This is a genomic window from Actinocrinis sp. (genome assembly GCF_035650855.1).
GTDB lineage: Bacteria > Actinomycetota > Actinomycetes > Streptomycetales > Catenulisporaceae > Actinocrinis.
In genome coordinates this window covers 1-40,870 of record NZ_DASRGV010000167.1, presented here as the reverse complement: position 1 = coordinate 40,870, position 40,870 = coordinate 1, and the positions used below count along the sequence as shown (strand labels likewise).

Genomic DNA, 40,870 nt, shown 5'->3' with positions numbered 1-40,870 from the left:
CAGCTCCACGTGGGCGTGCGGCAACCCGCCGGGCACGGCGCCGCCTCCCTGCGGATCGTGGTGAGCCAGGCGGGAGCGACGGTCGCGACCTGGAACGACATCCGCCTCGCGCCGGGCCAGTCCTGGCAGGCGCCGGCGCTTACCGTTCCCGGACCCGGCTCCGCCCAGGTCGTCGCCTTCGACGGCACGACCGTCGTCGCGAGCCTTTCGAGCCGGTGACGGCAGCCATGAAACGCGACAGCCGCCGCAAACTCTGGCTGCGAACCGGGCTGATCATCGCCTCAGTCGCCGTGGTCACGTCGGTGGCGGCGCCGTCCGCCCCTTCGGCCGCGTCCGCCAACGGGCATACCGAGAATCGCCCCCCGTCCCCGCTGAGCCAGTACCTGCGCACCCTTCGTCTCATCAACTATTTTCCGGCCGACGGCGGCTGGCAGTACATGTGGACCCGTTGGGAGCCGCACCAGATCGAGCACGATTTCGCGGTCATGGCGAGCATGGGTGCGAACGCGGTGCGCGTCACCGTGTTCCCGGACGTGATGGGCTTTCCAACCCCGAGTCCGGTCATGCAGTCCCGTCTCTCGCAGATCATCGACCTGGCCGACGCCCACGGGCTCAAGGTGCAGCTCTCCCTCTTCGACCAGTTCACCGACTTCGCCGACATCCCGGCCAGCCTCACCTGGGCGCGCGAGATCCTCGCTCCCCTGAGCGGAAGCTCGCGCGTGGCGTTCATCGACGTGCGCAACGAACTCGACGCGCCTTCGACGATGGGTGACGCCCAGGTCTACCGGTGGCTGAACGCGCTGCTTCCCGCCGTGAAGGACGACGCGCACGGAGTCCCGGCCAGCCTCTCGGTGACCGCGCCCGCGCATATCAGCGCTCTGCGAGCCGCGCTTCGCGTCCAGCCGGACTTCTGGGACCTGCACTACTACGCCTCTGACGGTCTGGCCTACGCGTCCATGGCCGAAGCCGTGCAGGCCGCAGCCCCGCTGCCGGTGTTCGTCGGGGAAACGGGCTTCGCGACGGCCGGCTCGGGCTCCCCTCCTGGCCTGCCCGGTGGCGAGCCTTCGCTTGAGGCGTATCAGGCTCACTACTACCAAGCCGTCGAGCAGGCCGCGCTCTCGCTCGGTCTCGGCGCCGCCGCTCCCTGGACCCTGTACGACTTCACCCCGGCCGCGATACCGAGCCGGCAGCAGCCTGACCAGTACGCCTTCGGGCTCCTGCACAGCGACGGGACGCCCAAGCCGGCAGCGGACGTCGTGCGTCACGTCTTTCGCGGCGCAGGCGTCAGCGCGGACTTCAACAGCGACTTCTCACAGGCGGTGGCCACGCCGCAGGGCGAGCTGCCCGCGATCTGGCGGCTGTGGGAGCCCGACCACGCCCGCTTCGCGCTGGATCCGGCCGTCGGTCACGACACGCCGGAAGGATCGGCCCGCATCTGCGGCAGCGGCGGCGGCGACGCGAGCATGCCGGCCTTCTACACCGTCCCGGTGCGACCGCAGATCGTGCCCGGCAGCCAGTACCGCGTCACGGCCTGGGTCCGCGGACACCAGGCGACCGGCGCGACCGTGGTCAACGTCAGCTGGTTCGACGCCACGGGCGTCTTCATCAGCGGCACCGACTCTCCCAGCCTCGGCTCGGGCGACACGGACTGGACCGAGCTGGAGGCAACCGGGGTCGCCCCGCCCGGCGCCGCCTTCGCGGAGATCTGGCTCAAGAGCGCCCGCAACTCAGGCACCGTATGGTTCGATGATGTGACCTGGGCACGGTCGACGGCCTGAGCGCGAACGACGGTTAGACGATAACGGTAAGGGTGCGGTCGTGAAGATGATCCGGCGACTGTCGCTCTGCCGCTGCGGTCACGAGCGAAGCGCGCATCAGCACTACCGCCGGGGTAGCGACTGCGCACGCTGCGATTGCCGCCGATGGTCCCCGCGCTGGCGGCTGCCGGGCCGCAGCCGGGCGCGCGGGTGACCGGAACGCACCGCCGCCGTGGTCGCCGGCGGCGGCCAGCCGGGCTACCGGGACGAAGTCTCAGACTCAGTCATCGGGGAGCCGAGATGCGCCAGCGCGTCCTGGACGCTCGGGCAGATCGCCAAAACGTCCTGCATGCCCGCCACTTCGACCAAGCGCATGACGATCCTTGAGGGCACGAGGACGAACCGCTGGTTCAGCCGCCGGAACTCGTTGCTGGTGCGCAGAACGATGTACAGGCCGGACGAGTCCATGAACCGCAGGCCGGTCAGATCCAGCACCAGCGGCATCTCGCTCGTGGTGTGCCGTATCAGCGCGACCTCGAGCGCACGGGCGCGCACCATGTCCAGTTCCCCGACCGCCGTCAGCACACAGCAGCCCGCACGTTCGACGCTGGTGATCTCCAGCCCCGCGACCATGGTCCTTTCCTCCATATGTGGGCGACAACCGACAAACCCGGCAGCGCCAGGCGCTAGCGTCCACGCCTATTAACCGGAGATCCGGTGAAACTAACGCGGACAGCGGAATCATCCGGTGATGAGCCAGGTCAGGGGTCACTGTCCTAGGGAGCTATTACCATCGTCACCGTGGACAGGACGAGCGGTGACACGGCGGGCGCGGCGCCGCTGGACAGTCCAGGGCTAAGCGGTACAGGCCTGGACAAAGCGGGGCTCAGCAGTGCAGGGCCGAACAGTGCAGGGCCGAACAGTGCGCTGCTGAGCAAGACGAGCGTCGGTGTGCTGCTCGGCGTGACCTCATCGGTCTCGTTCGGCGCGTCGGGCCCCTTCGCCAAGGCACTGATCGATGCCGGATTCAGTCCGCTGCAGGCGGTCTGGCTGCGGATCGTCGGCGCCGTGCTCATCCTGATCGCGTGCAGCGCGGCGCTGCGCAGGCGCGGCCTGATCGCGATGCTGCGGCGCAACAGCGCACTCGTGACCGTGTACGGCCTGGTCGCCGTCGCCGGCTGCCAGGCGGCCTACTTCGTGGCCGCCAGCCGCCTGCCGGTCGGCGTGGCGATACTGCTGGAGTTCACCGGGCCGGTGCTCGTCGTCGGCTGGGTGCGCCTGGTGCGCCGGTGGCCGGTGCCCCGCGTCTCGCTCGTCGGGGTCGCGGTGGCGATGGCGGGGCTGGTGTGCGTGGTGCAGATCTGGTCCGGCGTCCACCTGGATCCGGTGGGCCTCGCGGCCGGACTCGGGGCGGGTACCGGCAATGCCACGTTCTTCCTGCTGATCGACCGCCTCACCGGCAGCGTCGACCCGCTGGCCCTCAACCTCGGCGGAATGATCGTGGCCGCTGTCGCGCTGGCACCGCTGGCCACCCCGTGGTCGACGCCGTGGGGCGTGCTCACCCGCGATGTGCCACTCGGCCACAGCTCGGCCGCGCCCGGCTGGCTGCTGGCCGCGTCCGTGGTTCTCGTCAGCACTTCGGTCGCCTACCTGACCGGAACGGCGGCGGTACAGCGCCTGTCCGCACCGGTAGCCGCAGGCCTCGCGTACATCGAGCCGACCTCGGCCGCCGTGATCGCCTGGGTGGCGCTGGGCGAGCGGCTGAATCCGGTGCAGATCCTCGGCGGTTCGGTCGTCCTGTTCGGCGCGTTCCTCGCCCAACGCGGCATTGCCGCCGGACGCGCGACGGACGGCGCGGCCGCGGCCGCAGCCGAGGCGCCCGGCGACGCAGTGGCCTCGACAGTATTCGAGCCTGCGCTCACGCCCTGACGCGTAGGGCAGCGCTCGGGTGCTGCCGGTCGCCGGAAGGCGCGGGCGGCACCCGAGCCGCTGCAAGACGGTTTGCGGGCCGTCAACTGATCGAGATCGGCAGCGAGGCCAGTGGTGCGGGGCCGACCGGCTGGTTGTTCGCCGCGTCGGTCAGCGTCACGTTGGCGGTTGAGGTGCCGCTGCTCACGCTCGCGGACTGCGCCGAGCTCAGCCGCACGTGAAAGACGAAGATGTCGGTCTGCCCGGCGGGAATCGCGATGGCGGGGACCGCGGTCTTGTTCAGGAAGTCGGTTCCGAAGCCCTCGACGTCGTAGGGCGCCGACTGCACGCCGCTGAAGCGCGGATCGACCACGTTCAGCGTCCCGGACGGGAACAGCGTGCGCGCCGTGCAGGAGCAATGCCCGAACGAGACGACGAGACCCACTTGCGCGTAGTCGGTGCTCGTCGGGTTGTGCAGCAAGACCTTGAACTCGACCGCCGGTCCGCCCGGGGCGAGCGCGATGCCGCCCTCTGGGGTGATGTCGATCTGGAGTCCCGTGGAGTCCCGCGGACCGCCCGCGCTGTTTGAGGCGCTGCTGATCGGGTGCACCTGGAAGTCGGCGCATGCGGTGAGCAGCGACGGCAGGTTCGTGTCGGAGGTCTGGTCCGGCGCGGTCACCAGCAGTGCCGTGGCGCCTGCGCCGGTGCATGCCTGCGAGCCGTTCGGCGCGGCGTCGAGCGCTTCGAGGAGGGCTGAGGCGCTGTGCCCGGGTTCCAGGACGACCGTCGGGATGCTTTGCCCGGACGGCAGACCGCCGAGGTACCCGCTTCGGGTGCGTGCCGCGTTTTGCAGCGTCTGCGAGCCGTGAAGCTGGGCGACGCCCGGGTAACCGCGCATGAAGCAGACGTGGCCGCCGGTGTTGGAGAAACGCAGCAGCTCGCTCTGGTGCCCGTCGCCCGAAGGTCCGGTTGCCGCGCTGATGGTCAGGACTAAGGCCGTGCACTCGGGCATCCCCGCGGGGTCGGAGGTTGAGCCGACGCCGATTGCACCGCCAGCCGAGCCGCCGCCGCTTGCGCTCCCCGCACTGTTTCCGGCGCCCGACACCGGCGCACCCGACGTCGCGGCCGGGCCGGGAGCTCCGATCGCCGTCGCGGAGCAGCCGGTAGCCACCATCATGATCGCCGCCATTGTCACGCTTGCTGCCGCCAACGCGAGGCCACGCCTGGCCCGATGTCCGACTGCATCGCTGCGGCTCCAGCTGCCGTTGCCGTTGCCGCGCGAACCCGCCATGCCCTTCGGGTCTCCAACCGCGTGCTGGCGCATCTGTCGCCTCCTGAATCTCAGGCCGTCTCGCGCGGCCTCTCATGAGTAGGAGGAGCGGACCCCCGGAACGCCAACAGAAAAATCCCAAGATTCTTTCGGAGTGCCGCCCCGAAGATCCCCGGCTCGCTCATGCGCCGTCCGGCACCGTTCGCGCTACGATTTCCCGCATGTCACGCGCACGGCTCGCGGCTACCGCGATCGGCGCCGCGACGGCTCTGCTCCTTGCGGTCATCGGCCTCGTCCTGCTGGTCAGCGGGCACGCCTCGGTGCCGAGCTCCCCTTCGATAGCCGGCGCGCTGGTGACCGGCGCGCCGACGGCCACAGCCGTGAACGCGACGACTGGCGCCCCGGAGCTCTCGGACGCGGCTGTGACCGGTACTGCGCCGACAGACTTCAGTACTGCACCGACAGTCGTCAGCTCCACGCCGAAGCACGTTCTCGCGGGCTACTGGCAGGACTTCGTCAACCACGCCATCCCGATGCCCCTCGCCGCAGTGCCCAGGGGCTACGACCTCGTGGACGTCGCGTTCGCCGCCGCAGACCCGCAGCACGACGGCGGCGTCGCCTTCACGCTGAGCCCCGCGCTCGCGCAGGCACTCGGCGGGTACACGACGCAACAGTTCACGCAGGACATCGCGACACTGCACGGGCGCGGACAACGCGTGCTGCTCTCGGTCAACAACGCCGGCGGCGCCGTTTCGATCAACTCGCCGGCCGGGGCGGCCAACTTCGCCAAGAGCATCAGCGACCTGATGCGCACCTACGGGTTCGACGGCGTCGACATCGACTTCGAGAACGGCTTCGACGTCGCCTCCACGGCCCAGGCCCTGCGCAGTCTCGCGACCCTGCATCCCGGCGCGCTCATCACGCTCGCGCCGCAGACCGGCGACATGGAATCCACCAGCGGCGCCTACTTCCAGCTGGCGCTGAGCATCAGATCGATCCTGACCATCTCGTTCACGCAGTACTACAACGCGGGCTCCATGGTCGGCTGCGACGGCGCCGTCCATGCCCAGGGCACCGAGGACTTCCTGACCGCCCTGGCCTGCACCCAGCTGCGCGGCGGCCTGAGCCCGTCCCAGATCGGGATCGGCCTGCCCGCCTCCAAGTTGGCGGCGAGGCGCGGCTACCTCGCCCCGGACCTGCTCAACAGCGCCCTGGACTGCCTCGCCACGGGCAGCGGATGCTCCGGTTTCACACCGCCCACGATCTGGCCGGCCATCGGCGGCGCGATGACCTGGTCGATCAACTGGGACGCGGCCAACGGCTACGAGTTCCTGCGCACGGTGAGCCCCCACCTGCAGTCGATGCCTTAGTCGATCAGTCGAGGCTGCTCAAGAAGTCCGTGAGTGCCAACGAGACCTGCTGTGGCCGTTCGAGGGGAGCCATGCGGGAGGTGTCCGCGAGTTCCAGGAGGCGCGCGCCCGCGATCTGTTCGGCGAGCCGATCGGAGATCGCCGCGAGCGTGGGCTCGTCGGTCAGGGCCTTGATCACCAGGGTCGGTACCTTGATCTCGGCCAGCCGCGTGCTGGCCGCAGGTTCGAGGAAGCGCTCTTCACTCGGTGCTCGACGCCACTGCCGTTCAAGCATGGCCGTGCACATGTCCATGGCCAGTCGCCAGGTCTCCGGTTCGAGCAGGTCGGCGCAGCGGCCGGGCCCGAGCAGGGAGAGCTGCAGGTTGATCTCGGCGACACCCCGCGCGTGTACCGGATCGATCCGGTCGGCGCGCCCGTCGCGGTAGGCCGCCATCACCTCCGGCGGGATGACCTCGACGATCTTCGCGGCCATGGCTGCGGTCAGCTCGGGCGGCCACTCGTAGTCGGAGAGCCCGCAGCAGATCAGCGCCAGGGCACGCACCCGGCCGGGCGCGGCCAGGGCCGCCTCTAAGCACTGAGCCCCGCCCATCGCGCACCCGACCAGGACCGCGCGCTCGATGCGCAGCGCGTCCATGACAGCGAGCACGTCCTCGTACCGGGCGAACTGCCCGACCGCGTCGTCCGAATCGCCGTACCCCCGCCAGTCGAACCGCACCACCCGGTGCGTGCTCGCCAGCGCGCGGAACTGGTGCTCCCACATGCGCCGGTCGGCGACCGTGGCATGCACGAGCACCACCGGCGGGCCGTCGCCCGCCTCGTCGTATCCGAACCGTGCACCGTTGACTTCGATAACTGCCATGGCGGCACATTAGTGCGATGCGCTTGCTCGCTTTGACGGATTATCAGGCACACGGGTCCGGCGCGGGCGGGGGTGTGAACGGCGGCGTCGGCGCGAGCCCGGGCGCGCGGGTATCGGCCGCGCATCCTCGTCGAGGGCGCGCTTCGCTTATTGAAAACGGGTTTCGGGTACGAGCGGCAGTAGTCATGCCGGTCTGTGGGAGGCGTTCATGTCGCTGACCGTTTCGCCCGAGCTGCTGGAGAAGGCGCAGCAGGGCCCTGTCGACAACGAGGATTTCATCGCCTGCGTCCGGCAGTCGCTGCCGTACGCGTGGTCGGTGGTGGCGAGGGTGGCCGAGGAGCTGGCGGCCAGCGGCGCGGCGTTCGCCGACAACCAGACGGAGCCGCCGGACGAGGCCGCGCGAGGTCAGTTGCTGCGCCTGGTGGGCAGCGACGCGATGCGCGCGGCGGTGGAGCGGCACTTCGGGGTGCGGCTGGCGTTCCAGAACTGCCACCGGCTCGCGCTGTTCAATCCGGCGGCGGTCGCCGAGCACGAGGAGTTCGTCACGCCGCGCTCGCAGATCCTCAACCAGCGGCCCGAGCTGGTCAACTGCTGATCGGCGAGCAACCAGCGGCGGCGGGGAACGCGCGGGCATGCATGCTCGTTGAGCTGGCGTGATTCTGTGGCTGCTGTCTCTTCCCGCCCTCGTGGTGCTGCTGACCGTGCTCGCAGTGGTCGAGACGCTGCTGCTGCGGCTGGGAAAGGCCGGGATCATCCCGGGGCGGCGAAAGTCGGGCACTCGGCGGGTCGCGTCGACCGGCTTCGAAGTGCTGCAGGGGCATCTGTCCGCCGGCAAGGCCCAGGAACTCAAGCAGCGCCACACCTCGCTCGTGTTGCGTGAGGACGAGGAGGCCGGAGCGCGTCCGAACTCTTATATCGACCTCGACGAGGGCACGGCGACCATCCGGCTGCGCAAGGACGGCATGAATCACAGGACGGTGTAGGTCACTGGGCGGGGCGGGTCAGATCGCGCAGGGCTGCCATGACGAACGCGGTCACGTGCGGGTCGGCGCAGCGCCCGTCCAGGTCATCGAGCGCCCAGGCCAGTTCCATGGTGCCCATCGCGAACACGCGGCCTCCGCTCGGCGCGGTTGCCCGCACCAGGTCCGCGCTGTGCGTGACACCGTCGGACCCCGGAATGCTCGTGGTCATCAACCGCACCACCTGACCTGTGAAGCAACCGGGGATGTAGGAGTCCCACTCGTAGCCGACGACACCCGGGATCACAACACCGGGCGCCAAACCGGCAGCCGCCAGCCACGGATCGCTGCGCGGCCCGACGACCGTGTAGGAGGTCGGCGGCGAGGCCAGATCGCGCTGCGCCGCCCACAAATGCTCCACTCCCATCAGCCTGCACTCGGGCTCGCCGAAAGTGCTGAAGAACCCGCTTTCCAGGCGCGGGTCGCGGACCGGATCGAGTGAGGTATCGCGCCATTGCACGATCGTTCGCCGGTCAGCGTCGTACCGCATCCGCCACTCGCCGCTGTTGGAGCCGAACATCAGGTTCGTCGCGTGCGCCAGCGCCTGGTCGAATGCGTCGCGCATCTGCTGCGTCCAGTACTCGTCGTGGCCGATCGAGAACACCAAGCGGTGGTGCAGCAGCGATCCGGGAGCCGCGTCCGTGTCGATGTCGGTCTGGTAGGAGACGTCGATGCCGTTCCGTTCCAGGAAGCGAACCCAGGGCAGCTCGAGCCGCGTGACCATGTCGTGGAACTCGGACTGGTCGAAGGGCCTATCGAACGACACCTCGAGCGCGTGCCTGCCGGTGTTGAACTGGTAGAGGCTCTTTCCGCCCCAGGGGTTATAGGCCTCCCACGTGTTCACCGGCACCTGAACCAGCACCGCCGACGCGGGAGCCGCCGGGTTCTGACGCACGATCAGCGGGACACTGCCCACGGCGCCGGCGTGCGCTCCGCTCACGATCTCGAGCTTGGCCTCGTAATAGCCGGAGGCAGCGTCGGACGGAATCGCGACGCTGTCGGTCACCCGCCACGGGGCCCTGAACAGCCCGGTGACCGATTCGGGCGTGGTCGGCGGGGGCTGTGCGATCGCTACGTGGCTTGAGCGGCAGCCCGGCACGCACGCGATTAGGCGCCCTCCGATCCCTTGGTACCACCCGAGCCGATACACGAGCACGCGGTAGCGCGAGCCTGGCGGCGCGGCTACGTGCAGCTGGAAGCTTTGCCCTGGAGCGACGCTGATTTCCGAGGCGTAGCCAGTGATCGCCGTCCCGGCGTTGGCTGGGATCTCCCAGCCGGGGGTACCCGAGCGCGAATTCTCCCGCTGCACCGGATTCGCGGCAGCGACGGAGGTCGCCCGTCGCGTGAAGGAGGTGCCGCCGCGGCTGAAGCCACTGCATCCGCTGAGGAGGAGCGCCGCGATCGTGCCACTGACGGTGAGAAGCGTCGTGCGTGACATCGCGTCAGTCGCTGCGATCGATCCCGGCCGCTTCAGCGAGCACTGCCGCTCCCCCGCGCTCGGCCGCGGACGGTCGCGGACCGCGGGAGCCGGCCGCGAGGAACGCGGTCCCGAAGAACAGCTCGGTCCAGCAGAGATCGGCCAGTTCTTCCTGCATCGCCGCGTGAATCGCGTCCCACGGGCTGCGCATGATCCACTCGTCGATGGAGGCGAAGTGGCGCACGATCGCGGTGCCGAGCTGCGCCAGCCACTCGGGCGTGTTGCCGGGGACCTTGAGATCCAGCACGACCCAGCGCCCGCCTCCGGCGAGAGCCGCGGCGCCGTGCGCGATGACCTGCGCGCACTCAGGCACCTGCGACAGGGCGTACGTGGACAGGATCGCGTCGACCCGAGCCGGGAACTCGAAGTCCGCGGCGTCGGCTTGCACGAGGCAGACGTTGCGCCAGCCGTTCGTCTCAATCCGATCCTGGGCGCGGGCGAGCATCGCGTCGGTCAGATCGACGCCGACGATCCGGCCGCCGGGGCCGATCGCCGCCTCGATCAGCGGAAAATTCAGGCCCGTCCCGCAGGCGATGTCGACCACGCTGTCTCCCGCGTGAAGGCCGAGCGCTTGTACGGCCCGCAGGCGTTGTGCCTGCTGGGGGTAGCCGGGCGCGGGGTAGAGCCGGGAGGTGACGTCGTAGTGCTTCGCCTTCTTGCGGTACGTCTCGATCAGGTGCTCTCGCGTATGGTCGGTCTGGCTCACGGTGTGCTCCTCGATCTCGCTGCCGCCGCGGTGGAACCGCGCGCCAACCTCGCTAGGACTGCGCGCCTTCCCGCGTGGCGGAGTCGACAGCGGCCTTGATCGCGACCATCTCGCGATCGCTTACCCGCTGAATGCGGCCTTTGAGAAAGCCGCTGGGGATCGCGCGCATGATGCCCGCGAGGTCAACCTCGATCCACATGGTGGCGTCTGTCTGCTTGTCATCCCGCGGCTCGAACTCCATCCCCCAGCGGGCCGCGGAGGTGCCCATAGGCCCCGCGAACGCCACTCTGTGAGGCGCCTCGACGAGGGTCACCTGCTGGCTGCGGCCGCGCGAGAGCCCGAACATCAGCTTCGCTCGCTGATCCAGCCGCGCGCCGGGCTCAAGTGCGCCGCCGTCCCGGACCCGGCATTCAAGGACGGTCGGCGCCCACTCGTGCCAGCGCCCGACGTCGCAGAGATACGCCCACACCCCGTGGACGTTGTTGTCGATGGTTAGGCGGCTCTCGGTTCGGATGGTCATCGGCGCTGTGCTCCTTCCTCCTGAAATGCGGCACGGGCGGTCAGCGCGGTCGCTATCTCGTGTGTGGTCTGGTCCCAGCCGTGCAGGGTCGAGCGCCGCTGGTGAGCAGCAGCCCGCAACTGGAGCCGGTGGCTCTCGTCACCCAGCCACTCTCCGAGCGCGGCGGCGAGGGCGGCCGGATCGCCGGGAGGGACCAGTCGGCCGGGACGGGAGCCGTCTGGCGCGAAGCCGAGGCCTTCGGGCAGACCGCCGACGGCGGCGGCCATGACGGGCAGGCCGTGGGCGAGCGCTTCGGTGACGGTCATGCCGTAGGTCTCCGACCGGGACGGCGCCACGAGCAGGTCGGCGGTACTGTATGCGTCGCTGAGCTCTGCGCTGCTCAGCACGCCGGTGAGCCGGATGCGGTGGCCGTAGCCGAGGCGCGAGATCCGGGACCGCAGTTGTTCGACGAACTCCGGGTCTCGGTCGAGCGGCCCGACCAGCAGGCAGCGCCAGTCGCGTTCAGCCAGTTTCGCGAGCGCGTCGACGAGGAGGTCCTGGCCCTTGTGGTGGGCGAGGACTCCGACGCAGAGCAGCCGGCCGCGCACGGGCCGGGCCGGTTCGGCGACGTGATCGACGCCGGGCCGGGCGACGTGCACCCGGTGGGCCGGGATCCTGTATCGCGCGAGCACCTGCTGGCGGGTCCATTCGCTGGTGACGACCACGCTGGTGGCCGCGTGGAGCACGGCGTGCTCTGAGCGTTCCGCGTCGGCGTCGTGGTGCGTGTCGAGGACGGTGGCCAGCGGCATGTGGAGCAGCACCGTCATGCCGATCCGCCCGGCGTGCGGCAGCAGCTGCGCGGCGGCGGCTGAGGCGATGAGCCCGTCGATCAGGAGGGTCTCGCCGTCCGGGATGGCGGAGAGGATGCGGGCCAAATCGGCGCGAGGGCCCGCTCCGGGTTCCGGCCACGCCCCGGCGACAGCCGCGACCAGCACGTCCCATCCGGCCTCGGCCAGTCCGGCGCAGACCCGCCGGTCGTAAATATTGCCGCCGGTGGGCCGATCGGGGCTGTCGAACCCCGCGGGGGCTACTACGTGGACCCGCATTCCGTTCCCGGCCCTCCAGAGCGTCTGCCGCACCAAGCCGGCCCCACCTGCGGCCGAGCTGAACCGCACTCGCCGCCGAACCGTCATACCTACATACAGTGGTACGTAAGAAAAGACAGTCGTGGTTCAACCCGGGACGATCGGCGGTGCGGCTGCGCCGGGCCGGACACCGCGCGGGTTCTGACAGTGAGACGGGATCGGCGAGCACATTGTCGACGGCGCTGGAGCGGGCCCGGGCGGCCGCATTTCCTGCGGCCCAGTATGTGGGCCAGGAGAGCTTCATGCAGGCGGGTGAGATCCGGGAGCTGGCTCGCCAAGCCCGGGTCGCTTCCGGGGTTTCGGTGCTGGACCTGTGCTGCGGCGTGGCCGGTCCGGGCCGGATGATCGCGGCGGAGTCGGCGTGCCGCTATTTGGGTGTCGACCGTTCGGCCGGCTCGCTGGCCACCGCCCGGGAGCGGGCCGGGCAGCTGCCCTGCCGCTTCGAGCAGGCTCACCTCCCGCCGCTGCCGCAGGGCCGTTTCGAGGTGGTCTTCCTGCTGGAGACGATGCTGGCCTTCCCGGACAAGGACGCCTTGCTGCGTGAGGTGGCGCGCGTGCTGGAGCCGGGCGGGCGTTTCGCGTTCACGATCGAGGAAGGCCGCCCGCTCACGCAGCAGGAGCGGGCCCGGATGCCCGCAGCAGACACCGTTTGGCCCATCGAGTCGGTGGAGCTGACGGCCGCGCTGCACGACGCGGGGCTGACCGTGACCTGGCAGCAGGAGCACAGCTCCTCCCATCACGCGATGGCGACGGCGCTGCTCGCCTCCTACACAGCTGATGCTCGCCAGATCGCCGACGAGATCGGGTCGCGGGCCACCGCCGCGCTGATCGCGGCCCATCGGCTGTGGCGTGACTGGCTCGGCAGCGGGCGGGTGCGCAAGTTCGCGATGGTGGCGGAGAAGAAGTGACCGACCTCGATGAGTCTTCGATGACCTCGGACTTTTCCCGCTACCTGACCGCGAAGACGACCGTGGACGATCGGGCGCTCAACCGGCAGGTGCTGGCGCAGCTGCGCCGGCTGATGCCCGCGGGCGCGCCGCGGGTGCTGGAGGTCGGCGCGGGCCTGGGGACGATGGTGGCCCGCCTGATGGACTGGGGCGTGCTCAGCGGCGGCGAGTACATCCTGCTGGACGCGGACCGGCGGCTGCTGGCTGACTCTCGCCGGTGGCTGTGCGATTGGGCGGACGCGCGCGGCTTGCGCAGCGACCTGCTGCCGGATGGGCTGCAGGTGGGCGATCTGCGGGTGCGCCTGGTGCACGCCGAGCTGGCAAGCCATCTTGAGGCGGCTCGCGGCGCGCGGGCCGATGTGCTGATCGCCAACGCCGTCCTGGACCTGGTGGACGTGCCGGCGGTGCTGCCCGGGCTGCTGCAGCTGCTCGTTCCCGGCGGCGTCTACTGGTTCACGATCAACTACGACGGCGAGAGCGTCTTCACACCCGACCACCCGCACGACGACCAGGTCATGCAGGCGTACCACCGCGACATGGACGAGCGCGTTCGCTACGGCCGGCCGGCGGGGGAAAGCCGAACCGGCCGCCATCTGTTTCAGCACCTGCGGACCGCGGGGGCGCCCGCCCTGGCGGCGGGGTCCTCGGACTGGGTCGTGAGCGCCGATCCGAACGGCGACTACCCGGGCGACGAGGCGTACTTCGTGCGCTGCATCCTCGACACGATCCGGGACGCGTTACGCGGCCGCCAGGACCGGGTGGAGCCGGGCGCCCTGGCCGACTGGCTGGCTGAGCGCAACCGGCAGCTTGCGTCGGGCGAGCTGGTCTACATCGCCCACCAGCTTGATTTCGTGGGCCGCTCGCCACGCTAGTCATCGCAGATGGCCGTCGAGCCCCTGCGCGATGAGATCGTGCCCGCCGCGCCGGGCCTTCGTGGCCAGGTAGGCGGCGTTGGCATCGGTGAGGTGCAGCGCGGTCGGAACCTGCTTGGCGATGGTGATGCCCAGGCGGGCGAGCTGAGCGCCCTTGTCCGGGTTGTTGCTCAGCAGCGCGATGCGGGTGGCACCGAGCGCGTGCAGCATTTGGGCGGCGCTGGTGTAGTCGCGCTCGTCGGCCTGGTGCCCGAGCGCGAGATTCGCGTCGTAGGTATCCAGGCCGCCGTCTTGCAGCGCGTACGCGTCGAGCTTGTCATACAGTCCGATGCCGCGGCCTTCCTGGCGCAGGTACAGCAGATAGCCGCCGTGCTCGGCGATCCGCTCGATCGCTTCGCGCAGTTGCGGCCCGCAATCGCAGCGCTGGCTGCCGAACACGTCACCGGTGAGGCATTCGCTGTGTACGCGCACCAGCGGTGGTTCGGCCGCCGCTGGCTGGCCCAGTTCGAGGGCTATGTGCTGCCGCGCATCGACCAGTCCGGTGAAGCTGACGATCGTCGCAGTGGTCGAATAGTCGTCGGCTAGACGTAGCGGGAGGCGAATACGCCGGCGGATCGCTGCCGGTGTGGCGGTCTGCGCCTGCGGCGGAGCTGGCTGGTCAGTCACGAACGGCCTCCAACTCCCGCGGCGCCGGATCGGCTCGTCTCGACTCGGCCGGTTGTCCCCGGTCGCGGCGGTGGCGCACGGCGTCGCCGAGCAGCAGGCCGGCGCCGGGCACGACCGCGACCAGCATGAGCACCGCGTAGAGCGTGGAGACCGTGACCCCGGCGGCCGCCCCGAGCCCGGCTGCGGCGAAGACCCAGGCGGCGGCTCCCTCCCGCAGGCCCCAGCCGCCGACGCTCAAAGGGATCACCGCCGCGGTCTGGATGATCATCAGCAGCGCGATCAGCTCACCCAGGGGCGCGGTGCAGCCGGCGACACGGGCCGCGACGACGAAGGTGACCGTGTGCCCGACGACGACCAGCACCGAGGCCAGGGTGAGCTGGGGCCACACATCCGGGGCCAGCAGGCCGTGGCGAAGGTCGTCGGACACGGCTCGGGCGGCTCGTGCCAGCCGTGGCCTGCCGCGGCGTGCGGCGCGTCTCACCAGCAGCGCGGCACATCCGGCTGCGCCCGCCGTACCCGCCAGGACGTAGGGCAGAGCAGGCCGGATCGGCGATGGCAGGGTCAGCAGCACGCCTGCGGTCAACACGGCCTGGATGACCTGGCCCCACAGTCGTTCCCAGGCCACCGCGCGCAGCCCCCGCACCACGTCGCCAGCGCGCCGACCGTGCGTGACCGCGCGGTTTACGTCGCCGAGGACTCCGCCGGGCAGCACGGAGTTGAGGAACAGCGAACGGTAGTAGGCGCCGACCGCGGCCGGGAGGCCGATGTCGACGCCGAGTGCCCGGGCGACGACCCGCCACCGCCAGGCGCAACACACCGAGGTGGCGAAAGTGAGCGTGACAGCGACCACGACGGCCTGCCAGGTGACCGCGCGCAGCCCGTTCTCGAACGGCGCCGCGCCGACCTGCCGCCCGAGGAACCACAGCACGACGGCGCCGCCCGCCAGGCGCAGCAGGGGTGAGCCGAAGCGGCGGACGCCCGGGCCGATTCTGGCCGCAACCGTGTACAAATCAGCCACACCCGTTTACACGCACTGGCCAGACCCACAGTTCAACGAGACGCACAGTTCAACCGGCCCTCCTGGGGTAGCGTTGCGGGCGCCCGCGCCCGGTCGCGGTGAACCAGCGTGACGGCAGGCCCGTTCTCCGCACGAGGAACGGCGGCACATGGCTACGGAGGCGCGGTGCGTACGATTCAGGCTGCGGACGAAGGCGCACCGCCTACGACTGCGCTCGCGGGCAGGGACGCGCCGGCGACGATTCGGCTCGCGGCGATCCTGGGGCTGCTCGCCACCGCCGCCCTGCTCGGCATCGTGTCCGCCACGGCCGGTCTCGGCCTCGCCGGCTGGATCGTCGGTCTGGCCGCCGGTTCGGCGGCGAGCGCGCTGCTGGTCACGGCCCGCATGCGCGGCGAGCCGGCGGCGATCTTCCCGGCGGACTGGGTCACCCTGAGCCGCAGCCTGCTGATCGCCGGGGTCGCGGGCCTGGTCGCCGACTCCTTCGGCCGGCCGGTGTCGGTCGCCGCGCTGGTCACGCTGGCCACCGTCGCGCTGGTGCTCGACGCCGTGGACGGGCAGGTGGCGCGCCGGACCGGCACCACCACAGCGCTGGGCGCGCGCATCGACGGCGAGGCCGACGCGTTCCTCATCCTGCTGCTGAGCATCGCCGTCTCCCAGGACTACGGCAACTGGGTGCTGGTCATCGGCGCCGCCCGCTATGTGTTCCTGATCGCGGGCTGGGCGGTTCCATGGCTGTCCGCGCAGCTGCCGCCCCGGTATTGGCGCAAGGTCGTGGCGGCGGTGCAGGGCATCGTGCTGACCGTCGCCGCGTCCGGGCTGCTGGCCCAGCTCACCGGGATGCTCGCGGTCGCCGCCGCGGCGCTGCTGCTGGCCGAGTCGTTCGGCCGCGACGTGATCTGGCTGTGCCGCGCCGGCGCCAGTGCGCGCACCCGCCGCGTCCTGCGGGTGGCCGTCACGGTGCTTTCGGCCGCGATCGTGTGGGGCGTTCTGGTCGCTCCCGAACATCCCGAGCAATACTCGTTCACCGCCTTCGTCCGCGTCCCGCTCGAGGCGCTGGTGCTGGTCGCCGTCGCGCTGGTGCTGCCGGCCCGGCCGCGGCGGATCCTGGCCGCCGTCGCCGGAATCCTGTTCGGCCTGCTCACGCTGGTCAAGATCCTCGACGTGGGGTTCTACACGGAGATCGACCGGGCGTTCAACCCGGTGCTGGACTGGGGCGACATCGGCCCAGCGCTCGGCGTGGTGCGCGACGCGATCGGCCCCGCGCGCACGAATGTCGCGCTCGTCGCGCTGTGGGTCGGCGTCGTGCTGATCGTCGGCGGGATCACCGCCTCGGCGATACGGATCACCACCGTGGCCGCCCGACATCGCCGCGGGACCGTTCGCGGACTCGCCGGCCTCACCGCGGTCTGGGCGCTGTGCGCGGCCCTGTCCGTGCAGCTTGTCCCGGGATCCCCGGTCGCCTCCACCAACACCGCCGGGCTGGCCGTCGCCCAGGTGCGCGACACCCGGGCGGCGCTGCGCGACAACCGCGCCTTCCAGCAGTCCCTGACCGGCTACGACCCCGCGGCGAGCGTCCCCGCTTCGGACCTGCTGACCGGGTTGCGCGGCAAGGACGTCATCATCGCCTTCGTCGAGAGCTACGGGCAGGTCGCCGTCCAGGGCACGACCTTCTCCCCCGGCGTCGACTCCGTCCTGCGCCAGAGCACCGCCTCGCTGGCCGGCGCCGGCTGGTCCACCCGCAGCGCCTGGCTCACCTCCCCCACCTTCGGCGGTATCAGCTGGCTCGCGCACTCCACCCTGCAGTCGGGCACGTGGGTCAGCACCGAGCAGCGGTACGCCGAGCTCACCGCCAGCCACCGGTTCAACCTGACCGATGCGTTCCACGAGGCCGGCTGGCGCACTGTCAGCGACATTCCGTCCGATGAGTTCACCTGGCCCGCCGGTTCGTCCTTCTACCACTTCGACAAGCTCTACGACCGGCGCAACGTCGGCTACCACGGACCGACCTTCAGCTACGCCTCCATGCCCGACCAGTACACCCTGGCCGCGTTCCAGCGCCTCGAACTCGCCCCCGGCCACAAGCCCGTGATGGCCGAGATCGACCTGGTCTCCTCGCACACCCCGTGGGCCCCGCTGCCGAGCATGGTGCCCTGGGACGAGGTCGGCGACGGCTCGATCTTCGACCCCATGCCCGGCCGCAGCCAATCCGCGATCGCGGTCTGGCGCAGCGCCGCCACCGTGCGCCAGTTCTACGGCCAGTCCATCCAGTACTCGATGTCGGCCCTCACCTCGTGGGTCACCGAGGCCGACGACCCGAACCTCGTGCTCATCCTGCTCGGCGACCACCAGCCCAACACCACCGTCAGCGGCGCCGGCGCCAACCACGAGGTGCCGATCTCGATCGTCGCCCGCGACCCCTCCGTGCTGCAGCGGATCACCCCCTGGCACTGGCAGGACGGGCTGCTGCCCGGCCCCTCCGCCCCGCTCGAGCCGATGGACGCCTTCCGCAACCAGTTCCTCGACACCTTCAACGCCCGGCCGGCCGGATGAGCCGGGCGGGTCGATGAGTCTGGCTGGCGGGTGAGTGCGGGGCGGCGGCTGAGTCCGGGTGGCGTCAGGGCAGGTGGCTGGTGTCGTTGACGCGGTGGACGGTGGCGAATCCACGGCCGTGCCACCGGATCTCGTTGATGCACGCGGAGCCGAGATAGAGCCGGTAGACGGTGTCGATCGGGACTCCGAGAGCCCGGCACAGCAGGATCTTCATCGGGGTGATGTGGCTGACCACGAGGACGGTCTTGCCTGCGTGGTCGCGCAGCAGCCGGTCGCAGGCCCGGTTCACCCGGCGCGCGGTGTCGCAGAAGCTCTCTCCGCCCGGGGGGGCCGGTTCGGGATCGCGCCGCCAGGCCGCCGCGACCGCGGGCCAGCGCTGCTGGATCTCCGCCAGGGTGAGGCCCTCCCAGGCGCCGAAGTCGGTCTCGCGCAGGTCCTCGTCGACGACCGCGGTCAGGCCCAGCTCGCCGGCCGCGATGGCCGCGGTGTCGACGGCGCGCTGCAGCGGCGAGCTGACCACGACGTCGATCGGGGTACCGGAGGCCAGGCGGCAGGCGGCGGCCCGCGCCTGCCGGGTTCCGCTCGCGCTGAGCGGGAGGTCGCACAGCCCGCTGAAGCGGTGTTCGGGGGACAGCCGGGTATCGCCGTGCCGCAGCAGGATCGTGGTCGTGGGATTGCCCGTCGGGTCATCCCAGCCCAATGTCATACGGCCGTCCCGCGGCGGTGACGAGAATGCCGGTGACGAGAATGTTGTGCCGCCTGCTCCCATGACAGAGAGACGAACACGTCAGCGGAACGGTTCAGCCGCCCGACCTCGGCCTCGCGACGCTGCCCGGGGTGGGAAGCCGGAGTGTCAGCATCGTGCACGGTACCCGCCAAACGCGACGGGGCTCTCCCACACCCGCACCGCCAGCACCTCGCCGCCTTCGGCAGCGACCGTGGGCGAGAGGCTGTCGTGCACCCAGCGGGCGAACACCTCGACCGTGACGGCCTCGGCCCCGGCCGGGCGGATCTCCTCCAGGTCGCGGCCCTCGACCCGGCTGGTCAGCTTAGTCAGCGCCGCTTCCAGCACGTCCAGGTCGCAGACCATGCCCCGCTCGTCGAGCTGTTCGCGCTCCACGACGATCTCGATCCGGTAGTCGTGGTCATGCAGCTGCCCCTCGGGTCCGGGCAGTCCCGGCATGATGTGGAAAGCGCGCACGTTCCGGCTCAACCCGACTTCACAGGTCACCGACCGCACTCCTGTCATAGTCAAGAACGGCGTGCATCAAGCCGGGTAGCCCCTGGTCCACCGCTTCAAACGCCTCGGCTGCGCGGCCGAAGGCGAAGACGTGGGTGCACAGCCGTGCCAAGGGCAGCTCGGTCAGCAACTCTACGGCCTCCCGGCGGCGCCGAGCCCGGGTCCAGGTCCCGGACAGGCGGGCCGGGATCGTGGAAACCTGCGTGCTGCGGATGGTCAGGCGCCGCCGGTGAAAGGCGCCGCCGAGCGGCAGCACCACCGGTTTGGTGCCGAACCAGGACGCGATCAGCAGGGTTCCCTCGTGGGCCAGCAGGTCCAGCGCCGCGGCCGGCGCATCCGGGTTGCCGCTGACGTCGATGACCAGCGGGACCTGCTCCTGCCCCAGCTCCTCCGGCGCGGCGGTGGCGAGCCCGAGGCTGTCGGCCAGGGTACGGCGCCATGCCTGCGGTTCGGCAATAAGCGGCCGCCATCCGGCCCGCCGCAGCAGCAGGCCGGTCAGCAGCCCGAGCGCACCGGCCCCGAGGACGACGACTCGGTCGCGATATCCGGACCCTGCGTCGAGCGTCACCTGCAACGCCGTCTCGACCAGCGGGAACAAGGTCGCGCACGCCGGATCGACGGCAGGCAGCGCAATCAGATCATCAGCCCGTGCGGCGAAGACGTCCTGGTGCGGATGGAACGCGAACACCGTCTGGTCGGACTCGGCTACTTCGCACACGCATGCGTATCCGTAGGCGAATGGATACGAGAAGGTGCCGGCGAGCGCGTCGATCGTGTCGTCCAGCGCCGACTCGGCGGGAACCTCGCCGCGGTACACCAGCCGTTCGGTGCCTCCGCTGATGCCGGAGCAGACGGTGCGGACGAGGACCTCGCCGGCCGCGGGCCGTGGCGTGGGCACCTCCCTGATCTCGACACAGCGCGGCGCGGTGTGGAAGAGCGCGCGTGCAGACACGCAGCCCACCTACCCGTCTTGCGCCAGCACGAAAACCGTTGATTCGCCTACTTGGTCTAGAAGTCTTGCCGAAACGCCCCACCCCGAGCCACGTCCCTGCTCTTGACGCCACCAACGGATATAGCCAATACTTTTTAGCTAAAAGGAGTCTGACTCATGGCGGTATCCGCACCTTTCGTGATCATTGGGGCGAGCTTGGCGGGCGTGAAAGCGGCCGAGACCCTGCGCGAGGCCGGCTACACCGGGGCGATCACGCTGATCGGCGACGAGGCCGAGCCTCCGTATGAGCGGCCCCCGCTGTCCAAGCAATACCTGATGGGCACTCAGGAACGCGAGAAGATGTTCGTGCACGCACCCGAGTGGTACCCGGAGCAGAACATCGACCTGCTGCTCGGGGCGGCCGTCACCGCGATCGACCGCGAACGTCGCAGCCTCACCCTCGCCGACGGCTGCGGCCTCGGTTACGACAAGCTGCTCATGGCCACCGGCGCCAGGCCGCGACGTCTGACTGTGCCCGGTGCGGACCTGCCAGGGGTGCACTATCTGCGCCGCGTCGAGGACTGCGAGCGTCTCAAGGACCTGTTTCAGACCGCTTCACGGATCGCGTTCGTCGGCGGCGGCTGGATCGGCCTTGAGGTCGCCGCCGCGGCCCGCGAGGCCGGCGTCGACGCCACCGTCGTGGAGATGGACGCGCTGCCGCTCGCGCGCGTGCTCGGCCCCGAGATCGCCCGCGTCTTCGCGGACCTGCACCGCGAGCACGGCGCGGACCTGCGCACCGGCGTGCAGGTCGCCGAGATCCTCGAGTCGGGCGGGCGCGCGGGCGGCGTCAAGCTCGCGGACGGCACGGTCATCGAGGCCGACGCGGTAGTCGTCGGTGTCGGGGCGGCCCCCAACACCGAACTGGCCACCGCATCCGGCCTCACGGTGCAAAACGGCGTCCTCGTCGACGCGTCCCTGCGCAGCTCCGATCCGCACATCTACGCAGCCGGCGACGTGGCCAACGCGTTCCACCCCCTGCTCGGCAAGCACATCCGGGTCGAGCACTGGGACAACGCCTGCCACCAGCCGAAGACCGCCGCCCGCGCCATGCTCGGGGAGAACGCCGTCTACGACCGCATCCCGTACTTCTTCACCGATCAGTACGACCTCGGCATGGAGTACTGCGGCCACGTCGAGCCCGGCGGATACGACGAGGTGGTGGTGCGCGGAGACCTCGCGGGCCGCAAGTTCCTCGCGTTCTGGCTCGCCGACGGGCGGGTGAAGGCGGGCATGAACGTCAACGTCTGGGACGTGAACGAGCAGATCCAGCAGTTGGTGCGCTCGGGCGGGGCGGTCGACAAGACGAAGCTCGCCGATCCCGATACGCCCCTGGACTCCCTCGCCGCACTCTGACGCGGCCGCGCCGCCTGGCGAGTGTGGCCGCGGGTCGATCGCTAAAGATCGATCTGGTAGCGGATGAAGCCGCGGTTCTCGGCCACCTTGTCGTAGAGGCGCCGCGCCGTTTCGTCTCCGCAGGCTCATCCCGCTGGTAGAAGTCGTGCCTAGCTGCACGTGGGTCGACCGACGCTAACATATTGGCGCTGGGGCTATATGGCTTGCTGAGAGGGACGGGGATCGAGGATGGCCACGCCTGCGCCCAGGTGGATACCGAATCAGCACCTTACGACTAGCAGGCTCGCATGGCTGGCCGCGCGTCCGGTGCTGCTTAAGCGTTCGCGCCCCTGGTGGACCACGCTGCTGCGGATCCTCGGCTCGTCCGGTCGCGGGCGATCCGGGGTGGGGTCGGCGATGGCGCGCGACCTGTCCTCAGAGGTCGTCGATGACCGCTTGGCGACCTACTCCGTGCCCGTAGACCGGGTCTCCGAACGCCTGAGCCCGACCGAGGTGGCGACGCTGCGAGAGCATGGCACGCTCCCCGACTGGTTCTTGGACGCAGTCGAGGAAGAACGCAAGAAGTTCCTGCGTAGCCTGAGATAGCAGCATTAGATAGCCGGCGGCCTCGCCGCCGCGGCGAGGAACGCTTAGCGGCGTACCACGCTCGCGCCCACCAGGTCGGCCATGGCCTGCACCCGAGCGGACTCCGCCGGGGTGAACGGGATGCCCGGGCGCGAGACGAGCACGACTCCGGCGTGCGGATCGCGTACCCGTATCACGGTGTTCTCGGCCTCGTCGCGCTCCCGGTCGTCGTCTTCCTCCGCGCGCCACTCGACCTGCGCCGAGCTGAGCAATTCGGCCAGCACGAAGCGCAGCGCACCCGGTTCACGGATCAAGCGGTGTGCGAGCGTGAGCGCTCGGGTGGGCAGATCCGTCAGGGCCGTGACGTCGGCGGGCGCGACATGCACCTGACCGCCGCCGGCCGACGCCACGGCGGCGCCCAACTGCTCCGCGGTCACCTCGACGCCGGCCTCGACCAGGAACTCGTCGACCACCCCGTCGGCGACCGGTTGGACTTGCAGAGCCAGGATGTTGGCACCGACGGCGGCGAAGGCGCCGGCGAGCACTGCGAGGCGCCCGGGAGTGTCCTGCACAGCGGTACGCACGCGCCACAGCTCTCCAGCCACGGCGGCGTAATCGGCTGCGGCACGCTCATACGCGGCCCCGGACGCGCCTCGCGCTCGCGTCCTGCGCCCGTCGCGCCGGAGGTTCACGAGCGTGGCGACGGCGACCACGATGCCGAGCGCGATCAGGACCGTGGGTCCCTCGATGCGGTGGCCGAGCAGATTCGTGAACAGGTCGGCGATCCCCGCGGCCGCGAAGAGCGCGGCCAGTTCGATCAGTTCGCGATGGTGGTTCCGCAGCGGCTTGCTCATGACAACAGCCTGCCCCGGCGATATTGCGTGATCGAATACCCGCCGTGACAGCGGCGTAAAGGCAGAGGTGGCGCCGACGCGTCCCCCGCTCCCGCACGCGGTCCGGATTACCCGGCCGCGACCGACTGATCGGCCATCAGGTGGTCGACGAGGGCGAGCAGCAGGTCCCGGCTGTCGGAGCGCTTGCGCAGATCGCCCATCAGGATCGGCACCCGCGCGTCGAGGTCCAGCGCCTCGCGCACCTCGGGGACGGTGCGGTCCTGATAGCCGTCGAAGCAGTTGACGCCGACCACGAACGGGATGCCGCGGCTCTCGAAGAAGTCGATCGAGCCGAAGCTGCCCTCCAGCCGCCGGGTGTCCGCCAGCACCACCGCCCCCAGCGCGCCGTGCACCAGGTCGTTCCACATGAACCAGAAGCGCTCCTGGCCCGGCGTGCCGAACAGGTAGACCACGAGGCCTGAGCTGACGGTGATGCGCCCGAAGTCCATGGCGACCGTGGTGGTGGCCTTGTCGGCGACCCCGCGCACGTCGTCGACGCCGACTCCGGCCACGGTCAGGTACTCCTCGGTGCGCAGCGGCGCGACCTCGCTGACCGCGCCGACCATCGTGGTCTTGCCGACGCCGAAGCCGCCCGCGATCAGGATCTTGACGGCGGCGGGCGCCGGCGCGGCGGCGGCCGGCCGCCGGTCAGAGTCGTCGTAGTCCATCGCGCACCGCCTGGAGAAGGGAGATGTCCGGTCGCTGCCCGACGGCCACCGCCAGCGGTGGCCGCGCGGACACCCTGCCGGCGTCGATCAGGTCGCCGATGAGGATCTTGGCGACCGCGACCGGCAGGTTGAGCCTTGCGGCGACCTCGGCCAGCACGCAGGGCGTGCGGCACTGGTCGAGGATGAAGCGGTGCTCGGGCTCAAGGCCCCGGCCGTCCACGAGGCCGTCCGGCGCCGTCAGCGTGCTGATGACGGTGATGAGCGTCAGGTCGTCCCGGGCGGAAACCGTGCGGCCGTGCGTGATGGTGTAGGGCCGCACGAAGGAGTCGTCCGGGTCTTCCTCAAGGAACTCGTCGGCCCAATGGTTCACCCGCATCAGCCCCTTCCTGCTTCGCCGGTGCACGCGTCTCGGTGCCCAGGTGCCGGCCGACCTGCAAGACGAGGGTGTGCATCGCGACCGCCATCACCTCGGCGTCGACCTCCTGCTCCGCGAGCACCGCCAGGTGGGTGCCGTGCCCGGCCGCGCTGATGAACAGCCACAGCCGGGCCAGCTCCACGATGACCTGATGCGTGCCGCCGCCGTCGAAGATCTCCGCGACGCCGCGCGCGAGGCTCTGCTGGCCGGTCGCGATGGCGGCCAGCCGCTCGGCGTCGGCGCGCTCGATGCCGCGCGACTGGCTGATGACCAGGCCGTCGTCGGACAGCACGACCGCGTGCCGGGCGCCGGGGACCTGGTCGATCAGCCGGTCGAGCAGCCAGTCCAGGTCGTGGTCGGTGGCCGTGGTGCGCTGGGTCGCGAAGGTGGGGTGCGTCATCGTTCGTCTTCTTCCGGGGTCGTGCTGAGACCTGGCGCGGGTTGCGTGGCGGAGTCCTCGTCCTTCGCGGCGGCGCGGGCCAGGCGCGATTGGCGCTGGAACGCCCCGATCGTGGCGCCGGAACGCTGCGGCAGCAGCGTGGGCGCGTCCTGCTCTGCATTGGTCGTACCCGCGTCCGGATCGCCCGGGGAGCGGTATTCGCGCAGCTCGGTCGCCAGGCTGGCCAGCCGCACCCGTTTGGGCAGCGGCTTGAGGCCGGGGGCGCGGGTGCCGGAGTCTCCCGGAACGGGCGCGAGTCGGGCGCCGACGCCGGACAGGGCCCAGTCGCTTTCCTCTCCCGCGCCCTCGTGCCGGTCTTCTTCCGCGCCGTCATGCGCGGTTGAGGTGGGGGACGCGGTGTCGGCGGACGTGCTGTACACGGCGGACAGCCGGCGCGAGATGTGTTCGCCCTGCTGCGCCGCGTCGTCGGGCGCGGGCTGGTGGCTCGCCGTGTGTACCAGATCGAGGGGAAGCAGCACGACGACGCGGGTGCCGCCGAAGGAGGAGGGCCGCAGCTCCACCTTGATCCCGAGTCCGGCGGCCAGGCGGGCCACGACGTAGAGGCCGAGGCGGGCGTCATCCGCGCGCGAGACCACGTCCAGTTTCGGCGGGTCGAACATCAGCGTGTTGGCTTCGGCGTACTGTTCCGGCGCCATGCCCACGCCGCGGTCCTCGATCTCGATGGCCAGGCCGCGCGAGACCAGCGACGCGGTCACCTCCACCGGGTTCGGCGGCTTGGAGAAGGCGACCGCGTTCTCCATCAGCTCCGCGAGCATGTGCACGACGGGCCCGACCGCCCGCTCGGACAACCAGGTGGTGTTCCCGGTCTCGATGCGGATGCGCCGGTAGTCCTGCACCTCGCCTTGGGCGGAACGCAGCACGTCGAGCAGCGCCACCGGTTTGCGCCAGCGCCGCTGCGGCTGCCCGCCGCCGAGGATGACCAGGTTCTCCTCGTAGCGGCGCAGGCGTGCGGTCAGGTGGTCCAGGTCGAAGAGGCCTTCGAGCAGCTCGGCGTCCTCGTAGCGGCGCTCCAGCTCGGTCACACGCTTCATCTGCAGGCCGATCAGCAGCTGGGTGCGCCGGGCGATGCGCTGCAGCAGCCGCTCGAATCCGCGGTACTGCTCCACCTGGTGGACCGCGGTCTCCAGCGCACTGGCGCGCGCGGCGTTGAGCGCCTGGCCGAGCATGCCCAGTTCGTCGCCGCCGTAATGCAGCGCGGGCAGTTCGGCGTCGGTGTCCACTTGTTCGCCGCGGCGCAGCCGTTCGACCACGTCGGGCAGGCGCACCTGCAGGTCCAGCGCGGCGCTGCGCAGCGCGAAGATCCGGCGGCGCAGCACCCCGGTCAGGAAGAGGGTCAGCCCCACGATGAGCAGGACGCCGCCGAAGCCGACCGCCGTGTCGAGCACGAGGTCGGTCGCCAGGCCGTGCACTTCGACCGAGGTGGCCTGCGTGAGCACGGTGCCGAGCTCGATGTTCAGGCCCTGCAGCTGCGGGGTGATCGCGGCGATGCTCTGCTGCCACTGGGCGCCGAGCGCCGCCGGCAGCGCGGTGCCGTTGGCGGACGGCGCGGAGGTGATGACGGTCTGCACCACGCGGGTCTTCTGCTGCCACGCACTGCTCGCGATCAGCGCGCGGTACTGTCCGGCCTCGGCGGGCGGCAGCAGCGGCACGACCTTGTCGTCGTAGATGAACTGCTCGGCGCCGCTGAGCTGAGCCAACTGCGCGCGCTGGGAACTCGAGACGGTGCCGCCCACGATGCCCGGGGTCAGCAGGGCGTCCTCGCGCGCCAGGATCTCGATGCCCCAGACCGAGTCGATCTCCGGCCGCACCCGGAAGTTCTGGTCGGCCAGGCCGACGTCGCTCAGGGAGTTGAACAGTTGCAGGTCGGTGGCGATCAGGCCGGTGTAGTCGTCGTAGATCTGCTGCTGGGAAACGGTGCGCACATCCACGGCGAAGCGGTAGGTGCCGAGTTCCTGCAGCCCTGATTCGATTTGCGCGACGCCCGCCACGATGTCGGCGGGGGCCGGGCCGCTCAAGGCTCTCAGACCCGCGATGCCGGCATCCGTCACCCGCCGCTGCGCCGCGAGTTTCGCCTGATAGCCGGCCGGATCCGCGAGCACGGCGGCACTCAGGCGCCGCTCGGCCTGCAGGCTGTAGAAGATGCTGAACACCGGCGTCGCATAACGCACCGTCTGCGTGTTGTGGTTACTGACGCTGTGCCAGTTGTTGTACAGCCGGTTCGAGTTCACGGCCCACAGCACGGTCATCGCTACGCTGGGCACCAGCGCCAGAATGAGCAGCACGGCGCGCAGCGGCAGCTGTTGTCGCGTGTTTACGTCCAGGATGCGCTGCCGTTTCGCCGTTCGCGCGTGGAGTGCCACCCCAGCCCCCAGCAAGTCCGTGAAGGCGGTCCGCCGAAATTACGGCCCGCGCATGACGAACGGATACTACGCCGGACCGAGTATCCGCAGGCTGGTATCGCAATGATTTCTACCCCTGCGGCGGCAATCCGCCGTCGCAAAGTCGGCAAAACGCGCATTCCACGGGGTATCGTATTCACCGACAAATATAGGGCGGAGCATTAACCGCTCGACACAGTGCGTGACCGTACAGGTCGCAGGAGTAGTCGGCAATCGTTTGCCGAATTGAATTCGAGTTCACTTGCGACGGTTGTCCCCTACTTCGCCGCCGGAAGTGCCTGCGCGACGGCACGCAGGACGCGTTCGTAAGCGTCGAGGTCTGTTTCGTCGAATTCGTCCATAGCGGCGAGGATCCGCCCGATCAGCGGCCCGAAGAAACTCCAGCCCAGAGTCTTGGCCTGCTCGCTGACGATGAGCAGCACGCGTCGGCGATCGTGCGGGTCGCGCTCGCGGGCGAGCAGGCCGAGCGCTTCGAGCCGGTCGATCACGGCGGTCGTGGCCGGGGAGTTCAGGTGCAGCCGCGCGCCGAGCCGCCCCGGGGTCATCGATTCGGCGGCACGTTCGGCGTCGAGCATGGCGATCAGGGCGCGCACGTCGGTCGGATGCAGACGGTTCTCGGTGGCGAACGCGGCGGCCCGCAGGTCCAGGTCGACGGCGACTGAGCGCAGCAGATGTACCAGGTCCATGCGCGGGTGCGCGGCCGTCTCGCCGCCTGGCATCGTCGTCTGCCTGTTGCCGGGTGCGTTGCGTGGCATCCGCTGTCCTTCTATTCTCTCGATGAGTGAGTAACTCACTCGTCGATACTACTGGCAGACGGGGCCACCATGCACGCACGATCCCAAGCACAGCCCGGCGCTCAACAGCACGCCGCCACCGGCGAAGCCCTCGGTGCCCTCGGCGCTTTCGACGCGGCCTACGACACGCTGATCGCGCGCTGGGGCGTGCCGGTCGAGGCCATCGACGTGCCTTCCCGGTTCGGCACGACGCGGGTCAACGCCTGCGGAGCGCGCGACGCACCGCCGCTGGTGCTGCTGCACGGAGGTCGCGCAAACTCAGCCTCTTGGTACGCAAACGCGGCCGCGCTCGCCCGCACCCGGCGCGTCTACGCCCCGGACACCATCGGCGACCCCGGCCGCAGCCGCAACACCGGTCAGCCGGTGCGCACCCGGCAGGACCTGCTTGACTGGCTCACCCACCTGCTCAACGCCCTCGAGATCCAACGCGCCGACCTGTGCGGCCACTCCTTCGGCGCCTGGCTCGCCCTGGCACACACCCTGCGCGCACCGCGCGGCAGCATCGGCCGCCTCGCCCTGCTCGACCCCACCCAGTGCTTCGCCGGCTTCGCCCCCGCTTGCCTGTGGCACGCACTGCCCACCATGCTGCGCCCGACCCGAGGCGACGACGCCTACCTGCGCTGGGAAACGCGCGGAGCCGAAATCGACCCGGACTGGCTCGCCCTGCACAGGCTCAGCGCCACCGTCCCGACCGGCAAGATCATCGCCGGGCGCAAGCCGAAGCAGGCAGACCTTCGAGCGCTGGGCGTTCCGGTGCTCGTCCTGCTGGCCGAGCGCAGCCGGGTGCACAACATCGACACGGTCGCCAAGCGCGCGAGCAGAACCCTGCGACACGTCACCGTCGACACGCTCCCCGCCGTCTCCCACCACATGATCCCGTTCGCACAGCCGGAGACGTTGAACAAGAAGCTCGCCGGGTTCTTTACGGGCGCTGGGTGACGCGCGTCAGAACTAAGACCGACTGATAGAAGCCATGGCGTGCGGGGCGGAACCCAAATGGCTGATGTTCTGAGGCCACCTCGATGGTTCGATCGGGTCACGCAGGGCAACGTCGCAGAATTCGGCGGACACGGTTTGGCGCACTCAGGGTGCGGTCGCGTCGGTGCCCGTAGCAGTCCCAAGGCTTTGGCCGGATTGTAGGTGCGGCTGAGTTTGACGGGCCTGTTAATTTTGACTGTTATCGGTTCCCCATGCCGGGGGCGCTTGGTATGGGCGGCGGGCGAGGAATCATGGAGCCATGACAACGGATGTCCTGCCGCTCCTGCCCGCCGACAGTGATCAGGCGCTCCTGCTCGGCCGTATCTGGGATCCCCGGTTCGGCGGCCCTCGGGTCGCGGCCGTGCATGGCGACACCGTCCACGACCTGACGGGCGTGTCCGGGACTGTCTCCGAGCTGCTGGAGCGACCCGATCATGTCGACGTCGTGCGCAGGGCCGTCGCCGGCGAAGCGTCGTGGCGGACAGAGGACGTCTTTGAAGCATCGCTCGCGCAGGATCTGACCCGCCCTCACCTGCTCGCGCCGGTCGACCTTCAAGTGATCAAAGCCTGCGGTGTCACCTTCGTCGACAGCATGATCGAACGCGTCATCGAGGAACGCGTCGGCGGCGCCCCGGCGCGCGCCGCCGAGGTCCGCGCGCTGCTCGCCGACACCGTCGGCAGCAGCATCTCGGCGGTTCGGCCTGGGACGCCTGAGGCGCTGCGCGCGAAGGGCGTGCTGCAGGAGCAGGGCCTCTGGTCGCAGTACCTCGAGGTCGGCATCGGACCGGATCCCGAGGTCTTCACGAAAGCGCCCGTCCTCTCCTCGGTGGGACTGGGTGCGGGAGTCGGGATCCCGCACGCGTCGAAGTGGAACAACCCAGAACCCGAACTCGTCCTCATCGTCGACTCTCGGGGCGGCGTCGTGGGCGCGACGCTGGGCAACGACGTCAACCTCCGCGACATCGAGGGGCGGTCCGCGCTGCTGCTCGGCAAAGCGAAGGACAACAACGCCTCCAGCGCGCTGGGCCCCTTCATCCGCCTTTTCGACGGCGAATTCACCCTCGACACACTGCGCGACGAGGAAATCCTGCTGCACGTGTCCGGGCCGGACGGCTTCCACATGGAGGGCCGCAACAGCCTGTCGCGGATCAGCCGTCCTTTCGAGGAGCTCGTGCGCGCGACCATCGGAGATCACCATCAGTACCCTGACGGGTTCGCGCTCTACACCGGCACGCTGTTCGCACCGACGACTGACCGCGACGAGCCCGGCCAGGGGTTCACCCACAAGACCGGCGACCTCGTCCAGGTTCACAGCGCGCACCTCGGCACGCTGGTCAACACGGTCGCGGCCGCGGAGGAACTGCCCCGCTGGACTTTCGGTCTCGGCGAGCTGTTCCGGTATCTCGCCAAGGGCGGGGCCGGGCGAGCTTGACGGATCTCCGGCCCGCTCGCGCCCCAGGACGTGCGCTTTTGGTTACCTGCGGGCTACCTGAAGAGGGAGCCGATCAACCGTCCCGCCTGCCACACTGGTCGCGTGTACGACTTCGACGTGCTCGTTCTCGGCTCCGGTCCGGGCGGGCAGAAGGCCGCGATCGCCACCGCCAAGCTGGGAAAGCGGGCGGGGGTCGTCGAACGGCGGGACATGGTCGGCGGGGTGTGCATCAACACCGGCACGATCCCCTCCAAGACCCTGCGCGAGGCGGTGCTCTACCTCACCGGCATGAGCCAGCGTGAGATGTACGGGCAGAGCTACCGGGTCAAGGACGACATCACCGTCACCGACCTGCTCATGCGCACCCAGCACGTCATCGGCCGCGAGGTCGAGGTGATCCGCAGCCAGCTCTCGCGCAACCGCGTGGCGATGCTGCCGGGGCTCGGCTCGTTCCTCGACGCGCACACGGTCGAGGTCTCCGACGGCACCGGCCGCGAGACCCGGGTGACCGCGGAGCACATCATCATCGCCACGGGCACCACGCCGGCCCGGCCCGCGACGGTCGACTTCGACGGCAGCACCGTCATCGACTCCGACGGAATCCTGCGGCTCGAGCGAGTGCCGCAGACGATGATCGTGGTCGGCGCCGGGGTCATCGGCATCGAATACGCCTCCATGTTCGCCGCGCTCGGCTGCAAGGTCACCGTGGTCGAGTCCCGGACCCGGATGCTCGAGTTCTGCGACGTCGAGGTGGTCGAGGCGCTCAAGTACCACCTGCGGGACCTGGCCGTGACCTTCCGCTTCGGCGAGACGGTCGCCGCGGTGGAGCGGCACGCCCGCGGCGCCATCGCGGTCCTGGAGAGCGGCAAGCGGATCCCCGCCGAGGTGGTCATGTACTCCGCCGGACGCCAGGGCCAGACCGAGGCGCTGCGGCTGGAGAACGCCGGGCTGGCCGCCGACGCGCGCGGCCGGATCGCGGTCGACGAGTACTTCCGCACGCAGGTGCCGAACGTGTACGCGGTCGGCGACGTGATCGGCTTCCCGGCGCTCGCCGCGACCTCGATGGAGCAGGGCAGACTGGCCGCGCACCACGCGTGCGGCGAACCGGTCAACGTGATGTCCACCCTGCAGCCGATCGGCATTTACACGATCCCCGAGATCAGCTTCATCGGGCGCACCGAGGACGAGCTGACCAACGAGCGCATACCGTTCGAGGTCGGCATCTCCCGCTACCGCGAGCTGGCCCGCGGGCAGATCATCGGCGACTCGTATGGCGTGCTCAAGCTGCTGGTCTCCCCCGAGGACCGCTCACTGCTCGGCGTGCACGTCTTCGGCACCGGCGCGACGGAGCTGGTGCACATCGGGCAGGCCGTGATGGGTTGCGGCGGCACCGTGGACTACCTGGTCCACGCGGTGTTCAACTATCCGACGCTCGCCGAGTCCTACAAGGTCGCGGCGCTCGACGCGATGAACAAGATCCGGCAGATCGAACGCCTGGACGACTGACCGCGCTCCCCCGCCATCCCGCGCGGCGTGCGAGCCTAGTGCCCGTGCAGAGTTACGCGGCGGCGCGGTATCGCAGGCGGATGGCGGCGGCACTGTGCCTAGGCACGTTCGCCTTGCTGGCCGCGGCCGGCGCGCAGCATCGCGCGGCGTCGGGCGGCGCTCGGCCTCCGGCGGCGCGATCGGCGCCGACAGCCTCCGCCACGCCGGTCCCCACGTCGGGCGCGGCGCCCGGGCGCCTGGCCTCGGGGCCGTTCACGCCACCGGACGGGACGGTCCTGCTCGGGGTGTCGACCGACTTCTACCGTCTCGACGCGTTCGACCAGGCGGCAGGCCTCGCCGGACATCCCGCGATCTACAACAGGTGGACGACCCCGAACGGCCCGCTCGAGCCGATTCTCGACGATGCCCGCAGCCGCCCGGGTATGGCTCCCATGGCTTCCTGGAACCTCTCGCTCGCCGACGGCGCCGTCGCGGCGGGCCAGGAGGAGGGCTACCTCTGGGACCAGGCGGCGGCCGTGAAGGCGTACGGCGGGCCGGTGTTCATCCGGCTCGACTGGGAGATGAACGCGACCTGGTATCCGCAGTGGAATCCGCCGGCGGTCACGCCCCGGGCCTTCATCGCGGCGTGGCGGCACGTCTACGGGGTCTTCAAGTCGGCGGGCGCGAGCAACGCGGCGTTCGTGTGGTGCCCCACCGTCTGGAACGGCCCGGACGGCGTCGACGATTCGGCGTGGTACCCCGGGGACGACGCGGTCGACTGGGTCGGGCTCGACGCCTATCCGCAAGGCGCCTCGCCGGACTACCTGCTGCACGGCCCGGACGGCATGGACCAGATGGCCGAGTTCGCCGCCGCGCACGGCAAACCCCTGATGCTGGCCGAATGGGCGCCGCAGCTGCCGAAGCCGGACACCGCGGCCTCGGTCGACCTGGTGCTGGACTGGGCCGCACGCTACCCCAAGACGGTCAAGGCGCTGGTGTACTTCGATTTCGACAACCGGGACGAGGGCAAGGATTTCCTGCTGGCCGACCATCCGGTCGCGGCGGCGGAGCTGCGTCGGCGCACGCAGTCCAGCCCGCAGTACGTCACAAGCCTTACTTGGTGACTGTCACGCTCCGGCCCGGGCGCCGGACGTGCGCGCCGCGTCGATCCGTGGCGCTCCCGGCTCTGGCTGGAGCCTGGTGGCGCGGGCGGTGAAGCTGATGGCGTGGTACCAGCCGCACAGCATCAGCACGTCGAGGATCTGCTCGGGGCTGAACTGGGCGCTGAGCCGGGCCCACAGCGCGTCGTCGATGTCGTTGTCGTCGTGCAGCGCGTCAGCGGCGTCGAGCAGCACCCGGTCGTGCTCGTCGCTCCAACAGGGGTCGGCGCTCGATCCGTGTGTCAGGGAGCTGACCTGTTCGGCGGTCAGCGCGGCCCGGTCGGCGAAGTAGGCGATGTGCACGCCCCATTCGTACTCGCAGCCGCACCGGGCGCAGGTACGGACGATGACGAGCTCGCGCTCGCGCAGGCCGAGGCTGAGTCGGCGGCTGAGCTGATAGGAGCCCCAGCTGTGCAGTGCCTCGCCGAGCGGGAGGTTGCGGGCGTAGGTGCGGAAGAGCGCGATCGGTTCCTGTCCGCTCGGCATCAGGCGGTGCAGCAGGTCCGCGGCCTGCTCGGGATACGGCGGTGACAGCGGCGGGATCCGGGCGGCCATGACGTCGGCCTCCTTCCTCACTGCGCTTCGAATTTCGAAGCGCAGGGTGTAGCGTAGTGCTTCTGATTTCGAAGCACCACCCGCTGCGCTCGCGCGAGGACGGCATCCGGCATGACGACTCCACCCCGCCCAGGTCACCCGGTCCGCGGATCGACCACCGGCCGTCCGCTCATGGCCGCGCTCGACCTGTTCGGCCGGCGGTGGATCTTGCGCATCGTGTGGGAGCTGCGCGACGGTCCGCTCGGCTTCCGGCCGCTACAGCAGCGGTGCGACGGCATGTCGTCCAGCGTGCTGCAACAGCGCCTTGTCGAGTTGCAGGAGTCACTGCTCGTCGAGCGCGATGCGACCGGCGCATATCAGCTCACTGCGCTAGGCCGGGATGCGTGTGGCGAACTGCGCCGACTCATGCGCTGGTCCGACCGTTGGGCGGCAGAACTCGAGCGCGCGTCCCGCGATCAGCCCGTCGCGGAGGCACTCGCGGACAACCACTACGGGGCGAAAGCTTCGAAATCGTAGTCGACCCGCTGTCCTGCGCGGGCCGCCTGGGTTATCGGGTGATCCGTTCCAAACCTGAGTTCGCAGCGAGGCAAGAGCTGTTCGCGGAGGGTCGGCAGTGTGTCGGGCATGTCGTCACTGAGGCTCGAGTTCACCAGGCTCAGCCCGGACATAAGGGTCACCGGGTGAACAGGTCCGAGTAGCTCATTGAGACGTGCGTAGGTGGAGCTGTCGATCGGACGGGCCATCGCGAAGTTCCCGTCCGCGGCATATACGTTCGCGATGGCCATGTTGGCCACCACTGTGTACGGATGCTGCGCTCCCAGGAGTACAGCGAGTCTTTCTGCACACGACCGGGCGATCTCGCGTGCTTCGGACAGCTGTCCGTCCTGGAGAAGATAAACCGCGAGATTGTGCCGAGCGATCAAGGTGGCGGGATGGTCGGAACCCAGCAGCCGCGCATAGTCAGCGCACACGTCGTTCATGACGGTAAGTGCGTCGCGCGGCCGGCCGGCGGCGGCCACAGCCCCGGCCAGATTGAGCAGGCAGTCCTGGGTGGCGGGATTGTCGCGACCGAAGTTGTTCAGGTAGCGGTGACGGGTGTCCTCGCTTAGCTGGAGCGCTTCGCCGGACTGTCCGGCGCAGCGAAGCGAGACGCTGAGCGAGGTGGCGACGCGCAACGTAAGGGGGTTGTCTTCACCGATCGTGTCAGCGCATCGGTTGAACGTGGTCCGCGACAAGTCGAGGGACGAGTAATAGTCGCCGAGCGCGCGCAGATCACACGCAACGTGGAGGGCACATGCCAACGTATGAGGGTGCTCCGGTCCGAGTACGATTCTCAGCCGCTCGAACGTGTTCTGATTCAGGTCTGACGCAGAGCGATACTCTCCAAGAAGGCGAAGCGTGACAGCCAGGTTGTCCGCGGCCGCCAAGGTGTGTTCGTAATCCGTGCCGTACGTCTCCGACAACGTCGAGTACGTGCTCTCGTTCAGCGCCAGGGCCTCATTGAGTTGACCGAGCGCCGTGAGGTCCGCGGCCAGGCCGCCTGAGGTGATCAGGGTGTGCAGATCGTTCGCACGCATGACGCGTTGTTGCTCCGTCAAGGTGGCCCGATCGAGTTCGGCTGCCTGGTTCAGCAGGCCCTGAGACCGGTAGATGTTCGCCCGTTGCGACTTCAGGTACAGGAGTTGCCGCTGCAGCAGTACCCGCTCCTGCGGCGACTCGACGATTAAGGTCTCCCCGTTCAGTGCCCCCGTCCACGTCTCCTCGACTTTCAGGGCGAGGGTGACGGCTTCGTCGAAGCTCCCCCTCATCCAGAGATAGCGCACTCGGTCTATGACGAGTTCGCGAGCCGGATCTTCGGAGCACCGCACCGCATCGGAGGGGTCGAGGTGAGGCCAGATCAGGCTGTACTGGTGCCAGTTGCGCGGATCGTCGACGTCACCTCTCGACGGCCGCGCCGCCACCAGGATCCGGTGCACTTGGTGCGTGAGGTCGTCGGCCTCATCTGGCGTCATCTGGTCGCGAAGAGCGGCCTGCACGAGGCGATGGAGCTGGATACTGTTCGCCTCAACGTCTACCTTCGCCAGCGCGAATCTGCTTATCTCCTGCACGACGCGGCCCAGCATCATCGGCACGTGCAGTGAATCGTCGTACGGACGCAGCGATTCCACCGTCGCCGAGGAATAGATCAAGTCGAGGGCGATCGTGGGTGCGAAGAACACGCATAGTTGCAGCAGGTGGAACGCAGCCGGTGAACGCTCTTTGAGACGGTTGAAGGAGATCGTCCAGGTCGCTCCCAGTGTCGAGGGATAGCCGGGCGGACGGTCGCCCGAGAGCAAGTCGATGCTCTGCTCTTCAAGCGATCGTATGTAGTCGTCCACCGGCATGCCTGTGTTCTCCAGCCACGCAGCAGACATTTCCACCGCAAGCGGCAGATCACCGAGTACTTCGGCCAGGCGATACGCATCGGGCTCGGCAACGCTTGGCACTCGGTGAAGGATATGGTCAACGCTCTCGATGCGGCTGTACACGCTCACTTCGACGACTTGGGCGCTCCGAGCCCATTCCGCGTTGCGCGATGTGATCAGGACGTGGCCGTTGCTGCCGCTCGGCAGATGTTCCTGCACGCCGGCGGGGTCCGCCGCGTCATCGAAGACCAGAAGCCAGCGAGGATGCGGCCCTGCTCCATCGGAAAGCTGCTCTACGACTCTGTGCGCGATCTGTCTCGGATCGTCGTCCTCTCGCACGTCGAGCTCGCGCGCGAGATCCGCCAGCGACGCGGCGACCCTCTCTGTCTGTTCGGCGTTAATCCACCAAATCAAGTCATAGTCAGATCTGAACCGATGGGCGTACTCGATCGCCACCTGCGTCTTGCCGATGCCGCCCAAACCAACCAACACGTTGGGCACTGCCACGACGCTCTGCGAGGTAAGTCGATCGCGCAGAAGCTCAAGCACGTCATCGCGTCCAGTGAACCTGGCATTGCGCGCGGGGACGTTCCATACAGCGGGTACGGAATCGGGGAACCGCGCGCTTTCAAGCGCTCGCCGGTCTGCGGCCTCGATGGAAAGGTCCAGCGCCCCGAGCAGCGCCTGCGCCGCCCTTCGCCGGTCCATACCGGACACATCAAGTTCCGCTCGGTCAAAAAGCTGCTCGCCGAGGCGCGTACCGGCAACGACGACAGGCAACGGCTGGGGAGACCCATCGCCCGGATCCTGCGCGCGAACAGAACGTGCGAATTCCAGCGCCCTACGCGATCCTACGAAACTCGGCGAGACGACCACCACCGTGGGATCCTCAGGTGGCTCGGGCGGCGCTTCCCAGGGCGGAAGGGCGACATTCCGCAACGTCGCGTCCACCTCCACGGCGGCGAGCAGCGCACGGATCCACTCGGCCCAACTGCGGTCCCTAGGCACGTAAGCGATGACGAGGTTCGAAGTCCTCGACGGTGTCGCGCCCTCGAAGAGGGCGAGGACGCGCAGCCGCTCGCCTTCGTCGATCTCGGGAAGCTCGGTCACCTCGCCGCGGGTGATCCAGGAGGTGAGCCGCTCCATGGCCGCGAGCATCGTGCCGGTCTCACCCGGCGGGTCCGCGAAAGCGGCGAGCTTCTCGCGGCCGGAGTATGTCGAGCGGTATGGGATCCCGATGGTTCGCCAGTATTCGGCGGCCTCGGACGATCCGATCCGAATCGGGGTCCCTGCGAACGCGTCGCGGGCCAACTCCCGTCCGACGACCGTGCTGCGGGATTCTTCGTCACCGACCCACATCGGAAGCGGCAGGATCCGGCCGGCGCGCCCGGCGTATGGGCCGGCGAGGCTCCGGGCAACCGCTGCAGCGCGCTCGATGTCGAGCGGATCCAGGGTGAAGCAGTCCACGAAGACATCAGGCAGCTGAGCGACCGGGAAGGAGGCGGCGGCTCTTGAGGGGAGGATGCGCCCATCGATGAGCACGTAGTCATAGGTCGTCTGCATGACTGACCGCAGCCAGTTCACGAATCTCCTGCCGGCGCCGGTTTCAAAGGCCCCGGCCGAGTCGACCGACGCGGCGGCATACGCGCGTGCGTCCTGGCTCCCAGCGGCGAGGAGCTTAAGGCTCCCTCCTTCCGGGAACCGCCAATCAACGGCAATCGCGTGCGCCTCGACATCGGAGTAGTGCGGAAAGTACCCCTCTTCGTAACGATCCGCATCGCGGAATTCCGTGATCACGTCGGCGATTCCGGTACCGGTGGATGCGGCCTCCTCGTCAAGGAACGGCCGGAAGAACCGGTACACGCCCTGCGTCGACAGATTCCAGTCGACGATCAGCACCCGCTTCCCGTTGGCGGCGAGAATCCAGGCGACGTTCGCCACGGCCATGCTGGTGCCGCTTTCAGCAGTCTCCGAACCGAACGCGACGATCGTCCCCAGATCCTCGTCGCGCTCGGCCGCCGTCGCCGCCGTTGCCTCGTCGCTCGTCACGAGCTCGGTCGTCGCCGACGACGCGGCCGACTCCGGCGGCAGGGCGCCGAGCACCCGGAGCGTGTCGGCCGTGGCCGCGGCGAACGGCCGCAGCTCGGCGGGCAGCCGCAGCGATCCCGCGGGGTCGCGCAGGGCGGCCATCAGCGCGGCGAGCGAACCGGCGTGCGCGACGATGTAGCGGCTGATCACGTCGTACATCTGCCAGGCGTCCTCGCTGCCGAGCAGCTCTTCGAGGACCGGTTGGACTCCCGGCCGTGCCGTGAGCAACGGCGCCGCCGATGTGGACGCGTCGACGGCGAACAGGCCGCTGACGATCACCTCGGCGACTTCCTCGATCGTGGCCTCGGGCACCATCGTCTGCTGGATCAAGTGCAGCAGCGGCATGGTCAGCGTCGTGTACGGCGCGAGCATGACGGCGAGGCGCGCGGCGGGAGCCGAGGCGTCCGCCAGGAACGCCGCCACGAGCTGCTTGCCGGACAGCTGCGCCTCAGCCTCGGCTTGATCGCCTTCGAACCTCCCGCGGGCCGGAACCAGCACGGCGTCGCATCCGGCCACCTCTCCCCCGCCGATCGCGCCCGCGGACATCAGTACGCGCGCCCACCTCTCGAGGGCGTACGGGGTGAGCGTCGCGACCGGCAGCGGGGTGAGCGGGGACTGCGCGTCGTCCCCTAAGCGCAGTTGCCACGGTCTGCGGTAGTCCAGGCGGGTGTTGCGGGTGACCGCCGCGCCTTGGCTGACGACGCGGACGGCCGGCAGGTCGAGACCGGTCAGGCGCCAAAGGCGTGCGGGAAGCGGGTTGATCAGGGCCGTGGGGATGCTCTTGCCCCACGAGTGCAAGAGCCGCCATACGGGTTCTCGATACCAGCCGTCCGCGGAGCAGTCCGACAGAAGGATGATCAGGTGCCGAGGCCCGGTTTGCGGCGTGGGACGCGCGTCGTGACGAATGCGGCCATCCCGGCTGACGCCGTCTGGGCTGGCGCTGTCCGGGCCGGCACCGGCGCCGTTGCCCCGACCATTCCGGCCGCCTCCGGTGCCGGCGATGCGCAGGAGCGGTTCCCCGCTCGCGGTCATGTCCAGGTCCCACAGCTGCACCCGCTTGAACGCGCCGAGCCGGGTCAGGATGCCGGCGAACTCGCCGGCGGCGTCCCGCCAGACCGCCATGGACGAGGAGCGGTCCACCACCAGTGCCAGGTCCAGCCAGCGCTCGGGCCGGGCGCGCAGAGCGGGCAGCAGTTCTCCGCTACGCGCGTAGTCCTCCGCGGTCGCTTCGACATCCAGGGCTCGGTGGGGCCCGGGAGCCCAGGCCCGTTTGAGCGGACGCAGCGCCCGACCCACCTCCAGGGCCCTGGGCAGTGCGCTGGCCCGCGGCACGGATACGGGGCGCCCGGTCATCGTCGGGGTCTGCGACGTGCCGGCGATGCGCTCGTAGAGCTGCCGCTGGGCCGATGCGGAGCGGCGGGTGCGTGCCGCCTGCGCCCTGCTGATCACGTCGCTGGGCCCTGATGCGCGTGATGCAGCCGACGGCGGCGGAGTCGTCGTGCTCTGATCCTGTGGCGCTGCCTCGTTTCCGGCCGGCGCCAGGCGCTGTTCTGGAGGCCGTCCGTCCCTCAGCGCCGCGAGCCAGAGCACTTCCGCGATAGCCAGGTCGTCGAGTTCCGGAGCGATGGCTGAAACCGCTCGTACGACTCGATGCATGCCGTCCCGCGCACTGTCCCGGCCACCGCGCGGACCTGCTCCCGCGGCGGCGGACCGGTCCGGGTCAGGCACGCGACAATTCCCGCAACAACAGTGCGGTGAGTTCCTCGCGGGCGGCACCGGTCGGCGCGTCATCCCGGGAAAGCAGGAAGACCGCGTTGAGGAGCTGATCCACCGCCAGGTTCTCCCCGGCCTCGATCCGGTCGGCGAAACCCTGCACCAAGTCGGCGACCGGGCCGCGGTCCGGCAGGTCCGTGCCGAGGTGCGCGCCGACGAGGGTCCGCAGCGCCTCGGCCGACGGCCGGGCCATCGTGTAGCGGATACAGCGGCGCAGGAACGGAGCCGGGAAGATCTGCTCGCCGTTGCTGGTCATCACGATGAACGGGAACTGCGTGCACGCGATGCGGCCGTTGACCACCCGGTGCCTGCCATCGCTCTGGTAAAGCCGGACGTCGACCTCGTCGTGCTCGTACCGGACCAGCTCGGGGACCTCGAACTCGCCGCGCTCGAGCACGTCGAGCAGGTCGCTGGGCAGATCGAGGTCGCTCTTGTCGATCTCGTCGATCAGCAGCGCGCGGGGCCGTTCGGCCGGCAGCAGCGCGGTGCCCAGCGGGCCGAACTGGAGGAACGGCGCGATGTCGTCGGCGACGTTCCGATCGCCGCCCAGGCGCTGCGCGTGGATTCTGCCTAGGGCGTCATAGCGGTAGAGCGCGTCCGCCAGGGTGCTGCGCGACGTCACATGCCAGCGCAGCACCGGCCCGAAATCGAGCTCCGCGGCAACCTGCTCGATGACCGTGGACTTGCCCGAGCCGGGCAGGCCGGTGATCAGCAGCGGGCGGCGCAGGCACAACGCCGCGTTCACCGCCTCCCGCAGCCCGGGCGGCGGCTGGAAGACCGAGCTCATCGGCTGGCGCGGAAAGGTGCGCCACGGCGGCGGCGCGGGCAGCTCGATCGCACGGGGCACGCCGTCGCCGCGGTAGTAGTCGTCCCAGGTCACTGCGGGCTCCCTTGCCGGGTGAGGGATATCTGACGGCTCGATTTGCAGAAGGACAACCAGTCCAGGTCGTCCCAGATCGCCCTCAGCCGCGCCACGACGTGGACCGGCTCGCCCGTCGGCTCGTCGCGCCATGCCTTGCGGTAGGCGTCGATGAATCCGGTCGGCAGCGTATGCCAGTAGTCGCCGAACGCGTCCTGGCAGTCGGGCGGGAAACCGTCCTGGGCGCCGGGCCACAGGACGACTGGGGAGAAGGCGAGCAGCAGGTTCAGCAGCT

The 40,870-nt window shown here is 69.7% G+C and carries 37 protein-coding genes and 1 pseudogene; 16 read left to right on the top strand and 22 right to left on the bottom strand.

Going from position 1 to position 40,870, the window contains the following annotated elements; genetic code table 11:
• On the top strand, window positions 1-219 hold a 219-nt coding region (locus VFB40_RS12640; RefSeq protein ID WP_324850204.1), incomplete at its 5' end, for a hypothetical protein.
• A gap of 8 nt (window positions 220-227) precedes the next feature.
• Complete coding sequence (locus tag VFB40_RS12635) at window positions 228-1,778, top strand: hypothetical protein (protein WP_324850202.1); 1,551 nt, start codon at window positions 228-230, stop codon at window positions 1,776-1,778.
• 237 nt (window positions 1,779-2,015) lie between these two features.
• On the opposite strand, the gene VFB40_RS12630 is transcribed toward VFB40_RS12635, so the two are convergent.
• The gene (locus VFB40_RS12630) at window positions 2,016-2,390 is read right to left on the bottom strand and encodes an STAS domain-containing protein (RefSeq protein ID WP_324850200.1); all 375 of its coding nucleotides are present in this window, start codon (window positions 2,388-2,390) and stop codon (window positions 2,016-2,018) included.
• A gap of 168 nt (window positions 2,391-2,558) precedes the next feature.
• Between VFB40_RS12630 and VFB40_RS12625 the strand changes: the two genes are divergently transcribed.
• The gene (locus VFB40_RS12625) at window positions 2,559-3,686 is read left to right on the top strand and encodes an EamA family transporter (protein WP_324850198.1); all 1,128 of its coding nucleotides are present in this window, start codon (window positions 2,559-2,561) and stop codon (window positions 3,684-3,686) included.
• Window positions 3,687-3,768: 82 nt separating this feature from the next.
• On the opposite strand, the gene VFB40_RS12620 is transcribed toward VFB40_RS12625, so the two are convergent.
• Complete coding sequence (locus VFB40_RS12620; protein ID WP_324850196.1) at window positions 3,769-4,677, bottom strand: DUF4232 domain-containing protein; 909 nt, start codon at window positions 4,675-4,677, stop codon at window positions 3,769-3,771.
• A 479-nt stretch (window positions 4,678-5,156) separates the two neighbouring features.
• Here VFB40_RS12620 and VFB40_RS12615 point away from each other — a divergent pair, with 479 nt between their 5' ends.
• A complete protein-coding gene (locus VFB40_RS12615; RefSeq protein ID WP_324850194.1) occupies window positions 5,157-6,305 on the top strand; it encodes a glycosyl hydrolase family 18 protein in 1,149 nt (382 codons plus the stop codon).
• Between the two features lie 4 nt (window positions 6,306-6,309).
• Here the strand turns inward: VFB40_RS12615 and VFB40_RS12610 are convergent, their stop codons facing one another.
• Window positions 6,310-7,164: an alpha/beta fold hydrolase gene (locus VFB40_RS12610; protein ID WP_324850192.1), complete on the bottom strand. Its 855-nt coding sequence runs from the start codon at window positions 7,162-7,164 to the stop codon at window positions 6,310-6,312.
• 208 nt (window positions 7,165-7,372) lie between these two features.
• Here VFB40_RS12610 and VFB40_RS12605 point away from each other — a divergent pair, with 208 nt between their 5' ends.
• Together VFB40_RS12605 and VFB40_RS12600 are read left to right on the top strand one after the other, a co-directional pair.
• Entirely contained in the window at window positions 7,373-7,759 is a 387-nt protein-coding gene (locus VFB40_RS12605; RefSeq protein WP_324850190.1) for an SCO5389 family protein, read from the top strand.
• A gap of 58 nt (window positions 7,760-7,817) precedes the next feature.
• Complete coding sequence (locus tag VFB40_RS12600; protein ID WP_324850188.1) at window positions 7,818-8,147, top strand: DUF6191 domain-containing protein; 330 nt, start codon at window positions 7,818-7,820, stop codon at window positions 8,145-8,147.
• Window position 8,148: 1 nt separating this feature from the next.
• Here VFB40_RS12600 and VFB40_RS12595 read toward each other — a convergent pair whose 3' ends face one another.
• Genes VFB40_RS12595 through VFB40_RS12580 form a run of 4 tightly spaced genes read right to left on the bottom strand, consistent with a single transcriptional unit; the run spans window position 8,149 to window position 11,971 of the window.
• The gene (locus tag VFB40_RS12595) at window positions 8,149-9,621 is read right to left on the bottom strand and encodes a N,N-dimethylformamidase beta subunit family domain-containing protein (RefSeq protein ID WP_324850186.1); all 1,473 of its coding nucleotides are present in this window, start codon (window positions 9,619-9,621) and stop codon (window positions 8,149-8,151) included.
• A gap of 4 nt (window positions 9,622-9,625) precedes the next feature.
• Window positions 9,626-10,366, bottom strand: a complete 741-nt coding sequence (locus tag VFB40_RS12590; protein ID WP_324850184.1) for a methyltransferase domain-containing protein — start codon at window positions 10,364-10,366, stop codon at window positions 9,626-9,628.
• A gap of 52 nt (window positions 10,367-10,418) precedes the next feature.
• On the bottom strand, window positions 10,419-10,886 hold the full coding sequence (locus VFB40_RS12585; RefSeq protein WP_324850182.1) for an SRPBCC family protein: 468 nt from the start codon (window positions 10,884-10,886) through the stop codon (window positions 10,419-10,421).
• Window positions 10,883-11,971, bottom strand: a complete 1,089-nt coding sequence (locus VFB40_RS12580) for a glycosyltransferase family 4 protein (protein ID WP_349261456.1) — start codon at window positions 11,969-11,971, stop codon at window positions 10,883-10,885. The genes VFB40_RS12585 and VFB40_RS12580 overlap by 4 nt, the downstream gene beginning before the upstream one ends.
• Window positions 11,972-12,252: 281 nt before the next feature.
• On the opposite strand from VFB40_RS12580, the gene VFB40_RS12575 reads away from it, so the two are divergent.
• Together VFB40_RS12575 and VFB40_RS12570 are read left to right on the top strand one after the other, a co-directional pair.
• The gene (locus VFB40_RS12575; RefSeq protein WP_324850178.1) at window positions 12,253-12,918 is read left to right on the top strand and encodes a class I SAM-dependent methyltransferase; all 666 of its coding nucleotides are present in this window, start codon (window positions 12,253-12,255) and stop codon (window positions 12,916-12,918) included.
• 20 nt (window positions 12,919-12,938) lie between these two features.
• On the top strand, window positions 12,939-13,829 hold the full coding sequence (locus VFB40_RS12570) for a class I SAM-dependent methyltransferase (RefSeq protein WP_324850176.1): 891 nt from the start codon (window positions 12,939-12,941) through the stop codon (window positions 13,827-13,829).
• On the opposite strand, the gene VFB40_RS12565 is transcribed toward VFB40_RS12570, so the two are convergent.
• Both VFB40_RS12565 and VFB40_RS12560 read right to left on the bottom strand, forming a co-directional pair.
• Window positions 13,830-14,495: a GTP cyclohydrolase II gene (locus VFB40_RS12565; protein WP_324850174.1), complete on the bottom strand. Its 666-nt coding sequence runs from the start codon at window positions 14,493-14,495 to the stop codon at window positions 13,830-13,832.
• A complete protein-coding gene (locus tag VFB40_RS12560) occupies window positions 14,488-15,513 on the bottom strand; it encodes a lysylphosphatidylglycerol synthase transmembrane domain-containing protein (RefSeq protein ID WP_324850172.1) in 1,026 nt (341 codons plus the stop codon). Before VFB40_RS12560 ends, VFB40_RS12565 begins: the two co-directional genes overlap by 8 nt.
• 165 nt (window positions 15,514-15,678) lie before the next feature.
• On the opposite strand from VFB40_RS12560, the gene VFB40_RS12555 reads away from it, so the two are divergent.
• Window positions 15,679-18,063, top strand: coding sequence for a CDP-alcohol phosphatidyltransferase family protein (locus tag VFB40_RS12555; protein WP_324850170.1), 2,385 nt, complete (start codon window positions 15,679-15,681; stop codon window positions 18,061-18,063).
• A 64-nt stretch (window positions 18,064-18,127) separates the two neighbouring features.
• On the opposite strand, the gene VFB40_RS12550 is transcribed toward VFB40_RS12555, so the two are convergent.
• The 3 genes from VFB40_RS12550 to VFB40_RS12540 all read right to left on the bottom strand — a co-directional run bounded on the left by VFB40_RS12550 (window position 18,128) and on the right by VFB40_RS12540 (window position 20,255).
• Window positions 18,128-18,769, bottom strand: coding sequence for a histidine phosphatase family protein (locus VFB40_RS12550; RefSeq protein ID WP_324850168.1), 642 nt, complete (start codon window positions 18,767-18,769; stop codon window positions 18,128-18,130).
• A gap of 147 nt (window positions 18,770-18,916) precedes the next feature.
• On the bottom strand, window positions 18,917-19,294 hold the full coding sequence (locus VFB40_RS12545) for a 6-pyruvoyl trahydropterin synthase family protein (protein WP_324850166.1): 378 nt from the start codon (window positions 19,292-19,294) through the stop codon (window positions 18,917-18,919).
• On the bottom strand, window positions 19,284-20,255 hold the full coding sequence (locus VFB40_RS12540) for a zinc-dependent alcohol dehydrogenase (protein ID WP_324850164.1): 972 nt from the start codon (window positions 20,253-20,255) through the stop codon (window positions 19,284-19,286). Before VFB40_RS12540 ends, VFB40_RS12545 begins: the two co-directional genes overlap by 11 nt.
• 156 nt (window positions 20,256-20,411) lie before the next feature.
• On the opposite strand from VFB40_RS12540, the gene VFB40_RS12535 reads away from it, so the two are divergent.
• Both VFB40_RS12535 and VFB40_RS12530 read left to right on the top strand, forming a co-directional pair.
• Complete coding sequence (locus VFB40_RS12535; protein ID WP_324850162.1) at window positions 20,412-21,647, top strand: NAD(P)/FAD-dependent oxidoreductase; 1,236 nt, start codon at window positions 20,412-20,414, stop codon at window positions 21,645-21,647.
• Window positions 21,648-21,953: 306 nt separating this feature from the next.
• On the top strand, window positions 21,954-22,232 hold the full coding sequence (locus tag VFB40_RS12530) for a hypothetical protein (RefSeq protein ID WP_324850160.1): 279 nt from the start codon (window positions 21,954-21,956) through the stop codon (window positions 22,230-22,232).
• A gap of 44 nt (window positions 22,233-22,276) precedes the next feature.
• On the opposite strand, the gene VFB40_RS12525 is transcribed toward VFB40_RS12530, so the two are convergent.
• The 6 genes from VFB40_RS12525 to VFB40_RS12500 form a co-directional block, all read right to left on the bottom strand.
• On the bottom strand, window positions 22,277-23,065 hold the full coding sequence (locus VFB40_RS12525; protein WP_324850159.1) for a hypothetical protein: 789 nt from the start codon (window positions 23,063-23,065) through the stop codon (window positions 22,277-22,279).
• Window positions 23,066-23,172: 107 nt separating this feature from the next.
• Entirely contained in the window at window positions 23,173-23,772 is a 600-nt protein-coding gene (locus VFB40_RS12520; protein WP_349261454.1) for a GTP-binding protein, read from the bottom strand.
• Window positions 23,753-24,148 (bottom strand): DUF742 domain-containing protein, encoded by a 396-nt coding sequence (locus VFB40_RS12515; protein WP_324842769.1) that lies wholly within the window; start codon window positions 24,146-24,148, stop codon window positions 23,753-23,755. The genes VFB40_RS12520 and VFB40_RS12515 overlap by 20 nt, the downstream gene beginning before the upstream one ends.
• On the bottom strand, window positions 24,114-24,587 hold the full coding sequence (locus tag VFB40_RS12510) for a roadblock/LC7 domain-containing protein (protein WP_324850156.1): 474 nt from the start codon (window positions 24,585-24,587) through the stop codon (window positions 24,114-24,116). The genes VFB40_RS12515 and VFB40_RS12510 overlap by 35 nt, the downstream gene beginning before the upstream one ends.
• Entirely contained in the window at window positions 24,584-26,929 is a 2,346-nt protein-coding gene (locus VFB40_RS12505; protein WP_324850154.1) for a sensor histidine kinase, read from the bottom strand. Before VFB40_RS12505 ends, VFB40_RS12510 begins: the two co-directional genes overlap by 4 nt.
• A gap of 374 nt (window positions 26,930-27,303) precedes the next feature.
• A complete protein-coding gene (locus tag VFB40_RS12500; RefSeq protein ID WP_324850152.1) occupies window positions 27,304-27,801 on the bottom strand; it encodes a MarR family winged helix-turn-helix transcriptional regulator in 498 nt (165 codons plus the stop codon).
• Window positions 27,802-27,870: 69 nt separating this feature from the next.
• Here VFB40_RS12500 and VFB40_RS12495 point away from each other — a divergent pair, with 69 nt between their 5' ends.
• The 4 genes from VFB40_RS12495 (at window position 27,871) to VFB40_RS12480 (ending at window position 32,859) form a co-directional block, all read left to right on the top strand.
• Window positions 27,871-28,779, top strand: a complete 909-nt coding sequence (locus VFB40_RS12495) for an alpha/beta fold hydrolase (RefSeq protein ID WP_324850151.1) — start codon at window positions 27,871-27,873, stop codon at window positions 28,777-28,779.
• A gap of 298 nt (window positions 28,780-29,077) precedes the next feature.
• Entirely contained in the window at window positions 29,078-30,250 is a 1,173-nt protein-coding gene (locus VFB40_RS12490) for a fumarylacetoacetate hydrolase family protein (protein WP_324850149.1), read from the top strand.
• Window positions 30,251-30,352: 102 nt separating this feature from the next.
• Window positions 30,353-31,756, top strand: coding sequence for a Si-specific NAD(P)(+) transhydrogenase (gene sthA, locus VFB40_RS12485; protein WP_324850147.1), 1,404 nt, complete (start codon window positions 30,353-30,355; stop codon window positions 31,754-31,756).
• A 44-nt stretch (window positions 31,757-31,800) separates the two neighbouring features.
• Window positions 31,801-32,859 (top strand): glycoside hydrolase family 26 protein, encoded by a 1,059-nt coding sequence (locus tag VFB40_RS12480; RefSeq protein ID WP_324850145.1) that lies wholly within the window; start codon window positions 31,801-31,803, stop codon window positions 32,857-32,859.
• 3 nt (window positions 32,860-32,862) lie between these two features.
• On the opposite strand, the gene VFB40_RS12475 is transcribed toward VFB40_RS12480, so the two are convergent.
• Window positions 32,863-33,450, bottom strand: coding sequence for a carboxymuconolactone decarboxylase family protein (locus tag VFB40_RS12475; RefSeq protein WP_324850143.1), 588 nt, complete (start codon window positions 33,448-33,450; stop codon window positions 32,863-32,865).
• 171 nt (window positions 33,451-33,621) lie between these two features.
• Here VFB40_RS12475 and VFB40_RS12470 point away from each other — a divergent pair, with 171 nt between their 5' ends.
• On the top strand, window positions 33,622-33,966 hold the full coding sequence (locus tag VFB40_RS12470) for a winged helix-turn-helix transcriptional regulator (protein WP_324850141.1): 345 nt from the start codon (window positions 33,622-33,624) through the stop codon (window positions 33,964-33,966).
• Here VFB40_RS12470 and fxsT read toward each other — a convergent pair.
• The 3 genes and pseudogenes from fxsT to VFB40_RS12455 form a co-directional block, all read right to left on the bottom strand.
• Complete coding sequence (fxsT, locus tag VFB40_RS12465; protein WP_324850139.1) at window positions 33,939-39,599, bottom strand: FxSxx-COOH system tetratricopeptide repeat protein; 5,661 nt, start codon at window positions 39,597-39,599, stop codon at window positions 33,939-33,941. The genes VFB40_RS12470 and fxsT overlap by 28 nt on opposite strands.
• A gap of 64 nt (window positions 39,600-39,663) precedes the next feature.
• A complete protein-coding gene (locus VFB40_RS12460) occupies window positions 39,664-40,596 on the bottom strand; it encodes an AAA family ATPase (RefSeq protein ID WP_324850137.1) in 933 nt (310 codons plus the stop codon).
• Window positions 40,593-40,870 (bottom strand): annotated as a pseudogene (locus VFB40_RS12455) (hypothetical protein); the annotation flags it as partial. The pseudogene VFB40_RS12455 and the gene VFB40_RS12460, both read right to left, overlap by 4 nt.

Bases quoted from the DNA above. Each gene is read 5' to 3' on its own strand.
- VFB40_RS12515 (WP_324842769.1), bottom strand. From the start codon at position 24,148: ATGCGGGTGAACCATTGGGCCGACGAGTTCCTTGAGGAAGACCCGGAC.
- VFB40_RS12570 (WP_324850176.1), top strand. From the start codon at position 12,939: ATGACCTCGGACTTTTCCCGCTACCTGACCGCGAAGACGACCGTGGAC.
- VFB40_RS12475 (WP_324850143.1), bottom strand. From the start codon at position 33,450: ATGGCCGCCCGGATCCCGCCGCTGTCACCGCCGTATCCCGAGCAGGCC.
- VFB40_RS12595 (WP_324850186.1), bottom strand. From the start codon at position 9,621: ATGTCACGCACGACGCTTCTCACCGTCAGTGGCACGATCGCGGCGCTC.
- VFB40_RS12610 (WP_324850192.1), bottom strand. From the start codon at position 7,164: ATGGCAGTTATCGAAGTCAACGGTGCACGGTTCGGATACGACGAGGCG.
- VFB40_RS12510 (WP_324850156.1), bottom strand. From the start codon at position 24,587: ATGACGCACCCCACCTTCGCGACCCAGCGCACCACGGCCACCGACCAC.
- VFB40_RS12585 (WP_324850182.1), bottom strand. From the start codon at position 10,886: ATGACCATCCGAACCGAGAGCCGCCTAACCATCGACAACAACGTCCAC.
- VFB40_RS12635 (WP_324850202.1), top strand. From the start codon at position 228: ATGAAACGCGACAGCCGCCGCAAACTCTGGCTGCGAACCGGGCTGATC.
- fxsT (WP_324850139.1), bottom strand. From the start codon at position 39,599: ATGCATCGAGTCGTACGAGCGGTTTCAGCCATCGCTCCGGAACTCGAC.
- VFB40_RS12520 (WP_349261454.1), bottom strand. From the start codon at position 23,772: ATGGACTACGACGACTCTGACCGGCGGCCGGCCGCCGCCGCGCCGGCG.
- VFB40_RS12615 (WP_324850194.1), top strand. From the start codon at position 5,157: ATGTCACGCGCACGGCTCGCGGCTACCGCGATCGGCGCCGCGACGGCT.
- VFB40_RS12620 (WP_324850196.1), bottom strand. From the start codon at position 4,677: ATGCCCGAGTGCACGGCCTTAGTCCTGACCATCAGCGCGGCAACCGGA.
- VFB40_RS12490 (WP_324850149.1), top strand. From the start codon at position 29,078: ATGACAACGGATGTCCTGCCGCTCCTGCCCGCCGACAGTGATCAGGCG.
- VFB40_RS12580 (WP_349261456.1), bottom strand. From the start codon at position 11,971: ATGCGGGTCCACGTAGTAGCCCCCGCGGGGTTCGACAGCCCCGATCGG.
- VFB40_RS12535 (WP_324850162.1), top strand. From the start codon at position 20,412: ATGGCGGTATCCGCACCTTTCGTGATCATTGGGGCGAGCTTGGCGGGC.
- VFB40_RS12470 (WP_324850141.1), top strand. From the start codon at position 33,622: ATGGCCGCGCTCGACCTGTTCGGCCGGCGGTGGATCTTGCGCATCGTG.
- VFB40_RS12550 (WP_324850168.1), bottom strand. From the start codon at position 18,769: ATGACATTGGGCTGGGATGACCCGACGGGCAATCCCACGACCACGATC.
- VFB40_RS12605 (WP_324850190.1), top strand. From the start codon at position 7,373: ATGTCGCTGACCGTTTCGCCCGAGCTGCTGGAGAAGGCGCAGCAGGGC.
- VFB40_RS12525 (WP_324850159.1), bottom strand. From the start codon at position 23,065: ATGAGCAAGCCGCTGCGGAACCACCATCGCGAACTGATCGAACTGGCC.
- VFB40_RS12575 (WP_324850178.1), top strand. From the start codon at position 12,253: ATGCAGGCGGGTGAGATCCGGGAGCTGGCTCGCCAAGCCCGGGTCGCT.
- VFB40_RS12630 (WP_324850200.1), bottom strand. From the start codon at position 2,390: ATGGTCGCGGGGCTGGAGATCACCAGCGTCGAACGTGCGGGCTGCTGT.
- VFB40_RS12500 (WP_324850152.1), bottom strand. From the start codon at position 27,801: ATGCCACGCAACGCACCCGGCAACAGGCAGACGACGATGCCAGGCGGC.
- VFB40_RS12495 (WP_324850151.1), top strand. From the start codon at position 27,871: ATGCACGCACGATCCCAAGCACAGCCCGGCGCTCAACAGCACGCCGCC.